Origin of the sequence: Rufibacter aurantiacus, from assembly GCF_017916345.1 — a bacterium.
Lineage (GTDB): Bacteria > Bacteroidota > Bacteroidia > Cytophagales > Hymenobacteraceae > Nibribacter > Nibribacter roseolus.
In genome coordinates, this window is record NZ_JAFMSV010000001.1 from 1,210,703 (window position 1) to 1,268,373 (window position 57,671).

The following is a 57,671-nucleotide window of genomic DNA, read 5'->3' on the forward strand; positions in this document are numbered from 1 at the left end:
CTATACGGTTACAGTTACCAACAACGGTCCACTGCCTGCTACCAATGTGATAGTTACAGACAAGCTGGATGCTAGCCAACTTCAGTTCGTAAGCTCTTCAGATGCCGCCTATAACAGCAATACCGGTGCTTGGAACGTGGGCACGCTTGCCGTAGGCGCTTCCAAGACCTTAACGATCACAGCTAAACCTGTAGCATTAGGTACGTTCAGCACTACTGCGTCTCAAACCCATACCGAAGCAGATAATGTAACTTCCAACAACAGTGCTTCTGCTTCTATCACCGTGCAGCCTTCGGCCGATATAGCGGTGAGCAACTCGGTTCCTAAAACCAGTTATTACAACGGTGAGCTTGTTACTTTCACTATTACAGCTCAGAACCTGGGGCCAAATGCCGCCACCGGAGTAACCATCACTGATAAACTTCCCGCCGGGCTTGTTTTACAGGGCAGCGCCCCAACTGGGTATGATGCTAACTCTGGCGTCTGGACAGTAGGCAACCTTGCTTTGAATGAGATCAAAACCCTGACTTTAACGGCAAAAGCTACACAGTTAGGTAGCCTAACCACTACCGCCACGTTGGATAGCAGAACGAACAATGAGGTGGACCTGAACGGCAGCAACAATTCTGCTTCCACTACCATCACAGTGGCTCCGGCTGCGGATATTGCGGTTACCAACATGGTCTCAAACTCTTCTCCTGCGCAGGGTGAGACCATTACATACACCATCCAGGCAGTGAACAACGGGCCCAATAACGCCACCAATGTCTCTCTAGCGAACCAAATACCAGCCGGATTGACCATTACAGGGTACAACGCCAGTTCGGGCACCTTTGATGCTGCCTCGGGCACCTGGACCGTGGGAACCATTGTTACCAGCGGCTCACAGACGCTGACCATCACCGCAAAGCCTAACGCAACCGGCGCCTTAACTTTTTCCACCACCCAATCGCACACAGAGTTTGATACCCAGAGCAGCAACAATACCGCTGCCAGCACCATTAACGTTAGCCCAGCCGCCGATGTGGCCGTAACCAACGTCATCTCTTCTCCGGCCAAGACAACCTATGCCAACGGCGACCAGGTAACATATACCGTAACGGTTTCCAACAATGGCCCAAGCGCAGCCACCAACGTAGTCGTAACTGACAAACTTCCGGCTTCCTTGTCACTGGTGAGCGCTAACAGCTCTGTTGGTACCGGCACATACAATGCCGCTACTGGCTCCTGGTCAGTAGGCACTCTGGCGAACGGGGCTTCAGCTACGCTTACTTTGGTGGCAAAAGTGGAAACCAGTGCCGTCATCACGACCACTGCCTCTCAAACCCACACCGAGTTCGACAACACCAACGGAAATAACAGCGCCTCTAACTCCATTACCTCAGGAAGCGGAACCATAACAGCAGATATCAAAATCACCACTGGCATGTCGGCAGGTCCGTATTACACCGGCAAACAACTCACGCTGGGAGTAAGGGTAGACAACATTGGCCCCGATGCCGCTACCGGGGTATCTGTTAATGCGTTGGTACCGGCAGGCTTCACTTTGGTGAGCGCTACGCCCAGAGTAGGAACTTATGACGCCACAACCGGCATTTGGAACCTAGGCAACCTGGCCGCGGGTAGTTTCACCGGCATGAACCTGGTGGTGGTACCAAATGTTGACAATACCGTGACTGGCAACAAAGATTACACCTTTACCGCTGCCAAACGCACAGAGAACGAATTCGACGACAAGCCTGACAACAATACAGCTTCTACCACTTTCACGGTTCAAAAGGCCGCAGATGCCGCCGTCAGTATATCTGTTGCAGGAGATGTGAATGGCGTTTACTACAAAGGCGTAACGGAAGCTACCTTCACCCTGAAAGTCACGAATAATGGCCCGGACAGAATCACCAACTTAAAAGGAATGGACACCCGTTCAGGCACCATCAATTTCACCTATGCCGAGCCCGGCAAAGGCTACAATCCGGCCACTGGCGAATGGATCATTGATGCCTTGGAACCTGGCCAGTCTGTGACGCTGGTAGTGAAGGGCATTCCTAATACCACCGGCCGTATGAACCTGGGCGGAGAAATTATTTCTGCAGACCAGAAGGACCTGAACCCAGAAAACAACAAAGCGGTAGCCCTCATCAACGTGGTGCCTGCGGTGGATTTACAGGTTACCAACATGGTAGCCGCTGGTCCACACTATAATGGACAGAACACCACCTTTACGGTAGCAGTGAAGAACAACAGCACGGATGCCGCTACCGGCGTAAAGATAGAAGATGTACTTCCTTCAGGCCTGGCATTTGTGAGCGCAACGCCATCTGTAGGCACCTATGATGCCACTTCAGGTATCTGGACCTTGGGCACTGACCTATTGGCGGGCTCTACTCAGACCCTGGTTTTAACAGTGAAACCAACCTCCGGCAGTACCTATACCTCTACAGCCTCGGTGAAAGCAGTGAATGAATACGAAAGCAACACTGCCAACAATACCGCCACTGCCCAGATCACAGTTGGCAAAACCGCCGATATTGTACTGGGAAGTTCCATTGCGGCAGGTCCATATTATGTAGGAGGACAATACCAGGTAACCATTACTACTACCAACGCAGGACCTGATCTTGCTACAGGTGTAGCGGTCTCAGCAAGTGGGGGAACCGGCTTAAGGCCAGTAGTAGGCAGCGGAAAAGCAGACATTGGCACAATGTACGCCCAGGGTGTTTGGACCGTTGGTGACCTTGGAGTTGGTGAAACAAAGACGTTTACCTTCCTGGTGGAGCCCCTCACCACAGGTACCCTCAACAGCTTAGGTTACAAATCTGCCCAAAACGAATTTGACCCTAACGGCGGTAATACTCCTAACGGCAACAACAGTACCGTGGTAAGCTTTAATGTAGAAGACCGGCCAGCGATTGCGAAGGTGGTCAACACAGACAAGCACATGTTCCTGTTCCAAACCGGTGACCATATTGTAGAGTTCACCGACCCAGATGGACCAATTGAAAACGCCAGGATAGTGAATGGCACCTTACCGGCCGGAACGCGCCTGGAACAGGACGGAACCCTGGAAGTAGACTATAGATTTCATCTGGTACCAGGCACGTATACCCTCACCATTGAGACAACGGATGCACAAGGTGATATCTCTTTGAACACCATTACCTACAAAATCTCCGGCGACTGGGACAAAGACGGGATAGATGATGTGAACGACCTTGATGACAACAATGACGGTATCATCACTGAACCTGGTGCCGTAAACCCAACCGGTGATCATGACAATGATGGAACCTACAATTACCTGGACAGAGACTTTGTTCACCCAACCTATGGTGCCTTTCAGGACAAAAATGGTGATGACATCCATGATGCCTTTGACCTGGACCTGGATGGCTTGATCAGAGGATATGACATTGACATTGACGGAGACGGTATCCCCAACGCCGTTGAAGCAAACGGTGGAACAGCCCCGGCAGGCTATAACTCTGTCACTGGCACTTTTACAGGTGACGTGAATGCGCAGGGCATTCCGCTGGCTATCTTAGACAAAGACGGAAAGAATAGCCTACCAAATCTGGACACTGACAAAGACGGTTTCGCCGACTTCCTGGATATTGATTCTGATGATGACGGCATTCTGGATATGTACGAAGCTCAGGCGACCCTAACTTTTGTGAACGGCTTAGGCACCGACAGTGACTATGACGGCATGAAAGATGGTTATGATGCTACCACCAGCGGAAAAGCCATTGTCCCGGTAGACACTGACAGAGACGGCAAACCTGATTACCTTGACAGAGACAGTGACGGTGATTTCACCCCAGATTATGTAGAGGCCTTTGATGACAATAACGACGGCGTCTCTATGGATGACTTACTGGAGCGGGCCCGGATCTTTGAAGAAGTAAACCAGAAAGGCTGGTACATAAACTCAGACAAAGACGCCACTGGCACTCCTAAATGGCTGGCTTCTGCTAATGGCTCTCCTGCTTACCTCACAAAAGGAAGCGCTTATTACCATGATACAGACAAGGACGGCTTGGTGGACCTATTTGACACAGAAAACGGAGGGCGCACTGCCTCCCTACAAACCACTAACGGAGAATACACCTATCGTTCCTCCTCTGTGGTAACTCCTCTCCCAGTGACATTGACCAGCTTCACGGCCAAGGCTCAGAAAGACGGAGTTTCCCTAGCTTGGACCACGGCCGCCGAGAAGGACAACGATTACTTCCAGGTGGAGCGCAGCATGGATGGCCGTAACTTCAGCGCCATCGGGCAGGTGAAAGGCAACGGCAACAGCAACGTGCGGGTGGATTACCACTTCCTGGACAGCAAACTGCTAGGCGGCACCGCCTACTACCGCCTCAAGCAGGTGGACTACGATGGCAAGTTCGAGTACAGCAAGACCCTAGCCGTGCAGACCAAAGCAGTAGCTGCCACTGAGGTGACAATGAAAGCTTACCCGAACCCAACCGCCGATATGGTGAACCTGGACCTGACCTCATTGTCAAGTTCAACAGTAACCATTAGTATATATGCTTTGGATGGTCGCCTGGTAAAAACCCAGCAATTGGAAGGCGGAGTTGTGCAAACACTTGACCTGGCGAAGTTCGCAGTGGGCACTTATCTCCTCAAAATCAAAGGAGCAGAAGTAGACGTAGTCACTAGAGTAGTGAAACAGTAAGCAGATTTCTTTAAGCATAGTTGAAAGAAGCGGCTCCTTAGGGGCCGCTTCTTTTATTTAGTAGACCGCCCAATTGATTTCCTCTTCCCGCTTTAAGGCCGTTTTCCAAAATCGAGGCAAAAAGGGAAATTTCTCAGAATGCTGCCCATTTTTAGTTTTTCTCTCAATTCTTATCCTTCCAATTTACAGCCTCTTACTCACCCTTACCGGGTCCATGGGAATTTGCAAGGCGTCCAGGTAGCACTTGTATTGGTAGCTACTCCAATTTTCTTTGTCAGCCGGCAGAAATTCAACATACACAGACGCAGTTGCCTGGAATTGCCCCTACCCTTCTAAGAGACACCCATCTACCAAGTAGTTTAGTGAAGCCGGGTAAGGAGCAACTACAGCTTAGCACCTCTCTGAAGCTAGACTACTTTAATCTTTAATACCCACATCTTAAGTATTTTACACTATATCATAACCAGCTAAAGAGCAAATATTTACAAAAAAAGCCTTTTTATTGCACTTTGCTTGGTATATTTTGATTTATTTATATATAATATCTTAAAAATTATTAGGATAAGTAAAAACAACCTTTTATGTTTACTTAATATTGCTTAAAAGTTATAAAAATTAGCTATATCATTCAATAATAAACAAACTCCGATCCCCCAAGGAGGCGACCCCAAGAGCTTTATATCAAATTTTTATTAACAAATTTATATTATCAGGAAAAGGTATGGGACGAACTCTACACTTTAGCAAAAGCCTTTTGCTAACCACTCTCTTGTTTTTGGCAGCTTTTTACGTTGAAGCACAAGTCAGTATTACAGTCGCAACAGGTGGAACAAACCTCACTGCCGACAATGCTGCTGACGCGACAGGCGGCGGTTCTATAACTACTTTGAGCAATATTGCTATAACAGAAAAAGCTGCCGGAGATTTCGCCTTAGGAAATAATCAAACATTAATCTTAACTGCTCCTACGGGTTGGAGTTTCGTTAACTCCACCAATACTAAAGTAGACAGAGGCAATCCAAATGACTTTTTAAATAATCCCGCAATAAATGTAACATCCACAAAGTTGACTATAACATACTCTATAAATGCGGTTCAAAAAATTGACGTTTTAACCATTTCTGGAGTAAGAGTACAAGCAACTACAGGTGTTAATCTACCATCGGGACAAATATATAGGGCTCCAGGGGCAGCAGGTGGAACAGCAGTTATCAACGGCATAACCACTACTTCAAATACCAATGGGAGTGGTGGTAGTAACTTTGGTTCTCTTACTCAAGTTGCTGGAAATGCAACAAAATTGGCTATAACAACTCAGCCTTCTGCAACAACCTATGGAACCGCAATTAGCGCTCCTGTAGTGAGAGTACAAGATCAATTTAACAATTTCACTTCAGCTAATCTTGGAACTTCAAAAAACGTCACAGCAGCCATTGCTACGGGAACTGGTAGCTTAATTAACAATACCCAAAATATAGGATCAGCAGGAGGTAATGGGACTGTAACTTTCTCGAACCTTCAAGCTACTACTGCGGGCCCAAAGACGATTACTTTTAGCGCAAGTGGGCTTACATCTGCCACAAGCTCATCATTTGATGTACAGCCAAAAACAGTAACAGCATCTATAACAGCCTCCAACAAAGTTTATGATGGTAGTACTACAGCAACAATCTCAGCACAATCAATAATAGGGGTACTACCTGTAGATGCTTCTAACGTAAGCTTATCAGGCGGAACAGTTAATTTTGACACTAAAAATATAGGCATTGGAAAGACAGTAACAGCAACGGGGCTTAGCCTAACTGGGACCGCCAGCGGAAACTATAATTTATCTCCTACCACGGCTTCGACCACGGCTAACATCACACAACTACCAGTCATTATAACAGGAGTCACAGCAGTTAGCAGACCTTACAACGGGACTACTGAGATTTCTGTAACAGGGACCCCTTCTCTAAGCAATTCTATCAATGGAGATGATATAGCTATCAATGCTACTTTGGCGAAAGGCTCCGTTGCTTCCAAAACCCCAGGAATTAATAAAACTGTTACTGTAACCGGATATACGCTCACTGGAGGAGACGCTAATAACTACAACCTAAGCCAACCAGCCAACCTTACGACCACAATTTCACCTTTACAAATTGAAGGGTATATCACAGTCGAAAACAAACAGTATGATGGCAATACCTCGGCCACCATTGCCAGTCGTAATCTCACAGGAATTCTCAGCCTAGATGTAGTGTCATACGTTGGAGGCACAGCCACCTTCAGTGATAAAAACGTGGGTACGGGCAAGACGGTAACCGCCACCGGCCTCAGCCTTACAGGAGCTGACGCTGGCAACTACACCGTCAATACTACTGCCACTGCTACTGCCAACATCACTGCCCGTGCGCTCACTATAACAGCCACGGCTCAGAACAAGGAATACGACGGAAACACAAATGCTACTGTAGAATTGGCTTCAAACAAGCTAAGCGGTGATCAGTTGACGCTTGCATCTGCCCCGGCAGTGTTTGCTGATAAGAATGTAGGAGAAGGAAAAACGGTAACCGTAGATGGCATCACCATCGGCGGAACGGATGCAGCAAATTATACATTATCAAATACCACCACTACCACTACCGCTGGTATTACCGCCAAGGCACTTACTTTAACAGGAGTTACAGCAGAAAATAAGGTGTATGATGCTACTACTACTGCTACTCTCTCGGGCACACCTTCCTTAGCTGGTAAAATTGGCAATGATGAAGTAAGCGTTGACCCAGCCTCCACGGCAAATGCCTCTTTCAATACGAAAGCAGTAGGCAACAACAAACCTGTGGCACCTGGCTATACCCTTACCGGAGCAGATGCAGGCAATTACACCATTGCCTCAAACCTGACTGCCAATATCACACCTCTAGCCATTACAGGCTCCATCAAAGCCGCAGATAAGGTATATGACGGCAATGCCACTGCTTCTATTACTGAGCGTAGCTTAGCCGGCGTTCTGGCTGAAGACAAGGTAACTTACACAGGCGGTACAGCCACCTTCAGTGACAAAAACGCAGGCACAAACAAAACCGTGACCGCCACCGGGCTCACCCTTACCGGAGCTGACGCTGGCAACTACACCGTCAATACCACTGCCACTGCTACTGCCAGCATCACAGGTCGGTCACTAACTGTAACGGCTAGTGCCCAGAACAAGGAATATGACGGAAACACAACCGCATCTGTGACACTGTCTGCCAACCAAATTTCTTCAGACAACCTGACTATTGCATTCACCTCTGCTGCATTCGCAACAAAAAACATAGGGGCTCAAACCGTAACTGTAGAGGGTATCTCTATTACAGGGTCTGATCAAGGCAACTACACACTTTCAAATACAACAGCCACCACTACTGCTACTATCACTGCCAAAGCCCTGACAATTGCCAATGCCATAGCCAGTAATAAAGTCTATGATAAAACCACTACCGCTTCTATTTCTGGAACATTAAATGGAGTTGTTGGCACAGAAGATGTTTCACTTAATCTGAGCGGAACCTTTGCAACACCAAATGTGGGAACTGGAATAGCTGTCACCTCCACCAGCACCCTGGGAGGAAATGACAAAGGCAATTACACCCTTAGCCAACCCTCAGGGCTCAAAGCCAACATAACAGCCAGGGAACTGACCGTAATAGATGCAAGGGCAATTGATAAAGAATACGACGGCTCTAGAAATGCAACCATCACCGGCACCCTGAATGGCGTTATTTTCGGGGATAATGTTACACTAACCAGGAGCGGCACCTTTGCCTCCCGGAACGTAGGCACACATATCGTTACCTCTACAAGTATCCTGGCTGGATCAGACAAAGGCAATTACACCCTTTCTCAACCAACAGGTTTAGCTGCCAGCATCACCCCTAGAATGCTTACAATTTCAGGGGCAAGAGCAAACAGCAAAGTTTATGATGGAACAGATGCTGCCACCATCACAGGTACGCTTGCAAGGGTTACCTCCAATGACATTGACAATGTTACATTTACCAAAACCGGCACATTTGCCACTAAAAATGTAGGCACTGATATTCCAGTAACTTTCACGGGTGCTTTAGAAGGAACAGCAGCTGGCAACTATACCCTCACCCCACCCACTGGACTTAAAGCAAATATTACTGCAAGAGAGTTAACACTTAGTAATATTGCCGCAAATGACAAAGTATACGATGGCAACAGAGAAGCAACTATTAGCGGAACATTAACCGGTATTATTCCCGGAGACATAGTCACCTGGTCAGGCACTGGCACTTTCGCCTCAGCATTGGTGAATCGGCAAAACAAGACGTCTCCAGTTCTACCAATCAGTGTAACTTACATCAGTAGCACCTTAGAAGGAGCAAATGCAGGCAACTACTCGCTTGCCTCATTTACAGCAACGAACCTTTCCGCTAAGATTACCCCTAAGGTACTAGCACCTGTTGTTCAAACTACTTACGAAAAAATATACGACGGAACCACGCTATTTACAACCACAGCGGCTGACCTCATCGGAGTTGTTCCCCCTGATCATGTATCGCTGTATATTAATTCACAAACCAGTGTGGTAACTAGTGGAACTCAAACTCTCACTTTGTCAATAGGGTCTAGGGATCAAAACAATTATGATCTTTTCCCAACCTCCATTACCGTTAATGTTACCATTACTAAACGGCCTTTAACCATTACTGCCCAAGGCCTAAGCAAGGTGTATGACGGAAACGCTATTGCCTCTGTAAACTTGGCAGACAACAGAGTTAGCGGCGATGCCTTAACACTCGCATATACCTCAGCCACATTTGACAATAAGAACGTAGGAACAGGCAAACCAATCACCGTAGATGGTCTGTCAATTGCAGGTGCCGCATCCGGTAACTACACTTTATCAAACCTCACAACTGGTACCGTAGGCAACATCACTGCCAGACCTTTGACCATTACAGGTATTACGCCTGATGATAAAGTCTATGATGGTAGCATCGATGTTCTTGGTTTCTCAGGAACAGCCAGATTAAATAACCACATACCAGGCGATCTCATAAACCTTGGGGGAACGCCTGTTGGTACCTTTGCCAGCAAAAATGTAGGCACCAGAGCGGTAACAGTAACCGGGTTTACCAAAACCGGAACAGATGCCAACAACTACTCCTTATCCCAGCCAACTGGATTATCAGCTAACATTACCCAAAGAGACATCCGCGGTACTTTCAAAGCTGATAACAAGGTATACGACGGTACCAACACCGCTACGGTGACTACAGGCAGCAGGGATGTTGTGGGCAAAATTGATGGAGATGCGGTGGTCTTAGAGGGCGGCACCGCCACCTTTGACAATGAAACTCCAGGAATCAACAAAGTAGTAACCTTGACCGGAGCAGTAATAAATGGGGCTGACCATGCCAATTATCGGTTAACCGAAGTCCTTACCGCTTTAGCTACTATTGAACCTCGGCCATTGCCTGTGACCCTGATCACCTTCACGGCCAAGGCTCAGAAAGACGGAGTTTCCCTAGCTTGGACCACGGCCGCCGAGAAGGACAACGATTACTTCCAGGTGGAGCGCAGCATGGATGGCCGGAACTTCAGCGGCATCGGGCAGGTGAAGGGGAACGGCAACAGCAACGTGCGAGTGGACTATAGCTTCGTGGACAGCAAAGTGCTGGGTGGAACCGCCTACTACCGCCTCAAGCAGGTGGATTACGACGGAAAGTTCGAGTACAGCAAGACCGTGGCCGTGCAGACCAAAACCATAGCCGCCTCTCAGGCAACGGTGAAAGCCTATCCGAACCCAACTACAGATGCAGTGAACTTGGACCTGACCCAGCTAGCCGACTCAGAGGTAAAAGTAGGGGTGTATGCCTTGGATGGTCGTCTGGTGAAAACATTGAGCCTCACCGGAGGTAAAGTGCAGCGTCTGGACCTGACCGATGTAGCAGTAGGCACGTACCTGGTGAAGGTGGCCGGTGATGACATCGAAACCGTTATCCGGGTGGTGAGACAGTAACCTGAACGACCAAAACAAGCAAAAGAAAGGGCGCCCACAAAGCGCCCTTTCTTTTAAAGGCCGTTTTCTGCGAAACAGCCTTAAATCAGACTGAGGCTTTAGAAACATAGCTTCACTTCTCTCAACATAAAAGGCTTGCACACCTCCATTCTAAATAAAAAGAGGAGGCCCCTAACACCAGGAGCCTCCTCTTTTTATTTAGAAACCGCTAAGCAAATGCTTTTACTCCTCGTCATCCAGGTAATAATCGCCGGCGTGGCCCTCGGCGGACTCGTCTGAGAAGCGGGTGATGTCTTTCATGAAGTTGTCGTGGATTTGCTTGATCTTGGGTGACTCGCCCACGTGCTTCTTCAGGATTTTGGCAATGTTGCTGGCCTCTTCCAGGTAGAACATGTCATCGGTGGCGGTGCCCAGTTTATCGGCGTCTACCTGCAGAAGCTCGGTCTGGAGATCCATCAACTTGGGGTCATCCTCGCCGTACATGATGAGTGTACCGTGCAGTTTGCTCAGCATCTCGTTGAAAAGCTCACCCTCATACGGAAGGTTCACTTCCTCGTCATCATCTGCGCCAAAGCCGCCTTTACCGCCTAAAACATCGTCATCGTCATCGTCAAAGGAGAACTCATCATCAAAATGACTGTTGTTGAAGTCATCGTCATCGTAGCCATACTCGTCATCGTAACTGCCGCGTGGTGCCATATCAGTTTGTTTTAAATGCTGTCAAAAATGTTGTTTGCCTGTTTTGGGTTGGTCTCCTTTTTACGAGTGCGTTTTAAAAAGTATCCGCCAATTGGGTAAAACTTTCTTTAATATTTGCGTTTTGGAGCCGCTTCCGCAAAAATAGCCCAAAAACGTATTTATGCTATTCTTTGCCTTCGGCCGGCGGCTTTGGCCTAAATATTTAGTTGCACTTCCTGTACCGTCTGCAGCCATTTTGCGGAGAGCAGAGTATATGCAGGTAATCTCAAGGACTTAAAACTATGACCTCGCCACAGGAACCGGAGACGCTGGTGCAACGCCAGAAGGAATTTTTCAACAGCGGGCAAACCCGTCCGCTCGCTTTCCGGACAAAGATGCTCCGCCGTCTGCAGAAAGCTATTCAGAAAGAAGAAAAAGCCATCATCACGGCACTTTCCGATGATTTCAGGAAGCCGCCTTTTGAGACTTTCGCCACGGAGATTGCCATTCTGGAGGCCGAGATAAAGTTCCTGCTCAAGCACCTTCGCCGCTGGATTCAGCCGTATCGGGTGAAATCCAGCTTCCTGAATTTTCCGTCCAAAGACTACATTTACCCCGAGCCGTACGGCGTATCGCTGGTCATCGGGGCATGGAATTATCCGTTCCAACTCACCCTGTCGCCGGTGCTGGGGGCCATTGCCGCGGGTTGCTGCGCCATCCTGAAACCCTCAGAACTCACGCCCGCCACAAGCCAACTCCTGGCCCGCCTGATCAAAGAGCATTTCCCGCCGGAGTACCTGACCGTGGTGCAAGGCGGCGCAGAGGTAAGCCAGGCTTTGCTAGAGCAGCCTTTTGACAAGATATTCTTCACGGGCAGCGTGCCGGTGGGCAAAATTGTGGCACAGGCGGCGGCCAGACAACTGATTCCGGTAACGCTGGAACTAGGTGGCAAGAGCCCCTGCCTCATAGACGAAACCGCCGATCTGGCGGTGGCGGCCAAACGCATTATCTGGGGCAAATTCATCAATGCGGGCCAGACCTGCGTTGCCCCCGATTACCTCTTGGTGCAGGAGAAAGTCAAAGAACCGCTGCTGAAAGAACTGGCCTCAACCATCCAGGAATTTTACGGTACCAATCCGGCCCAAAGCCCCGATTTCGCCCGCATCATCAACGAACGCCATTTCCAGCGGTTGAAAGGCTTGCTGGATGGTTCTCCCGTTTACGCTGGCGGCCAATGCGATGCCAGTTCCCTGTACATCGCCCCTACCCTGCTCGCGGACGTCACCTGGGACCAGCCCATCATGCAGGAAGAGATCTTTGGGCCGCTGCTGCCGGTACTCACCTACAAAACGCTGCCCGAAGCCATCCGGCAGGTGAACGCGCGCCCTAAACCGTTGGCACTTTACCTTTTTTCCAATAGCAAAAAAGCCAAAGAGATGGTTCTGACGCAGACTTCCTCAGGCGGGGCTTGTGTCAATGACACCGTTTCTCATCTGGCCAACCCGTTCCTGCCCTTCGGCGGCGTGGGTACCAGTGGACAGGGCAATTACCACGGCAAAGCCAGCTTTGAGGCTTTCTCGCACCAGAAAAGCGTGCTCATGAAACCCTCCAAACCCGATGTGCCGCTCAGATATCCGCCGTACCAGAACAAGTTCAGCTGGATGCGGAAAGCATTCAAATGGCTGTAGCGGGTTGCATTAGCGAACCCGTTTCAATCTCCATTTTAGAAAGCAGGCCAAAAACCAGCAGGGCAGTAAGAATCAGGCCAAGGATTAAACTGACGGATGTAAAAAGCCGAAAGCCGTTTTGGGGCTACTTTCTCTAAAGCAGCCTCAAAACGGCTTTCGGTTTAACCACGCGGGGCTTCTTAGGCCACGGCAGGCTTTATCATTTTGATGTGGTCAATGCCGTCCTCGTCATAGACCTCGCTGGACTGCACAAACCCAAACCGCTCATAGAATTTCTTCGCGTACAGCTGCGCCCCGATCTTAATAGGCCCATTACCGAAGAGCCGGTACGTTTCGTCAATGGCTTTCTGCACCAGCTGCTGCCCTACGCCGGAACCGCGCACGGCGGCGCTGGTGATGATCCGGCCAATGGATAGCTCAGGATAAGAGACGCCGGCCGGCAGCAGCCGGGCATAGGCCTCTAGCGTGGTGCCGCGGTAGAAAAGCAGGTGGTGGCATTGGTCATCCAACCCGTCGGGGTCCAGGAAAACGCAGTTCTGCTCCACCACAAACACGGCACTGCGCAGTTGCAGCAGATCGTAAAGTTCTTTTGGAGACAAGTCTGCAAAAGCTTTGGTAACAATAGTAAACTCCATAATGCTGCGAAACTACCTTTTCCCTGCCATAACCACCAATTATTCTTCGCTGGCGCTCTATTTCTGCTTCGGATCAAGACAAAACCTCTTTTTTATGCCAACGTTTGCATAAAAGTCTATATATTTAATTTGCGAACAAGAATCTGAATGGCTAAATTAATTGTTAATTTTACACTTATTATTCGTTAAGACCTTATCGGTAGCCTGCGCTCTCCTTCAGGAACCAGGCTTTTGAAAGCAACAGACTATTAATCTATATGCAAACAGAAGAAAAAGAGACATTACAGCTTGAGGAGCTGGAGCAGGTTGCCAAACAAGTGCGCCGCGATATTGTGAGAATGGTGCATGGTTGCCAGTCGGGGCATCCGGGCGGATCTTTGGGCTGCACCGATTTTCTGGTGGCCCTCTATTTCAAGGTCATGACCCACTCCCCGGAGTTTAACATGGACGGCGAAGGCGAAGACCTGTTCTTCCTTTCCAACGGCCATATCTCACCGGTTTGGTATAGCGTGCTGGCCAGAGCCGGTTATTTTGACGTGAGCGAGCTGAAGACTTTCCGCAAGCTGGATTCGCGTCTGCAGGGGCACCCTACCACCCACGAGGAACTTCCGGGCGTGCGCATCGCCTCCGGTTCTTTGGGCCAGGGCTTGTCAGTGGCCATTGGTGCGGCATTGACCAAGAAACTGAACAATGATCCCGGCCTGGTGTTCACGCTCCACGGCGATGGTGAGTTGCAGGAAGGCCAAATCTGGGAAGCGGCCCTGTTCGCGCCGCACAACAAAGTAGACAACCTCATCTCTACCATTGACGTGAACGGCCAGCAGATTGACGGCCCTACCAATAAAGTCCTGGATTTAGGGAATCTGCGCGCCAAATGGGAAGCCTTCGGTTGGGATGTCATGGAAATGAACGGCAATGACCTGGGCAATGTGATCCAAACCCTGGAACTGGCCAAAGCCAAAGCCTACAAAGGCAAGCCTATCATGATCCTGATGCAGACCAACATGGGCCACGGCGTGGATTTCATGATGGGCTCGCACAAGTGGCACGGCGTGGCACCTAATGATGAGCAGCTTTCCCTGGCACTCAACCAGTTGACCAGCAACATGCAGGATTACTAGCAGCAGGCGGCAAGTCTCCCGGGCTTGCCACTTCTAGTTTAATCTATTTAAAAGCTTGTTTGTTTAGGAGCCGATTTTGAGAAAGCAGGCTATAAACACAGGCAATAACATCCATAACCGTTGAGAATCATTCAAATGAAAAAATATACCTATACAGAATCTAAAGACACCCGCTCTGGTTTCGGGGCGGGGTTGGTAGAGGCCGGCAGAAAAAACAAAGACGTAGTGGCCTTGTGCGCCGACCTGGTGGGCTCCCTGAAAATGGGCGATTTCATCAAGGAATTCCCTGAGCGTTTTGTGCAGGTGGGCATAGCCGAGGCCAACATGATGGGCATTGCAGCGGGTATGACCATAGGCGGCAAGATTCCGTTCACCGGCACGTTCGCCAACTTCTCCACCGGCCGCGTGTATGACCAGATCCGTCAGTCCATTGCCTACTCAGACAAAAACGTGAAGATCTGCGCCTCGCACGCCGGCTTGACCTTGGGTGAGGACGGGGCCACGCACCAGATCTTGGAAGACATTGGCATGATGAAAATGCTGCCCGGCATGACCGTCATCAACCCTTGTGACTACAACCAGACCAAAGCCGCTACTGTGGCCATCGCCGAATATGAGGGTCCGGTGTACTTGCGTTTCGGACGGCCGGTGATTCCGGTGTTCACGCCGGCAGATCAGGAGTTCGTGATCGGGAAAGCCTGGATGGTGAACGAAGGCACCGACGTGAGCATCTTCGCGACGGGTCATTTGGTATGGGAAGCCATCAAAGCCGGCGAGAAACTGGCCGAGTTGGGCATCTCCGCCGAGATCATCAACATCCACACCATTAAACCACTGGACGAAGAGGCCATCCTGAAATCAGTGGCGAAAACCGGTTGCGTGGTAAGTGCCGAGGAGCACAACCGCCTAGGTGGCCTGGGCGACAGCATCGCGCAGTTGCTGGCCAAGAACACGCCGCTGCCTATGGAGTACGTGGCCGTGAACGACTCCTTCGGGGAGAGCGGCACGCCGGAGCAGCTCATGAAAAAGTACGGCTTGGATGATGAGCACATTGTGGCTGCCGTGCAGAAAGTACTGGAGCGCAAGAAGGCCCTGGCCAAATAGTTTGATCAACATCGGCTTTGCCGACAAAAGAAAATAAATAGGATATAGGGAAAGGCGGGCTCTTCTGGAGCCCGTTTTTTTGTTTTCCCCGTATGCCTTTACTTACCTCTAACCCTTACGAGTACATGAATACCCCCAAATACAAAGCCTTTCTGTTTGACATGAACGGCACCATGATTGACGACATGGATTACCACACCACCGCGTGGCAGAAGATTCTGAAGGAGGAACTGCAGACTTCCCTCTCCTGGGACGAGGTGAAGGCCCAGATGTACGGCAAGAACAGCGAGGTGCTGGCCCGGTTCTTCGGGGAGGACCGCTTCACCCAGGAAGAAGCCGACCGGCTCTCCATTGAGAAAGAGAAAATCTACCAGAAGGAATACATTTCGCAGCTGCGGCTCATCAACGGTTTAGACAAGTTCCTGGAAAAAGCGGCCGAAAACAACATCAAGATGGCCATTGCCACCGCGGCCATTATGTTCAACATAGACTTTGTGGTGGATAACCTGGACCTGAGGCACTACTTCCAAGTCCTGATCTCCGCGGATGAAGTATCCAAAAGCAAACCGCACCCCGAGACTTTCCTGAAATCTGCCGAGGAACTGGGCCTAGACTCCAAAGATTGCCTGGTGTTGGAAGACGCACCAAAAGGCGTGGAGGCGGCCCAAAACGCCGGCATGGACTGCCTGGTCATCACCACCATGCACGGTCCCGAAGAGTTCTCCCAGTACAAAAACATCATCGGGTTTGTGAAAGACTACACAAATCCTATGCTGGAACAACTTTTCACCGGACAGAAGTAAAACCTGTTTTGGGCCTGATTTTAGGAAAACAGGCCCAAAACGCAAGCTCGGAATATCTCCTCAGGGTCGCTCCTCCTCCCTTTTTTATCTTGGAATGATCTTGTGGGATAACTAGACAAACATTGGAGAAACGCCACTACCGTCCGCTCCAGAGATCCTTTCAGGATGACAAATGGGAGGTGAATGATTGGCAAATGCATTGGTTGGCGGCCCACTGAAAGCGCATTAGCCTATTGAAAGAATTCTTGAGCAACATTCCTCCGCTGGCGCGAGCGTCCCGCTCGTGTCCGCACGCATGGCTTCCCTTGTTGAGCAAGTATTGCAAAACTCATCAAAGAGGATCAGAAATGCGTGCGGACACGAGCCGGAGGCTCGCCCCAGCGGTGGTTTACAACAATATATAGCCTTTCCTGATTTAGGGCCGTTTTTGTAAACGGCAGGCCTAAAACAGATGACGCTTATTTTACCCAAACAGGTTGTTGGTGAACTGTACTTTAATGCCCAGTTGGAAGTCGCTGATGGTTTTGAAGATTTCCTTGAGGGTGACCTGCTCTATCTTGGTGAGGCTCTGAATATCCAGGTAGTTGTCTGGCTCACTCTTGTCATGCATGATCTGGCTGGCCTGTTTGCGCAACCTGAGGCCCATGAGGTAGTAGTAAGACTGCATGAGTTCCTGGCTTTGCTTCTCACTGAAGACACCCATCTCCGTGAGGGCTTCTATCCGCTCGCCGGTATTGGTCTTGAAGATGCGGTTCTTGAGGGCGTACACCCGCACCAGGTCCACAATGGGCGTCATGGCTTTCTTGATGTCAAACACCTGCTGTGAGCCTACCGTGAATGTTCTGATGTTCTTGAAAAACGTGAGCGGCGGCTCGTACTGCAGGGCGTTGTTGGCCATGTGGAAGAACAGGCGCGGCATGGGTTTCTGCAGTTCCTCGTCCAGGAAAGCCACCAGCTCCTTCATGATGGCGCCGTCTCCGTAGATGAAGCGGCAGTCAAAAAAGGTGGAGAACTGAATGGCGGTCTCGGGCACGATCTCCTGCATCCACTCGTGGTAGTTGCGTTTCCAGTGCGAGAGCGAGTGCGTCCATTTAGGGTTCTTGGCCATGTAGCCGCCCGTGCAGTAACTGAACCCAATATAGTCCAGCTTCTCGGAGACCATATCGGCGAACTTCAGGAAATACTCGCGCACCAGTTCGCGCTGCTCGTTGGCTTTGTCCTCGTAGACGATGGCATTGTCCTGGTCGGTTTTAAGGGTCTGCTCTTTGCGGCCCTCGCTGCCCAGCACCATGAACACAAACTTGGCCGGCGCCGGTCCGCAGATGGCAATCACCTCCTCTATGACTTTCTGGGCGATGGTATCGGCTACGGTGGTAACTACCTGGTTGATGATCTCGGGCTTGGCGCCGCGCAAAAGCAGTTGCATCACAATCTCGGGGACACGTTTCCACTTATCGCGCAGTTCGTGCCCCGAGCGCGCCAGCTTCACCGACTGGATGAACACGAACGGAGACTGGGCCTGGTCGCTCAACAGCTTGCTCCGGCTGATCATGCCTATGTACTGCCCCTGGTCTTCAATGAGCAGGTAGCGGGTCTTGGTGCGGAACATGAGCAGGATGGCCTCATACACGTAGGCGTCTTTCCGGATGGAGACAATGGGGTTGTCCATGATTTCCTTCGCCTGCCCGCGCACGTCTTCCTGGGCCGCTACCACGTTGTCGCGGAGTGTGATATCGGTGATGTAGCCGGAGATCTGTCCTACCTCGTTCTTCACGAAAAGGCAACTGGTCTTGTGCTCGGCCATGATGCGGGCCGCGGTGTAGATGGGCGTACTGCTGCTGCAAGTGACAATGTCGCGGTACTCCACGCTCTCAATGCGGCGGGAATAGAGTTGGTCGGTGGCGATGTAGTTTTCCTCAAAAGAGGTGGGCCGCTTCACAAAGTGGGCGAATTCCTCGTTTAGCATCCGCATGCCAAACTCCTGCGAGAAGTAGTGCAGAAATCCTTCATTGGCTTTGGCCAGGGCCCGGAAATGTCTTCGGTGCAGAAAGTACACCACCGTTCCTTTCTTGGCGATGACCGTGCGCAGCGATTTCTTGCGGTTGAGCAGCATGGAGATACCTCCGTAGCAGTAGCCCGGCCCGTGGCGCTCCAGCACCCGTTTGTTTTGGGCCGAATCATAGAAAAACGACTCATATTCGCCGGCGGCGATGAGGTCCACGCCCCGGAGTTTGGTGGCTTCCTGGTGGTAGATGAGCGTGTCTTTGGAATAGGAAACTTCCTCCAGTAGGTCAATGACCTCCAACAGCACATCGTCTCCTAACAAATGGAACGGCTTTACGCTTTTCAGGAATTGCAGACGGTCGTTCATAGCCAAAAGAAAAGTAAGAAGATTAAAAATAAAGCGCCCAACGCCAGTAACAGCCACATAGGGAGGTGCAGGCGCGTGGGCTTGGGCTGCGGACGCTTCTCGGTGTTATACCTGTTTTCCTGCTGCCGGGATATGGAACTGTCTGTGATCACCCGGCGCTTGCGCAGCTCAAAGTAGCTTAGGGCGGCGGCCAGCGCATCTACCACGGCGTTGTGCTGGTTCTCCAACGATTGGTGGAACAGGTGACTGTAGAGTTCGCCCAGGCGCAGGTATTTCTTGCGAGGCAAATGGGTAAGTCCCGAGGAAGCGATCATGGTGCAGAAAACCGGCAGGTTCTCAAACGGGCTGGGCAGGTTTTCGCGGTAGAAATCGGCGGAGAGCACGTGGAAGTCAAACTGCATGAAATGCCCGATGACCATGGGCGTGTAGCGTTGCAGGTCTTCCTGCAGGTGCAGCAGCACTTCGCGGCGGCTTTCGCCGTGGGCATGCAGGAACTCGGGCGTAAGCCGGTGGACCTCAATGGAAGACGGGCTCACCTCAAACCCCTCGGGCCGGATGTAGTGGTTCGCAGCCTTGACCTCCTGCCCTTCTTTGGTATAGACAAACCAGGCCACCTGCACCGTGTGCGGCCAGTTGGCATCCTCAGAATACGGCAAGTCCCACTCCAGGGGCAGCCCCGAGGCCTCTATGTCTATGAACAACAGGTGGTCTTTCACTTAGTTGGGTATACTTTGGTAAAGGCAGGTCTGTTACGCCTGGCGTTTAAGGGCTGCTTTTAGAAAATCGGCTTTAAAACGAGAAGCGGGTAACTACCAGATCTCCAGGCAGACATCAACAGCAAAGCAAATAAGTACACGGGAAGTCCCGCCAACCGCTTCGGCTTAAAGGCCAAAAGGTACTGCAACGGACGGTAAAAACATAAAAAGCGGACGTTTCAGGCCCGCTTCTTATGTTTTATAAGGTTTTATCTTGTACTACCAGAACCGCACATACAGGGCTGTTACAAGTAAGAGCGTTACCACAATAAGAGCCAAAGTAGAGTTTGACACTCTGAACATGGTAGTATCCAGCTCAAATGCTTTAGGGTTCACTCTAGGCCCGGCAAGGCTCAACAAGATCATCACAATCATGGTGAACATGAAGGCCAGTCCCATACAGATCAGGAACGGAATCTCATAACCGCCTTTGCCGTTAGGGTACGCTGTGTACAGGAAGGTCTCATTCCCGAACCAGGTTGGCGCGTAATTATTGAATACTACAGACAAGATGAAACCGGTGAAAAGACCCGCAATAGCGGCCGTACCGGTGGTGCGCTTCCAGAACATACCCAGGAAGAACATGGCAAACACACCCGGGCTAATAAAACCGGTGTATTTCTGGATGAAGGTAAATCCACCCTCGCCACCTATACCCAGCAAGTCATCCCAGGTAAGGAAGATAGAGAACAACATGGCCGCCACAATGGTGATTTTACCCACCCAGATAAGCTTCTTCTCATCGGCACCTTTGTTGATGTATTTCTGGTAAATATCCAGGGTGAAGATGGTGGAGATACTGTTGGCTTTACCGGCCAAAGAAGCCACAATGGCCGCAGTCAAAGCCGCCAGAGAAAGACCTTTCATACCCGTTGGCAAGAAGCCCAGGATAGCGGAGTAAGCGTTATCAGCGTTGAAATGTCCGCCCGGAGCCATTTCTTCCTGCAAAGCGCCGTTCTTGTACAGTACATACGCGGCAATACCCGGCAACATTACAATGATTGGCATCATCAGTTTCAGGATACCGGCGAACAGGATACCCGTACGGGCCGTGTGCAGGTCGGCACCCAGGGCACGCTGGGTGATGTACTGGTTACAGCCCCAGTAGTTCAGGTTCACAATCCACATACCGCCAAAGTACATGGCAATGCCTGGCACCATGAGGTATTTGTTTATTTCCTGCTGGGTTGCTCCCGGACCCGGTTTGTCAAAGATCAGGTGGAAGTGATCCGGGGAATCCTGCAGCAGTTTGTTGAAACCGGCAATCATGTCGTTGCCCAGGCCAAAGTGGTTACTCACCAGGGTTAACGCGGTGTACGTAGTAGCCAAACCACCCAGAATCAGAACCGTTACCTGGATCACGTCAGTAAACCCGATTACCTTCATACCGCCCAGGGTAATGATTACCGCGAAAATAGCCAGCAACACCATGATCAGGTGGAAGTTCTCGCCTCCGGCCAGGTTACTGATGGCCAGTGCCCCCAGGAACAGGATAGAGGTAAGGTTCACGAACACGTACAAAAATAGCCAGAAGATAGCCATGATCAAACTGGTGGTTTGGTTGTACCGGTTCTGCAGGAACTGCGGCATGGTGAAGATCTTGTTCTTCAGGTACACCGGAATAAACCAGACAGCCACAATAATCAATGCAACGGCGGCAATCCACTCATAGGCTGCCACGGCTACCCCTACCACAAAGCCGTTCCCGCTCATACCTATGAACTGCTCGGCGGAGATGTTAGAGGCGATGAGCGAGGCCCCGATGGCCCACCAGGTAAGGGACCCTTCGGCTAAGAAATAATCTTTACTGTCTGACTCAACGGTTTTCTTTTTGCGGTAAATCCAGTATCCGTACCCAGATACAATGATGAAGTAGACTATAAAGATGGTATAGTCAATGGTGGTAAATTTGTTCATGGAAAGGGGTTAGCCTGAAAGTGAAAGTTTGTCTGTTTGGAAAAGAAAAGGCCCCAATGCCAACGATAGCATTGAGGCCCTTAAAATTAGCAATTCTTCTGATAATACATCTCACTCCAGCGAAGTTCGTTCTTCAGCTGGCTCAGTTTGGTGTCGCGGCCAATGACCACGCACTCAATGCCGGCCATTTCTGCAAAGTCCTGCAGCTGCTCTGCGCTGATGTTCTGGCTGTAGCAGGTATGGTGGGCACCACCGGCCAGAATCCAGGCGGCACAGCCTGTTTTCATATCTGGAAGCGGTTTCCACAGCACGCGGGCTACGGGTAGGTTAGGCAGTTCGTTCTGCGGCTCCACGGCCTCCACTTCGTTCACGATAAGTCTGAAGCGGTTACCCATGTCCACCACTGAGGCGTTCAGGGCCGGACCAGAGCCAGCGTTGAACACCAGACGTACCGGATCGGCTTTGCCTCCGATTCCCAATGGGTGGATCTCGCAGGAAGGTTTGTCTACGGCCAGGGACTCGTCTACCTCCAGCATGTGCGAACCAAGCACCAAGGCGTTGTTCGGGTCAAAGTGGTAAGTGTAGTCTTCCATGAAGGCGTTAGCACCCGGCAGACCGCTGCCCATCACTTTCATGGCGCGCACCAAAGCAGCCGTTTTCCAGTCGCCTTCACCGGCGAAACCGTAACCGTCTGCCATGAGGCGCTGCACCGCAATACCCGGTAACTGCACCATGCCGTGCAGGTCTTCAAACGTATCTGAGAAGCCTTTATAGCCTCCTTTTTCCAAAAAGGTGCGTAAACCAATCTCAATTTTGGCCGCCTCTCTGAGGGAAGCGCGCTGTGCCCCACCTTCGCGCAGGCCTTCGGCTACGTTGTACTTTGTTTCGTACTCCTGCACCAATTGGTCAATGGCTTGCTCAGAAACCTCGTTGATCACCGCCACCAGGTCCCCAATACCATGGGTGTTCACCGCGAAACCGAATTTCAGTTCGGCCTCTACTTTGTCACCCTCGGTTACGGCTACGTAGCGCATGTTATCGCCAAAACGCACGAACTTGGCACCTTGCCAGTCATACCAGCCAGCGGCCACGCGGCACCAGTTGTTGATCTCCTGGATCACCTCCGGGTCTTGCCAGTGGCCTACCACCACCTTGCGCTCAATGCGCATGCGCGACACCATAAACCCGAACTCACGGTCACCGTGAGCGCTTTGGTTCAGGTTCATGAAATCCATGTCAATAGAGTTCCACGGAATATCGCGGTTGAATTGGGTGTGCAGGTGCAGCAAAGGCTTCTGCAATACCTTCAGTCCTCTGATCCACATTTTAGCGGGCGAGAACGTGTGCATCCAGGTGATCACGCCAATACAGTTTTCGGCCACGTTGGCTTCCTGGCAAACCTTGAAGATCTCTTCGGTGGTTTTAACGGTAGGCTTGAACACAATGCGCACCGGAATTTGGTCAGCACCGTCTAAGCCTTTTACAATTTCCTGCGAGTGGGCGGCCACCTGATTTAGGGTTTCCTCGCCGTATAGATGCTGGCTTCCGGTGAGGAACCAGACTTCAAATTGTTTTAAATCAATCATGGATGTGAGGGTTAAGGGCGGAACCCGCTGGTAATACAGCCAAGTCCGTTATTATCTGCTATTGTTTTATTTGTTATTGGCCGTAATAAGAATCAGGTCCGTGCTTTCTTTCAAAGTGTTTCTTGATGAGCGAGTCCTGCAAGCGGGGTACCTGCGGCCTGATCTGCTCGGTAAGGAATGCCATGCGGGCAATCTCCTCAACCACGGCGCTGTTGTACACCGCCTTCTTGGCGTCTTTGCCCCAGGTGAACGGCGCGTGGTTTCCTACCAGCACCATCTCCACCTCCTCGTAGCTCATGCCTTTCTCCTGCAGGTAATTCATGATCTGGAAGCCGGTCTCGTACTCGTAGTTCCCCTGGATCATGGCATCGTCCATGGGCGGGGCGCAAGGCACATCGGTGGTGAGGTGATCGGCGTGGGTAGTACCGTAGATGGGAATATCGCGTTGGGCCTGGGCCCAGGCGGTGGCATAGGTAGAGTGCGTATGCACAATTCCGCCAATGTTTTCCCAATGCTTGTACAGCACCGCGTGCGTTTTGGTGTCTGACGACGGCCGCAGAGAACCCTCCACAGTATTACCGTCAAAATCCACGATCACCATCTTCTCCGGCGACAGGTCCTCGTAAGGCACGCCGCTGGGTTTGATGGCGAAAACGCCCTGCGCTCTGTCCACGGCGCTCACGTTCCCGAAGGTGAATAATACCAGCCCTAACTTGGGCAACTGCATATTGGCCTGGTAGGCCTCTTCTTTGATGTGTTGAAAAGAACTCATGAATGCTTATCTGGTAAGGCCCTGCAGCTCCGTCTGCGCTGAAGTAACAGGTCTGGTTTGGCCTTCCTGGGCCGGGCTGCCGGTTTCGGGCAAGTCAGACAAAGTAGTAAGTTTAGCCGGCGCACTGTGGATTTCCAGGAAACCACCCAGCTCAGTGTATTTCTGGTAACGCTTGGCGTACAAACCTACCCGCTCCTGGTTAGGGAAATACTCCAGGTCAAATCCTTGGCCCATAGCCTCCATAGCATCTTCTACCCTATTGTAAAGGCCGGCCGCAGTGGCCGCGAACATCGCGGCGCCAATGGCGCAGGTCTGCTCTGACTTATGGATCCGGATGGGCATGTTCATCACATCGGCCATCATCTGCATGATGAACGGCGACTTTCTGGCCACGCCGCCCAGACCAATCAGGCCTTTTACCGGAACGCCCTGCTCATTGAAACGGTCCACAATTTTCTTCGCCCCGAAGCAGGTAGCCTCCACCAAGGCCCGGAAAACGCGCGGCGCATCACTGCCCAGGCCTAAGCCGGAGATGGCGCCTTTCAGTACCTGGTTCGCATCTGGCGTACGGCGACCGTTGAACCAGTCAATGGCGAACTCGTTATTCTCTGATAATGGAATCTGGTCTGCGGCTTTGCTCAGCTCAGGGATGATTCTGTTAGACACCTCTTCTACCAGTGCCTCGGCGGTAGCGGCATCAATGACCTGTGAATTGGCCAGCAGGTTCTGCAAAGGCCATAGTAAGATTCTTTTGAACCAGGCGTAGGTATCCCCAAAGGCAGATTGACCGGCCTCCAGACCCATCATGCCCGGGATGATGGACCCAGGCACCTGACCGCAGATTCCGTTCACCAAGGTATCCCCGAATTCCTCAACAGGGGCTACCAGCATGTCGCAGGTAGAGGTACCCATCACTTTACTCAGGTGGTAAGGCTCAATCTGGCCGCCTACGGCGCCCATATGGCAATCGAAGGCACCTACGCCCACCACTACATCGGTAGACAAGCCCAGACGCTCAGCCCATTCGGCGCTTAACTGGCCAGCGGCTTGGTCTGAGGTGTAGGTATCCTGGAACAGGCGGGAAGTGAATCCGTCCAGCACTGGGTCCAGGGAAGCGAAGAAATCATTAGGAGGCAGTCCGCCAAACTCAGCGGCCCAGAGAGATTTATGGCCTGCCGAGCAGACGCTGCGTTTCATCTGGTCTACGTTGTTACCGCCGGTGAGCAGGAACGGAATCCAGTCGCAGTGCTCTACCCAGGAGTAGCAGGCCTCACGCACTTGGGCGTCTTCGCGCAACACGTGCAGCAGCTTGGCCCAGAACCACTCAGAGGAGTAGATGCCGCCCACAAACTGCAGGTAATTGGTCTCGAACTTAGTGGAATGCTCGTTGATTTCGGCGGCTTCCTGCACGCCGGTGTGGTCTTTCCAGAGCACAAACATGGCATTGGGGTTTTCCGCGAACTCAGGCAACAAGGCCAAAGGCGTGCCCTGCTGGTTCACGGCCACCGGCGTAGAACCGGTAGTATCCACGGAGATACCTTTCACCGCGCCCGCAATGGCCGCGCCGCCCGCTTTCTGCAGACAGTCTTTGATGGTTTTCTCCAGACCCTCAATGTAGTCCAGAGGGTGCTGACGGAACTGGTTTTCCGCGGGTACGCAGTAAGCCCCTTTGTTCCAGCGGGGATAGTTGAAAACAGAAGAAGCTACTTCCTCACCGTTTAAGGCATTAACCAGGACAGACCGCACAGAGTCAGAGCCATAGTCCACGCCAATCACATATACATCTTGTGCCATAGTCGACTTATTGTTGTCAAATTAACGTTTATTCCCACTATCACCAAAATTTGGCCTCCAACTTTTACAGATTTAAAAATTAAAGCTTCGTCTCAGCGTATTCTATTACAAGTATAGCAATAAGTTTCTAAAAATGTTGTTTTGACACTTAATTTATTTTGGGAGAATATCGCGCTTTCCTGCCTATGACTGTAAGCGTGCTTCTCCCCTACTCTAAATCACACCTAAAACAAAAGGAGCTCCCGCTTCAAGGCTGGTTTCGTAAAATCAGTCAAGAAACGGGAGCTCCCTTTTACACCTATCAAACTGCAGCTGCAGCGTCACTTACCAACCTGCTTTCTATCTCCGGTTTGGCAGAAAGAACTGGTTTAAACCAGGAACTTCTCGGGCTTGGGGATGAACTTCAGGAAGGCCTCAAAGTTGTCATAGTACTTCTCCCTGTCCAGCTTGAAGTAGAAGGCGCCTTTGCGGGAGCTCTCTTTGTCTTTCTCCTCCTGGCGCACCAACAGGCCCGTGGAAAGAACCTTACGGCTGAAGTTCCGCTTGTCAAAGGTGGTGTCGTAGAGTTTCTCGTAGAGAGTCTGGAGTTTGGGCAGGGTGAACTTCTCGGGCAACAGCTCAAACAGGATGGGGTGCAGGGCGGCTTTGTAGCGCAGGCGCATCTTGGCCATTTCCACCATCTCCTCGTGGTCAAAGATCAGGCTGGGCATCTCGCTTAAGAGGAACCACTCGGCGTGGTACTCAGAGCTCAGCTGGGCCTCATATTTCTGGATATCGATTAGGGCGAAATACGGCACCGCGATGGTCCGCTCCACGGGGTCACGATTGGGTTCACTGAACGCCGGGATCTGCTCCAGGTACACGCCCTCCAGGCCGGTGAGCTGTTTCAGAACGCGTTGGGCACCCGCTTCCAGGCTCTCCTGCGGCTGCACGAAACCGCCCATGAGGCTCCACTTCTGCTTCTGGGGCGCGAAGCCCCGCTGAATCAGCAGCAGCTTGAAGTTCTCTCCGTCAAAACCAAATATGATACAATCCACCGCAACAAGAATTCTTGTCTGGCCCGAATACTTCATCATTCCGCTGATATATTTAGTAATCCTGCTGCCAACGATGGCTTAACAAGAACCAAGATTATTTAGAGTTCAAAGGCGCTCCTTTGGCTTTTGCTTTGACCCGCTTTTAAGTCAACTGTATAAACAGGTCCGAAGAAAAATTTAGACCGGCCTAAAGACAAAGCAAATAAAGGAATACAAATCCATTTTAAAACAATCGGACGGCAGCGCCACAGGAAAAATTTAGACGTTGATATAGCCAATCCCGCGTTTAGGACCTGGTTTAACCAAATCAGCCCCGAAACGCCAAACATAGGAAAAAGCACCCCCGGAAACTGATCTTACCAAACGTTCCCGAAGATGCTTTTTCCCGATGCGGCTAGCGCCTACTTCGCAGAGAATTTGTACACCGTAGTGGTGGCGTACGTCTGCCCTGGCTTCAGGGTAGTGCTAGGGAAAGCAGGTTGGTTAGGAGAATCCGGGAAGTGCTGGGTCTCCAGGCAGAAGGCCGTTCTGTAGGCATCTTTGCTTCCGTTTTTAAGGGTGTGGCCAGATTCCATGAAGTTGCCGCTGTAGAACTGCAGGCCTGGCTCTATGGTGAGCACATCCATGGCAATGCCGCTCTTGTCGCCCACCGCGGTGGCAACTTTTTTCAATTCTTTTCCGCCGCCGCCAGTCAGTACGAAGTTGTGGTCATAGCCGCCGCCATATTTCAGTTGCTGGTGCTCGTCTTTGATTCTGGCGCCGATGGCGGTGGACTGGTTGAAGTCAAAAGGCGTGCCTTTCACTGGCTCAATGCCGGTAGGGATCAAAGTAGAGTCAACCGGGTTGTATCTGTCTGCGCTCACCTGCAGTTGGTGACCCAGGATATCGCCGCTGCCCTCGCCGTTCAGGTTGAAGAACGTGTGGTTTGTGAGGTTCACGATGGTGGTTTTATCTGTGGTGGCCTCGTACCCGATTCTCAACTCATTATCATCGGTGAGGGTGTAGGTCACCTTTACGTTCAGGTTACCCGGATAGCCTTCTTCCATGTCTTTGGACACGTAAGTCAACTCCAGGGTTTTGTCGTCCACCTGTTTGGCATCCCATACCACGCGGGAGAAACCTTTGTTTCCGCCGTGCAGGTGGTTGGCGCCGTTATTGGTGACCAGGGTGTACTCCTTGCCTTCCAACTTGAACTTGCCCTTGGCAATACGGTTGCCGTAACGCCCGATGGTGGCCCCGAAGAAGGTGTCTGATCCTTTGGTATAATCCTCTACGTTCCCAAATCCAACAGAGACATCGGTGAGTTTACCGTTTTTGTCCGGCACCAGCAGGCTCACCAGACGACCGCCGTAGTTGGTGATGGCCGCCTGCACGTTGTTCTTGTTCTTGAGCACGAACAGGTCGGTTTGCTTGCCGTCAATGGTCTTCTGGAAACTGGCGCGAGCCGGTAGCTTCGCCTCAGCAGAAGCGGTGCTGCCCTCAGAGGCGTTCTCGGTTTGGGTGGTGGTGTTTTCCTGGTTACCAGAGTTCTGGCTACAGGAGCTGGCTAACATCATAGAGCTAATCAATAAGGTACAAACAGGCCTAAATACGTATTTCATGGACAGGTTATTGGTTTTTAACTGAATATTTTAGGTTACTAGTTTTCTGCTGCGCAACGCTACTCTTTCTTTCCTGGGTTTACTGGGCCACTGCCACCACCGGCCACTGGTCTTTGTCCCAGGTCAGTTTCTCCAGGCGCAGTTTAGGCCGGCCGTTCTCCGCCGCGTCATAGCCATGGAAAATAATGTAATCAGTTTTGTCAAAGGTGTAGACCGCATTGTGGCCCACACCATTCCATTTTTCATTGCCCTCCAGCAGAATGGTGCCGCCGCCGGCGTCCATGGCGACCCCGTTCTTGTCCAGGTAAGGTCCCTGCACGTTTTTGGCGCGACCCACAATCATCTTGTAATCACTTTTGGCCCCTTTGCAGCAATAATCAATGGAAGCGAACAGGTAATAATAACCGTTTTTTTTGAAAACAAAAGGCGCCTCTATCGCATTTCCTCCCGCCTCGGCCGGATTGCCCGGCAACGGCTCCGGATTGGTCTTGATGGTGAGCCCTTTTCTGCGGCTGGCGATGGTGGAAAGTTTGTTGATGTCCTGGGCTACCGACAGACGGTCTTTGTTCAGTTTCACCAGTTGCAGTCCGCCCCAGAAAGACCCGAAGGCCATCCACGGTGTCCCGTTTTTATCCGTCACCAGGTTGGGGTCAATGGCGTTCCAGTTGGTGACGCCCGGCACCGAGCCGATGATCTTGCCATGGTCTACCCACTTGAAGTCTTTGCTGCTGGGGTCCAGCGTGGCGTTGGTGGCCAGACCAATGGCCGAGGTGTTCTTCCCGAAGGCTGAGATAGAGTAATACAGGTAATACTTCCCATTATAGAAACTGATGTCCGGGGCCCAGATATGGTTGTCTTTGAAGCCGGCTACCTCCTTCACCGCCCACTCCGGCGCAGTGGCGAACACCGGCTTTTCCTTTTTCCAGTTCTGCATGTCCGTGGAAGACCACACCGAGATGCCGTGGCCCGTGCTGAACAGGTAGTATGTATTGCCTTGCTTGACCATCACCGGATCATGCACCGTGATGTTACTCACCGGCCGTACCTCCCCTACCTGTTGCCCCTGCGGTTGCTGCGCCTGCACAGAACCAATACCCGTGAGCAGGAGTATACCTAAGATGAAGCTTCTTACCATCATATCAATCTTTATAGTCTTTCGTTTTGTAGCCGTTTTGGCCAAAATGAACCAGAAACAGACCGGCCCAGCTAAAGGCTAGAACCTGGCTTCAGGGGCCCTAGAATACCATCACAAACCCGCCGTTGGGTTTCAGCTCCACCGTGGTCTTGCCGCCTTTGGCCGGATCAATGGTCTGTTGCTGCATGCCCGCGGCATCGGTGCCGTCAGTGATGTAAGCGCCTTTTTTGCCGTCCAGGAAGGAAAGGTCCAGCTGCAGGGTTTTGGCGGTTTTCTCGCCGTTGATGCCGGCCACGTACCATTTGCCGTTCGCCTTGCGGGCCATCACCACTTCTTTGCCCGGGTAGCCGTGGATGAATTTAACCTCTTCCCACACGCTGGGCACCTCCTTCAGGAAATCCTGCACGTAGGCCGGCATTTTGGCCATGCCCGAAGGAATCTCCACGTAATGCTGCACCCCTGAGGTAAACAGCACTGACAAAGCCAATTCAAACGCTGGCGTGGTTCTCCGGGTGATTCTGGGGATCTTGGTCAGGTTCACGGGCGTGAAATCCATGGGGTCAAACACGTTGCGGGTGAACGGGATCACCGTGGCGTGGGCAGGCTCCTCATCGGCGTTCTGCTGCTCAAAGGTGATGAACTCAAAACCCTTGATAGACTCCATGGTCATGAGGTTGGGATAGGTCCGTTGCCAGCCGCGCGGCAACGTGCAGCCGTGGAAGTTCACCAGCAGTTTGTGCTCGGCGGCGTCTTTCAGGATGTCATTGTAGTACTGCATCACGCTCTGGCCATCGCCCCCGAAGAAATCTATCTTCACGCCTTTGATGCCCATGTCATGCAGGCGCTTGAACTCCTGCATACGGCTTTCGTGGGTAAGCATTTTGTCTCTGGGGGTATACGGCGCGCCGTTCCAGGGACCAGCCGAGTTGTACCACAGCAGCAGCCCTACGTTCCTGGTTTTGGCGTAGTCTGCCAGCTCCTTCACTTTCTCGTACCCGATCTTCTTGTCCCAGTCGGCGTCAATGAGGGTGTAGCTCCATTTCATGCGGGAGGCGTAGTCAATGAACCGCTTCTGCACATCGTACACCGTGGAATCGTCTTTGAGAATAGCCCAGCTCCACGCCGATTTACCCGGCTTTATGAAGCCTTTCTCCATATCAACGGCGGGTTTGGCCAGGTCAATACCCAGCGTTGACTCCGCGATGGTTTTAAGGGAGCCCACCGCCACCAGGCGCCAAGGCGAGTAGAAGGGCAATTCTGAGGTTGGGTTCACGCCGCCGCCGGGATTATGCTCCACGTCCTGCGGAAACGCGAGACTGTATTCTCCGCCCGGCGAGTTCTGCCCCAGGCGCGAGGCGCAGTAATCTCCGTAAGAAGCGGTTTCTGAAAGCAGTACCCAGTTGTCGCCAGTTGTCTGGAACAAAGCCGGGAAGACCCAACCTGCTTTGATGGGCGAAGGCGTACCCACCGGAATACCTTTGAGGTAGTATTCTTCATACGAAGGATTGGTGCGCTCCCAACCGGTTTTGGCATCAGACATGGGCTGCATCCAGCCTTTGGTGCCCTCAGGTAATTTGAAGGAAGTCACTTCCCGGGTAATGGTCTTCTTCCCCGATGCCTGCCCCGGGAAATAGTACCGGAAAGCCACCCCGTCATTGGACACCTGGAAAATAACGTCCAGCTGTTGCCCCTGGGCATTCTTGAGGTGGAAAGTGCGCTTGTTGGCCCGGTAGGTATTCTCCTTGCGCTTGGCTGTCAAGATCTCGTAGTTGTCTTTCACCGACTCCACGCCGGAGACAGACGCCAGCGTTAAACCCTGGGAAAGGTCCGCGTCTTCCATGACCACGCCAAGGCGGGAATCCTGCAATACGGTGGCGCCGCCGCGGGAAACGGCGTACGTGGCGCTTTGCCCCGGTGTGAGGCTGAACCGTACCTTGATACTTTGATCGGGGCTTTCAACGGTATACTCTTTTTCCATAGCAGAACTGCTGCTGACTTTGGTTTTCTGGGCGCAGGCACCCAAACCCAGGATTCCTACCAGAAAGATGAGGGACCGGTAAACCCCAGTCCGCAGATTGCTTTGTTTAGAAAGTGATGGCATGTTGGTTAGTTAAGCGATTTTCTGCGTCTGGCATTTGGGGGCTGTTTTCAGGAAAACGGCTTTGAAATGCGCACCGCAGAAGTTGTATGACATTGATTGAGACCGGATGCGCGCCTGAACGGGGCAACCCGGCAATTTATTCAAACCGACAAACAGGGAAGAACTGCCCCACAAACCAACATATTCTTCCTGGGCAAACTTTCCTCCTGAGGGAAAAAGCAGGAAACGTTTCGGGGCTGTTTCTGTAAAAACAACCCCGAAACGACCTACCCCTTACTATCCTTGGTTATTTTCCTGTGTTGGCAGCGTACTTAGACACCACCGAGCCCAAAGAAGAAGCCTTCACCTTGATAACGTTCACAGAGTAAGGCTCCAAAGACAGTTTCACGCGGTTGTTCTTCACCGAGATAGACTGCTGCACCGGGGTCAACGCCATCGGTTCTTTGAAGGAGTTCATCTGCTCCAGGTTGTTGCTTCTCATTTTCTGCAGGGTGCCTTTGCCTTGCACGCTCTTCACGCCTTCCAGCACAAACTCGCCGTCCTGTGCCTTGCCTGAGGTGTTCACCACTTTCAGGATTAGCTCATTGGTTTTCTGGTTAATGCTGGCCGAGGCGAACAGGTTATCCTGTCCGGTCACCTTGGTATTGTTACGCTCGATCGGCACCAGGTGCGTGCCTACGTTGGTGGAGAACAATTTCTGCACGTAGTAGTTAGGCGTTCCGTAAGACTGCAGGTTGTTTACCCAGATCATGTCCGGGGTCCACTGCCAGCCTTCTTCGTGGGCGAACAAAGGCGCGTAAGAAGCCATGGCTACTACATCGGCGTTGCGCTCCAGACCGGTCATGAAAGCGGCCTCGGAAAGGGCGCCCTTCCAGTTGTTCTTGTTCTCGGGGCTAGCGATGGCCACGGTCTGGGCGGCATACTCGCCGGCGAAGATCTTAGGACCTTTGCGGTCATAGTTGTCATAGCGGGTGGCGTTTTCCTGGAACCACTCCGGCGCGCGGTAGTAGTGCTCGTCAATGATATCGGCATTGAGGCTGCGCATGGTTTTGTTCAGGTAATCGAACTCAGGACCGTCGGGGAAAGGACCGGTGGTGGTGATCAGTTTCAGGTCTGGGTATTTGCTGCGCAGCGCCTTCTCGAAAATCTTGTAGCGCTCCACGTACTGCTCGCCCCACTGCTCGTTGCCCACGCCCAGATACTTGAGGTTGAACGGAGCCGGGTGGCCCATCTCTGCCCTGATTTTACCCCACTCAGAAGTAACCGGACCGTTGGCGAATTCCACCAGGTCCAGCGCGTCCTGGATGTACGGGTCCAGTTGGTCCAGCGGCACTACCTCACCGGTGTTGAACTGGCAGGCCATGCCGCAGTTGAGGATAGGAAGCGGCGCCGCCCCAATGTCCTCGGCCAATTGGAAGTACTCAAAGAAGCCTAATCCGAAGGTCTGGAAGTAATCTGGGGTATGACGATGCTTGAACTCGGTGTTCCAGCGGTTCACCAAGGTGGCGCGGTTCGCCACGTCGCCAATGGTTTTCTTCCACTGGAAACGCTCATCCAGGGTACGGCCCTCCACAATACAGCCGCCCGGGAAACGCAGGAAGCCGGGTTTCATATCAGCGAGCAACTGCACCATATCGGCACGCAGGCCGTTGGGGCGCTGCTTCCAGGTGTTCTTAGGAAACAGGGAAATCATGTCCAGGTCCACTACGCCTTTACCCTGGGCCAGCACCCGCAGGCGGGCTTTGGGATCAGTGGCATTGGCGGTGAGGCTTACTTCGTACTTCTTCCATTCCTGACCAGATGGGGTGAAAGTAGCCGAACCCAGCTTCTCCCCTTTTACGGTTACCAGTTCCACAACCAGCGGCATGGCACTGCCTGCCCCCTGACGGGCCAACACGGAGAAGTTGTACTGCTCGCCTTTCTTGATGCCCATACCACGGAAGCCCTCATTGAGCAAGCCGTAACCCGCATCTACTTTGGAAGTGAGGCGCAGGTACCGGCGGTTGGGGCTGCTGGTCACACTGGATTGGTTTATCACCAGCAGGCTGCCTTGGTCGTTGTTCTGCTTCTGTTCTACCCAGCCCATCATAGGCGTGTCAAACTCAAAAGATCGGTTTTTCACCAGCTCAGCGTAGATTCCGCCATCGGCACCTAGGTTGATGTCCTCAAAAAAGACGCCGTACATGGTGGGGGCAATTTCGCCGTAGATTTTATCTGCTTTTACCGTAAAGGTCTTGCTGGAGGCAGCCGTCTGCCCAGATACGTTCCAGGACAGGAGGCATCCTGCAACCAACGCAGCAAAGGAAAAGGGTTTGTGTGTCATGGGGTCTACAAAAAATCAGGTACTACAAATGGTTATCTCAAAACCGGATTGGTAGGCCGGCTGTTTGTTCTTCTATTTTAAAAGGCGCACGTAATAGATGCCCGCCGTGGAGGAGTTCTCCAGCGCTGTGAAGGTAAGTTTCAGAGTGTTGTCTTTCGCTTTTGCCAGCACCGCCGCGGGTATCTCATAGTCTACCTCCACGAATTTATCTCCCAGACTGCCGTCCAGCCGCACGGTCTGCAGCACGGTGCCGTTCACGGAGATGGTGAAGTTCCGGTCCCGGTCGGCACCGAAGTAAGTGAGGCGCAGTTTGCGCGGGCCTTGGCCTTTGTTTTTGAGGTTATAGCTGAACCAGCCGCGGGCCAGCCGCCAGTGCCGGTCTCTGTGCACGCCGGTCTCGGTTTTCTCACCCGCAAAACCGTGATCAGATTCTGGTTGCTGTTCACCGGGCGCTACCTGGTCCACCGTCTGAGCTTCCAAGGCCAGTTTCGCTTTTTCCTTTTCCTTGAGAGCGGCATTTCGTGCCTCTAGGCCTTCGGGGGTGGTCATAGGCCAGTACACCATGTAGCGCGCATCATGGATCTGGTAAAAAGGCACGAGCTGCACCCCCTTGTATTTCTGCGGGTGGATCAATTCTGATGCCGTAAAGGTAAATGGTTTGCCCGCCACCGGCTGAAGGCCGCTCACCACGTCTTTACTGTTTGACACCAGCACAGGCGCTTCGTCCAAAGAATACAAAGGTCCATTAGCAACGTGGCCCATGCGACTGCCATCAGCCAGAAGTCCGGTCAGATCCGTGGAATCCGTCACAGCGGCCAACACAATGGGGCCCCGCACAAAAGAAACCCAAGGCGAGCCATCGGGCAGGGACTCGGCTTTGGTGGTCATGGGCAATGACACGGTCACTACGTCGCCTGATTTCCATTTCCGGTCAATCCCTACGTAGCCATTGGCAGCGGTGGTTTCTACCTCTTTGCCGTTTACTTGCACCGTGAACTTGCCTTGCTGCACCCACTCGGGTTGGCGGATGTAGAGGGTGAATTTCTGCGCTTTTTTCAATTTCAGGCTTAAAGCGGAGGTTTCCTCAAAAGGGAATTTGGTATTCTGCGTCACCGATAGGCCTTTCTCCTGCCAGTCCAGGGTGGAGGGCAGGAACAGGTTCACGTACAGGTCTCTGTCTGAATGGGCGTACACCAGCTCGCCGTACTTGCCGTGGTTTTCCAGGCCCGATCCCACGCAGCACCAGAAATCTTCCTGGGGCTGGGAGTACACGCGGTAGTGCCGCGGCCGCATGGAGGTGAAATACACAAAACCGCCTTTCTCGGGGTGCTGCGAAGAGAGGATGTGGTTGTACATGGCCCGCTCATAGTAGTTCAGGTAATCTGCCGAGGCGCTGGACAGATATAGCTGCTTTGTGAGTTTGAGCATGTTGTAGGTGTTGCACGTCTCGGGCCCCTCCTTGCTTTCCAGCATGGACGTGAAGTTGTTAGCCGGATGGAAGTGCTCGCTCACGCTGTTGCCCCCAATGGAAACCGTGCGGTTGTCCACCACCGTTTTCCAGAAGAAAGCCGCCGCGTTGTTCCAGGTCTGGTCTTTGGTCAGTTCCGCCACCCGCTGGAAACCTATCACCTTCGGGATCTGGGTATTGGCGTGCATGCCGTTCAACGCATCCTTGCCCTGCAGCAAAGGATTGAGCACCGAGGTCTGGGAGAAGCGTTTGGCCAGCGTCAGGTATTTGTCATTACCGGTGATTTCTGCCACATCCGCGAAGACCTCGTTCATGCCGCCGTGCTCGCTGCGCAGCATGTCCTGGATCTGGGCATCGGAGAGGTTGGCAGTCAGGTCCAGTGCCCAATCAGAAAGCTTGATGAGCATTTGCTTTGCCTTCTCGTTTCCGGCAAACAGGTAAGCATCCCGCAGCCCCGAATAGGTTTTATGGATGTTGTACAGAGGAACCCATTTCTTGTTCAGGGAGAAACTGCCGGCCTCTATCTTGCCGGCCTTGATGTCCTGCCACACCTGCCTGCCGCCGGGCGTGCCGCCCAGGTAACCATCACCGCTTTTTTGTTGGCAGGCCTCCAACGCATCTACCATGTAGTTGAGGCGCTGCAAGACTTCCTGATTACCGGTGGAGGCGTACATGAGCGCCAGCGCCGATAGGTAGTGCCCCCCGATGTGCCCGTCTAGGCCAGTGTTTTCCCAGTTGCCGTAGTTCTGCGCCCTGGGCTGGATTCCGGCCTCTTTTTGAAAAGGAGCCAACAAACGGTCTGGGTTCAGGGACAGCATATACGCCAGATCGGTCTGTTGCGCTTGCCGGAACGGGCTTTCCAGCAGCCGCACAGAAGACAAGGGGAAGCTCTTTAGTTCCTTTTTCTGGCTAAAAACAGAAAAGTGAATTAAAGAAGACAAACAAATACATATGCTTAAAACTTTTGTATTCATTGAAATCTTATTTAGGTCAAAGCAACAAAGTTTGGCAAGCCAGATTGGTGAAAATTAATTATCAGAGCACCCTTTTACCCCAAATCGGTTGCCCAGATGCAGTAAAGCCGGAATAGGAAAGTGTCGTCCTCCTTGGTGAGGCCTCCCAATCCCATGCAGTCTTTACATAAAGTTTATTTCCACTCATGGACAGCACACCTTTGGCAGCATCGTAAGACCATGTTCCACTAACAGCGCCACTGACTTTATTATCAGAGGTCAAAATTACTCTTGCTGACTTCTGGATGGTTTGGAACTGATACTGCATGGCAATATGCTCCCATGTCCCCACCAATGATTCTTCAGTGATAGCAGTCTCAGGGACAGCTGCGTATCTCTCCGGCATTACTGCCGGCCAACCATCTTCAGTCCACTGTATTTCCCTAATCTGCCCCATCATGACTGCGTTTGAGGCATTGATACCTGGTACATTGTTCGGCAAACGGCCTTGAGAAGAGTAAAACCATTTTTTTGTATCTGGATCTTGGAAGATGGCACAGTGGGATATTCCAACCCATCCGGTATGGGTAGCAAACCCGTATGGGTGCGTTATCATGGGCCAGCATTCTGCCCCTGCCGTTACATTGCCACCATCAATTCCTATGTATGGTCCTGTTATATTTCTGGAACGGGCTACCCGTGTGTTATAAGCAACTGAAAGCTCATCATATGCCAAAAAAAGGTAGTAATAACCCGTTTCTTCATTATAGACTACCTCCGGCGCTTCTAAGGCTTGCCACCGATTTGTATTGACATTTCCTCTTCCTGCTATTCGCACCCCATAGTCTTCAATCTTTTCCAGTTTATCTGGTTTACCTGAAGCAGGATTAAGCTTTAAGGCGGCTATTCCGGAATGCCATGACCCATATATGAGCCAATGCTCTCCAGCAGGAGTGACAATAAAGCTTGGGTCTATTGCATTGAATCTATAATAACCGTTCCAATCATTTCCACCTTCCCGAACATAATCCACAACCCCGTCAGGCTCAGAACACACGACCATTCCTTTGTCAACCCAAACATTACTAGCTAAATCTTCAGATTCCGCCAGACCAATAAAGGCGCGTTCGGTCCAGTAAGAATTTCTATCAGCCCCAAAGATGGGGTCATCCACCACCACACTATAATACAGCCGGTATGTATTCCCCACCTTTCTTATGCAGGGAGCCCAAAACCCGTACGTGGGGTTCTCTATGGGTGGCAGGTTAATTCTGGCCCTCTTACTATTTAAGCTATCCTTGATCCACGCCGGAGGACTTTTAAAAGCCATTCCCATGAATTCCCAGTTTACCAGATCTTTGGACCGTCTAAAAGGATAATGTCCCTGGCCTGCATGGGCATTTCCGTAAGAGGCATCTGTTTGGTACATGTAATAAAACTCGCCACTTTTAGCAACGGTAGGATCATGTACATTTGCTAAATTCCATTGAGAGCGACTTGCCCATGCTGCAATTGAAGTGTAGTTATCTGAATAAGTAGGACCATTAAAAGTACTTAGTACAGGGGCAGGCTCTACCACTTCTTCTTCTTTGTCCTTACAGCCTGCTATACTCAGCAAAACACCTATGGCGGCCACTAATAATTTATTCTTCAATTTCAGTTTATTTAAAGCCTCACCTATGAGCCTACTAGGGTTATTATTTGAGCAAACCCCCTCTCCATCCTAAATCATCCTAGTAAACTAAGACACATACTTTCTCTTTGAAGATATAGTCTGCTTAATATATGAAGCTCTACCTGGCAACTGAGGCACTTAATCCAGGTTACTTATCGTCTATGCAAGAGCTTCTATGGCAACATCTTATGTTTTTAGCCTATTCTCCTAAAAACAGGTAAAAGCATTTTTATTTAAGATTCTCTATAAATGAGAATGCTGAAACCTTATAGCCGTCCACTTTTTTCACGGATATACATTGATAAGTTCCCTAGCAACTAGACACGAGGCTTCTATCAACATTACCTTCTCCTCCTCAACTAAGTTAACTCAACCTTTAACTAGACAGTGATTTTGCATATACCAATGATACTGATACACTTACCAGGATAGACTATGCTCCTTGAAGCAAACTTTCTCTCAATAAGAAGAATCTCTCAAATTTAAGTGTTAACAGTACATTTATTTTTTTTCATAAATGTAGCTTCATTTTGAATTTTTCGCAACAAAAAAATAATTATGCGTAAATTTCCCTTACTTTGAGCTCGCAACGTCACCTAAGCAGTCCCCTAAGCAAAGGGCATTAAATATATAAAGCATTGTTTTATAGATATTTAAACCTAACACAACCCTTTAATTGCCATTTTAACACTTACGGCCTCATTGAGAAACAGGCTTCTTAGCCACAAACGTTGCTTCTCTCCCACATCTTGCTTCTCTAAATTGAACAAGAAAGCCCTAGCAGCAAGAAATTTATTTGACAAAATACTGGAAATACTTCTTGAGTATTGATATTATTGCAAAGCATTTGAACCTCAGCGCCCCTGCATTAGTATTATCACAAAGAAGCGTCTTTTTCAAGCATGATTATTCATGCTTTTTTTAGCGCCTACTTATATAAGTGTAAATAATACATTTATATACAAAAATTTAAAGGAACCAATAGATAAAAAGTTCATCAAAGAGATTGATGCTGGGCATTATATAGGGATACATACATCATTCACTTGATGAACACTAGCGATCTTACAGATAAGGTTTGAAAGTTTTCTTAGGCTAAATATTCAGAAAGGAGGGAAAGATTAAGGAGATGCTACAAAATCACCCATTTAACTAGTAGTAGGGCATCTTATCTACTCATGCACAATTACAATCACTATTAAACTAAAAAATCAAACATTTAGAATCATGAGAAATAAACTACAATGTTCTTTAAACAAGATAAGGTACTTGCTTGTATTTTATTTTAGCATTCTTGGAATTTCAGAGGTAGTCGCTCAGAATACCACCAATGTCAGTGGAAAAGTAATAGACAAGGATGGAGGAGCTTTGATCAGTGTAAGTGTATCTGTAAAAGGCACTACCGTTGGAACAAGCACAGACATCAATGGAAACTATTCATTACAGGTTCCTGACAGAAACAGTACACTTGTTTTCTCCTATATAGGATACCTAACCCAAGAAGTCCCCATAGATAATCGCTCTACTATTAATGTAACCCTTGCTACAGATACCAAAACCATAGACGAGGTGGTTGTTGTTGGTTACGGTACACAGTCAAAAGAAACGTTAACAGGCGCGGTTAGCAATATCAAATCTGAAGACATAACTAGAACCACTTCTGTTACAACCTCTGGGGCTCTGGTTGGTAAAGTAGCGGGCCTTAATGCTCGCCAAGCTGATGCAAGACCTGGCTCAGGAACAACGCTGCAAATAAGAAATATGGGCACTCCCCTCTATGTTATTGACGGAATCCCTTCTGATGAAGGAAGCTTTAACAACTTAGGGATCAATGACATTGAAAGCATCTCTTTGCTTAAAGATGCGTCTGCCTCAATCTATGGGTTAAGGGCTGCAAATGGGGTGGTACTTGTTACTACAAAAAAAGGTAGAGCAGATAAAATTAGCATCAACTTATCTGGCTATTACGGTTTACAAAACTTTACCCGCTACCCAAAGCCAGCAAATGCTTATCAATATGTCCGAGGGCTTGCTGAATCTGACCAAAACAGAGGAATCGCAACAACTTGGACCCCTGCACTATTAGAGAAGTGGAGACAAGGTACAGAACCTGGCTTCCAAAGCTTTGACTACTATGACTTTGTTATCAAACCAAATGTTCCACAGTCATATTTAAACGCAAGTGCTTCTGGTGGCTCTGACAAGATGAAGTACTACTTTTCTGTAGGCCATCTTAATCAAGATGCAATGATTGAAGACTTTAACTTTAACCGCTCTAACATTCAAGCCAATTTAGAAGCAGGCTTGGCAAAGGGTCTGAAAGTTGGAACACAAATCAGCGCAAGAATTGAGGATCGTCACCAGACAGGCGTACCAGGCTTAGATGATTATTTCAATCCGTTCTTAAGTATTTTCACTATGTGGCCAACGGAGCGTCCTTATGCAAATGACAATCCTAACTACATTAACGGCGCGGTGCATAATGTAAACGTAAACCCCGCTACCTACAAAGAAGATATAACGGGTTATGTAGATGACACTTGGAAATCATTCAGAGGAAATCTCTTTGCTGAGTATGATTTTGGTTTTGGATTATCCGCAAGAGGAACCTACTCCTACACTTATACAACTAATATCTTCGAAGGATTTGAATATACCTATGATGCTTATAGATATGTCCCAGAAACAAATAGCTTTGAAACCTTTGGAGGTAACCCCAATCCTTGGAGAAACAAACGGAGAACTGATATCAATGAACGTGTAGCTCAATTACAGTTGAACTATACAAAGCAATTTGGCAATCACAACATTGCAGCCTTATTAGGCTATGAGCGCTCTGATAGGGAGGAGACTTTCTTACAGATTGCCACAAACCCACCTAACAACTACATACCACTTCAGCGTTTTGAAAACCAGATTGGATTAGCTGACACCTGGAACATACAGGCAAGAGCGGGCTATATTGGCCGCATCAACTATAATTATAAAGAGAAATATCTGCTTGAGGTTTTGGGGCGTTATGATGGTTCTTTCCTTTTTCCTAAAGACAATCGTTACGGTTTCTTCCCAGGCGTTACTGCTGGCTGGAGAATCTCAGAAGAGCCTTTCTTAAAGGACAAGGCAGGGGATTGGCTGTCAGAGTTAAAACTGAGAGCTTCTTATGGTGAGACAGGTAGCGATGTGATAAATAATGCTTTCATTGTTTCACCCTTCAGCTACCTGGGAGGAACTACCTATGGAAATGGAAGTGCTGTACTTGATGGCGTGTTAATTACAGGGTCACGCCCCAGAGGCATTCCTATCACTAATCTGTCTTGGGTAACCAACAAAGCAAAAAACATTGGTATTGATTTAGGCTTCTTGAATAACAAGATTACAGCTCAATTTGATGTTTTTGAGAGAAAACGCACAGGTTTACCAGCTTCAAGATATGATGTACTACTACCAAGTGAAGTTGGGTACGGCTTACCAGCAGAAAACTTAAACTCTGATGCAATCAGAGGATTAGAAGGGATGGTAATGTACAGGAACTCTATTGGTGAGTTTAGCTACAGCATAGGCGGTAATGCAACTTTTGCCAGGCTGAGAAATCTAGAGACTTATAAGCCCAGATTTGGAAACTCATATGGTGAATACAGGTCGTCTATAGAAGACAGATGGGCTAGCGTGAACTGGGGGTATGAGTACATTGGTCAATTCCAGTCACAAGAGGAAATTGACAATTATACTGTAGATATTGATGGCAGAGGCAATACAACCTTACTACCAGGTGATTTAATCTACAAGGATGTTAACAATGATGGCATCATCAACGATTTGGATGTAAGGCCAATAGGCTATGCCCAGGGTGCTACTCCTTACTTCAGTTATGGCATAAACGGTAGTGTGTCTTGGAGAAACTTCTCCTTAGCATTTGACTTTGCCGGAGCGAGCAACCAAAGTTACACGCGTGAATGGGAGCTTAGATTCCCCTTCCAGAACAATGGTAACTCACCAGCCTTTATGCTTGAAGACCGCTGGCATCGGGAAGATCCATTTGATCCGAATAGTGCCTGGGTAGCTGGAAAATATCCTGCCATCAGAAAAGATGATAATGGCCACTCAAATTATCGTCATAGCACCTTCTGGCTTACAAATGTGAGATATATCAGACTAAGAAACCTTGAGCTCGGATATAACTTCCCTAGTGCATTGATCAATAAACTGGGAATCTCTGCTTTGAGAATCTATGCTAACGGCTCTAATTTGTTCTCAATAGATAATTTAAAAGATTACGAGATAGATCCTGAGATAGGTTCAGGCAATGGTTTGGTGTATCCTCAGCAGCGGGTATATAATTTCGGTTTCAATCTATCCTTCTAATTGCTATTTAAATGAAAAATATACTAAAGTGCTTTTTATTAAGTGCCGTTCTAATCACCTCTTCATCTTGTGAGGAGGATTGGCTGGATCGTGATCCTCAGGAAATTATAACAGACGAACAGACCTGGAATGACCCTGATATCATTCTGTCTGTATTAGCAAACTACTATGACCGCATTCCAGCTCACCAGTCGCTTACGGGTGGTTGGCAAGCATTTGCAGAGTATGATGAGGCTATGTGGTCTGGTTTTGGCAATGACGAGTGGAGAAACAACCAACCCATTTATAATTATGACAGAATGAGGTTGTGGAATTATGACCTTGTTAGAGATCTCAACCTTGCCATAGAAAAGATAGGTGCCTCAACAAGTCTGACCGAGGCTCAAAAGAATTCATTCATAGCAGAGCTAAGGTTCTTAAGAGCACTTAACTATTTTGAATTAGTTAAGAGAATGGGCGGAGTACCTCTGGTAACAACTCAACTGATATATGATTTTAGTGGCGATCCTACCCCTTTGCAGGTCGCAAGAAGCAGAGAAGAAGCCATTTATGATTTTATCTCCAGCGAAGTAGATCAGATAAAGGACCAATTGGGAAATGCAGGCAGCAAGACGAGGGCAAATAAATTCACAGCTCTGGCACTTAAATCCAGAGCCATGCTCTATGCTGGCTCAATAGCCAAATACAACAACCTAATGGCTTCGCCCATCACTACTCCTGGTGGTGAGGTGGGGATACCTGCCTCCAGAGCAAACGAGTACTTCACTGAATCTCTAGAAGCCTCAAGAGAAATCATCACATCAGGGTCATACTCTTTATATCAGGGCAATCCAGATAAAGGGGAAAACTTCTTTGAGGCTGTGACCAAGAAGTCTAGTAACCCAGAGGTGATTTTAGCGCAAGATTTCGCTAAAGGCAAAACCCATTTTTTTACTTATGACAACATCTTTTTCTCAGCAAGAGAGGATAACCTTAGCCCAAGCGCTGTCACTCCTTCCCTTAATTTAGTAGAGAAATTTGAGTACCTAGATGGCTCTGTGGGTACGTTAAAAACCAGAACAGCTGACAATAGCGACTATATCTATTATGATAGCCCTGAAGATATCTTTGCTAATAAAGATGCTCGCTTGTATGGTACGGTTATCTACCCTGGAACGTCATTCAGGGGAGTAGAAGCAGAAATTCAGGCAGGAGTTAAGGTTTGGAATGGTACCACCTACGAGAATGTTGAAGGCAACCTTGGGTCTACCTATACAGATGGAGGCTTGTTAACAGGTGCTGATGGACCACGCCGTTCACAACTGGAAACCACCAATACAGGATTCTATCTAAGAAAATACTTAGATCCTCAGGCGGGGGCTGGTTCACGCAGCCAACTAAGTACTATGTGGTGGGTAAGATTCAGATTTGCTGAAGTGTTATTGAATGGAGCCGAAGCCGCGCTTGAACTGGGCTTCCAGGATGAGGCTGTAGGTTATGCGAATAAAGTACGGGAGAGAGCAGGCTTCGGAGCAAATAGCTTGGCTACACTAACAATGGCCAGGTTAAGAAATGAACGTGCAGTAGAATTAGCCTTTGAAGATCATCGTGTATGGGATGCAAAGCGCTGGAGAATTGCCCATGAAATATGGGATGGCAATACCAATAGCCCGGATGCAGTAATCTATGCATTATACCCTTACAGAGTAGTACGCCCTGGTTCTCCACAACATAATAAGTATGTTTTTGAGAAACTAAGAGCACCTCGCTTTGTTTCTCCGCATACCTTCAGATTAGGTAATTACTACTCATCTATTGATCAAAACGTGATCAATAACAACCCTAAAATTGTAAGAAATCCATTCCATTAATAGAGGAATCATGAGAATTAAAGCAATATTTAATCTGATGTTAGCATTTGGAATAATGCTATCCGGATGCAATGAACATGATAATTTTGAACCACCCAAGTCAACGCTGACAGGTCGTGTTGTTTATAATGGGCAACCGCTTAGTCTTAGAAGTGGAGGCGTACAGCTAGAACTTTGGCAAAAAGGTTATGCCTTTCGTGAAAAGATTCCTGTATTTGTAGCGCAAGATGGCTCCTATTCTGCTACTTTATTTGATGGAGACTACAAACTAGTACTACTAAGAGGTAATGGACCTTGGGTAGACAATAGTGACAGTATAGATGTACAATTAAGAGGCTCAACTAATATAGATGTTCCAGTACAACCCTATTACGTAATTGAAAACGAACAATTTCAGCGCAACGGGAACAACGTTACAGTCTCCCTTAATGTGCGGGAAGTAACTCCGGGGAGACAGATTGAAAGAATCACGTACTACTTAGGAAAGACAACAATTGTAGATGCTGGAGATTGGGCAGCGGTAACTGATATTTGGTGGCCAGCTCCTGAGTCGCTTGCCAATGTACAAACTCTTACACTAGGTATTCCTGCAGCCCTTGCGAACAAAGGTTATGTTTATGCTAGAGTGGGTATAAAGATGGCTGGCATAGAGGAAATGATTTATGCCCCTACTCAAAAGATCCAAATTAATTAAATCTTAACAAGGCATTTCCTTATCCAACAAAGAGGGGCTTAACCTATAAAGGTTAAGCCCCTCTTTGTTGGATAAGGAAATTTAAAAAATATTCAACCTACCAAATACCATCTTATAAACTAGTATAAGAAAGCCAAAATCTATAAAATAAGTTTTATAATTGTAATAAATACACTTATATTTATTGCAAATTTTACGAATAAAAATCAGCTAGCTTTAAAATTTAACAGAGAATCCCTACCAAAACAGCCCTAAAGTATGAAGTACGCAATCCTGAGTTTTCTTCTCCTGCTGAGCTCCTTAGGCTCTTACGGACAAAACACGGCCACTCTTACCGTTCCTGCCAAGCCAGACAGAACCATAAGCCGCCACATCTATGGGCATTTTGCCGAGCACCTGGGCCGATGCATCTACGGCGGGTTTTATGTGGGCGAAAACAACACCAAAATTCCTAACACCGCCGGGGTGCGGAACGATGTGGTGGATGCCCTGAAGAAACTGAAGATTCCTAACCTGCGCTGGCCAGGCGGCTGCTTCGCCGATACCTACCACTGGAAAGACGGCATCGGGCCCAAAGACCAACGCCCTACCATTGTGAATACCTGGTGGGGAGGCGTAACCGAGAACAACAGCTTCGGGACGCATGACTTCCTGAACATGTGCGAACTGCTGGGTACCGAGCCTTACCTGGCCGGCAACATGGGCAGCGGCGCCGTGCAGGAACTGGCCGACTGGGTACAGTACGTGAACTTTGGAGGCGTAAGCCCTATGTCTGCCCTGCGCAAGAAGAACGGCCGTGAGCAACCCTGGAAAGTGAAGTACTGGGGAATCGGGAACGAGGCCTGGGGCTGCGGCGGCAACATGACCGCTGAGTACTACGCCAACGAGTACCGCAAGTACGCCACCTTCGTATCTGACTGGAACAACTCCGGCGGCCTGACCCGCATTGCCTCCGGCGCTAACTCGGCTGACTACAACTGGACAGAGACGTTGATGAAGGTAATCCCTAAAAACCTCATTGAGGGCGTGGCCCTGCACCACTACTCGGTGATCAACTGGGACAAGAAAGGCCCGGCCGTGAATTTTAATGAGCAGCAGTACTTCACCACCATGAAACAGGCGCTGTTCATGGACGAGCTTATCCAGAAGCACTCTGCCATCATGGACAAGTATGACCCAGAGAAAAAAGTAGCCCTGGTAGTAGACGAGTGGGGTGGTTGGTACGAAGTGGAACCAGGTACCAACCCAGGCTTCCTGTACCAGCAGAACACCATGCGTGATGCCATGATCGCGGGTTCTACCCTCAACATCTTCAACAACCACTCTGACCGCGTGCGTATGGCCAACCTAGCGCAGGCCATCAACGTGCTGCAGGCCGTAATCCTCACCGATGAGGAGAAAATGATCCTGACGCCTACTTACCACGTGATGGAGATGTACAACGTGCACCAGGATGCCACTTACCTGCCCCTCACGGTGAAAAGCACTGACTACACCTTGGGTGAACAGAAACTGACTGCGGTGAACGGATCGGCCTCCCGTGACAAGAACGGCGTTACCCACGTGTCTCTGGTGAACATTGACCCTAAAAAGAAGCAGGAAATCTCCATTGATATTGACGGAGCCACCTACAAGTCCGTATCAGGTCGCGTGCTGGCCTCCAAAAGCCTGCAGGACCATAACACCTTTGCCAAACCAGACCTGATCAAACCAACTGCCTTCAAAGGCGCAAAGCTGAAAGGCAAAACCTTGCAGGTAGACCTTCCGCCATTCTCGGTGGTGGTGCTGGAGATGAAGTAATCTTTCCAAAGCGTGGTCAGCAGCAGAATTATCCGCTCTGGCCACGCTTTTTCTTTTGAGTTTCCCAAGATCAGCCAACAGGTATCCGATTTCTGTTTTAAGCCTGATTTTCTAAAAACAACCCCAAAACAAATTCCCCAAGTTTCCGCTTGTGACCTGTTTTCCAGAAAGAAGGCCTGAAACGCATCGGGCACCTGGCTATCTGTTCATCCACTCCTCAATAAGCATGAAAAATATAGTTACAACACTTGGTAAAGCCACTGTTGCGGCAGCGCTCATGGGCTGCTTTACAGGTGCGGCCTCGGCTTCAACTCTTGCAGGCTCAGATACCACTTTCAAAGCTACCAGCAACCCCATTATTACCCACAAATACACCGCAGATCCGGCGGCCCTGGTGTACAAAGACAAGGTGTACCTGTACGCCGGTTTTGATGAGGCCCAGCGCGAGGGGTATTTCATGAACGATTGGCTTGTTTTCTCCTCCCCGGATATGGTGACCTGGACCGAGCACAAGGTGCCGTTGCGGGCCAAAGACTTCAACTGGGCCAAAGGCGAAGCCTGGGCCTCGCACGTAGTGGAGCGGGACGGTAAATTCTACTGGTTCTCCACCGTGGAACACGCCACCATCCCCGGGAAAGCCATCGGCGTAGCCGTTTCAGACAACCCCATCGGACCATTCAAGGATGCCCGCGGCTCTGCCCTCATCACCAATGACATGACCACCGACATCAAGATTGGCTGGGATGACATTGACCCGGCCGTGTTTATTGATGATAACGGCCAGGCCTACATTTTCTGGGGCAACACCACCCTGCATTACGCCAAGCTCAAGAAGAACATGACCGAATTGGACGGCCCTATCAAAACCATCAAGCTCCCGCACTTCACTGAGGCGCCCTGGGTACACAAGAAGAATGGCCTGTATTACCTGTCTTACGCCTACCAGTTCCCCGAGAAAACCGCCTACGCCACGAGCAAAAGCATTGAAGGTCCGTGGGAGTACAAAGGCATCCTGAACGAATTGGCGGGCAACTCCAATACCAACCACCAGGCCATCATAGACTTCAAAGGCAAAAGCTACTTCATTTATCACAACGGTGGCATTCAGCCGGGGGGTGGCAGTTTCCGGCGCTCCGTCTGCATTGACTACCTGAACTACAACAAAGACGGCTCCCTGAAACGAGTGGTCATGACCTCAGAGGGAGTGAAACCAGCCAAGTAAGCACCTGACCACAGCCCTAAAAAGCAACTTCTGTTTAGAGGCTGATTTCGTAAAAACAGCATAGAAAAGCGCCTCGCAAGTCTGGCTTACGAGGCGCTTTTATTATTTACTCCTCAGAGAATTGGCTCATGTCGTAAAACCGGCCGTCTGAATTACTGCGGCTTGCCTGAACTCACCAGCTTGGACAGGGTTTCTTTGTATTTTGTGTGGGTGGTTCCCAGCCATTCGTCCCAGAACCGGAAGTAGAGCCCATAGTTGCCCTTGAAGAACTTGTGGTGCATGTTATGGTTGGTGGAGGTGTTCAGCCATTTGCCCACCGGGCTGTCCACTAGCCAAGCGGGGTAAATCTCATAGCCCAGGTGACCATACACGTTGTACACGGTCATCAGGAGCAGAAACAGGGCAATGGCCAGCGGATGGATGGGAATGAGCAAAGCCACCACAAAGATGATCCCGCCTTCCACCACTGCTTCCAGCGGACTGAACGAGAAAGCCGCCCATGGCGAGGGATTCACCGATTTATGGTGCGTTAGATGGAACAGCTTAAACAGACGGGCATGGTGCATGAGCCGGTGGGTCCAGTAGAAGTAGGTATCATGGATCACCAGCGCCAGCACCACGCTCAAGGCAAAATAAGCCCAGCCATACGCGGAAATATCGGTATAGATCTGCGTGTGCGGCAGGACGTACTTTGAAGACAGCAACACCCCATACAGCGCAAACACCAGAAAAGTAAAGAACGAATACCCCACTTCGCGCGCGTAGTCTTTGCGGCGGGGAAACAGGGCTTGTATCTTACGGCCGGCGAATTTCTTAGGGAAGAAAATATAGAACAACACAAAAGCCAAGCCCGCAATAACCAGGTACCGGGCGGCTAGCACTGCATAGAAAAACCAGAATTGTGCATCCATTTCAGATGGCAGATGAATTTGATTGATTGGCCAACATTGACTCTCTCCCTCGGAACATTTCTAGCGCCTTGATTAGTTTACCCCCAAGTCAGAAAATATGGATTAGGTAGTCTGCAGCTATCATTTTTCCCCACCAGAGATAATATTTTATACAATAAATCTAGAATTTGCGTTGACACTGGGACTATTTTACCAAAACTAAGCCTTAAATTCGCAGAAACATACGCCAACCCTCCCCTTTCCCCGAGATTTGGTTTCTGCTGCAATCAGCCCCGGAAGCCAAATTTACAGACCCACCTTCAAATATTCATTCTATCATATTCCATATTAAATTTCATTACGCTTTCTGGTCATGCATATTCAACGTACCCTGTTTGGTGTTTTCCTGGTAGCTTTCCTGAGCCTGCTGTTCTTCACCGTACTTGCTTATTTCAACCTGAAGGAGAATGATTCCATAGACCGCCAGGAGAAAGTCTCCCTGCGGGTTCTCAAATCAATTGAAAGCCTGTACAACAACCTGCAGGACATAGAAGAAGGTACCACCACCTTTTTGGCATCTGGGCAGCAGAACTCACTTGCGCAGTACCAGGCAGGCGCTTCGCTTTACCCACGGCACCTGCAGGCCCTGCAGCAGGCCGGCGTCACAGACATCCAGGAAACCGCCCAGATCAGGAATATTACCGCACGCGCAGAAGTCTTCACCCGCCAGGCGGCATCCTTGGTTTCCCAGGCCAGGAACCATCCAGTAAAACAAGGAGCCTCTGCCCTGCACCTGAAAAGCCAGTTGGCCCAGATAAAAGCCCTGGTGCACATGGTAGAGGAAAAAGAACGGAGCATGCTCCATTTCGCCGACGCAGATGCCACGGAAAGAACGCAACGTATGTTTGCCACCTTCGCGGCTTTCTCGGCCATCATGTTTTTCTTTTTCATTGCCACTTACTGGCTCATCAACAAGCACCTGGTAAACCGCAGCCGCACCGCCAAGGCGCTCAGGGAAAAAGAGCAGATCTTCTCCAGCCTTTTCTACAAAAGTCCCACCATGCTTTCACTGGTAGATGCCGCCACCGGAAACATCCTGGACACTAACGACAACGCCCTTGGTTTCTTCGGCCATACCCGGGAACAGGTTATTGGCAAAACTGCGGAGAGCGCCGGTATCTTTGTTGACAACTCGGCCAGGAAAGCCCTCATGGAGCGGTTAACCCAGGATCAGAAAGTAAATGGCTTTGAGATGCAGGTAAAGGCCAAAGGCCGCACAAGAGACGTTCTCTACAACATTGAAAAAGTGTTGCTCAACAACCAGGAGTGCCTGCTTCTGGCTTTTGAAGACATCACCGACCGCAAGATAGCCGAGCAGAAACTGAAGGACAGCGAGGCCCTTTTCTCGCAGATCTTCTACAAGAGCCCCATCATGAAATGCATCTCGGAGGCCGAGACGGGTGTTTACCTGGAAGTGAATGACAATTACGCGCAGTTCTTTGGCTACGAAAAGGAAGAATTCATAGGCAAAAACAGCGCTGAGCTGAACATCTGGAAACGGATTGAGGACCGCCCCATGCTGATCAAGGAACTGCGCGAAAAGGGTCCGTTACGATCTCTGGAACTGGAGGCCAGAACCAAAAACGGGGCAATCCGCCACATCTCCGCCCACGCCGACCTGGTGCACCTGGACGGCCGTGAATGCCTGGTGACGGCGTTCGTAGACATCAATGAGCAGAAAGAAGCCGATGAACTCCTGAAAAGCCTCAACGTTTCGCTGGAGAAGAACCTGGCGGCGAGAATCAAAGAGATTTCTGACTACAAGTACGCCCTTGACCAATCTTCCATTGTAGCCATCGCGGACAAGAACAAAAACCTCATCTACGCCAACGACAACTTCTGCGTGCTGTCTGGCTTCAGCAAAGATGAGCTCATAGGCAAGAGCCACCGCATCAATGATGCAGTTTACCACTCAGAGGAGTTTTATGAAAAGATGTGGGAAACGCTCTACAGCGGCAATATCTGGAAGGGCGAAATAAAAAACATGTCTAAAAGCGGGGCCACTTACTGGACAGCCAACACCATTGTCCCCATTAAGGACGACACAGGCGCTCCGCACCAATTCCTGGTCATCAGGTGGGACATTACCGCAGAAAAAGACGCTGAGGCCGCTTTGCTCCAGGCTTTTAAGGAACTGGAGAAAAGCGAATCCCGCCTGAAAGAAGCCCAGGCCTTGTCTCACCTGGGAAGCTGGGAATACAACCTTGTAACCGGGGAAACCATCTGGTCAGAGGAGATTTACCGGATTCTGGACACCACACCTGCCCAGACGGAGCCCACCTTTCTCGCCTTCATGCAGTTCATCCACCCCGAGGATGTAGACCGGGTGAAAGAATTGGTGAGAAACACGCTGGCTTCTACCACGGCCAAATCCTGCCACTTTGATTGCCGCATAGTGCGCAAGAATGGCGACATCAGGTACCTCTTCCATGAGTTTGAGAAGGAAACAAACCAACTGGGCCAGCGGGAAAAGCTGCTGGGCATTGTGCAGGACGTGACCCAGGAAAGACTGACCCAGATTGAGAAAGAGCGCATCACCGCAGATTTGCTGCAGCGGAACAAAGACCTGGAGCAGTTTGCCTACATTGTGTCACATAACCTCAGGGCGCCGGTGGCCAACATCATTGGGCTCTCAAACCTCATCAAGACGCTTGCCCCGGAAAATCCGCTCTTCCATAAATCCATGGAGGGACTGCGGATCTCGGTAGACAAACTGGATGAGGTGATCATTGACTTGAACAACGTGCTGCAGGTGCGCCAAGAGGTGAACGAACGCAAAGAGCAGGTGGACCTGAACCAGTTGGTAGACGATATCCGGTCAATGACCTCCGGCGTCATGACCAAGGAAAAAGTGTCCATTAAAACGGACTTCTCTGATTTGGACAAGATTTACACCATCAAAAGCTATCTGCACAGCATTTTCTCCAACCTTATCTCAAACAGCATCAAGTATCGGCAGGCAAACCAAAAACCGGCCATTGAGATCCAGGGCTCCAGAAAAGACGGCAAAAACATCATCACCTTCCGCGATAATGGATTGGGCATCGACCTGAAGAGCCATCAGCATAAAATCTTTGGTCTCTACAAGCGGTTCCACTTCCACACCGATGGCAAAGGAATGGGCTTGTTCATGGTGAAAACGCAGGTAGAGGCTTTGGGCGGCAAAATTCATGTGCAGAGCGAACTCAACCAAGGCACGGAATTCTCTATTGAATTTGAAGAGGCCTACACGTAAAAGGCTTTCTGAAAGCAGAGAACTCAAGCACCTTCCAGGAAGCCTATCTATGCTAATTTATCAAAAACAGCCCTAAAATACAGACAGCCTGCTTCTAAGCAGAAACCCATTGTTTGGATGGGAATCCATGCTTCTCTATCTACCTGTTATTTAATTGGTCTGTATCTTCTGAATTCCTTTCTACCTTTTGCTGAAGGCTCATTCCTTCTCTCCAAAAATCAGCAGAACAGATAGAACTATAAGCTTAATCCATTAATTTATTGGATTTCAGATTTTATAAATTAACTTACTCTTAAATCTAACGCTTTCTGGGAATCAAAAAGACTTACGTCTTAAAGGCCTTTGTATGCCCTTAAGCCGGCCAGAAACTGTAAACTTACGTCCCCCGCAAGTCTCCTCAATCAAAGTAAACCTTCCTATTCTTACTTTAAAGGGATTCCTATGAAAACATACCTGCTGCTTGACTTTTTCTTTTCTTTGCTGCTGGGGCTATCGGGTTGCAGCAAATTGGAGGATACCACCAAGATTACCCCAGACCAAAACGAGGAACCCACCAAAACCCTGGTTGTTCCCATCATCAATGAGGCCTCTGGCATTGCTGATAGCAAAACCGTACCGGGTCATCTTTGGGTACAGGAAGACAGCGGGAATCCGGCCCAATTGTACTTGCTCAGCCACAAAGGGGCCGTTTTAAAAAAAATACCCCTAAAAGGCGCCAAAAACCGAGACTGGGAAGACATGGCCATCTTTGGAGACCAGATTTACCTGGCAGATATTGGCGACAACAACAAAACCGCCCGGGAATATGCTTTCTACAGTTTTAAAGAACCTTCGGCCTCAACAGACACCATCAGGAACATCTCGGTGGTCAAATTCAAATACCCCGATGGCTCGCATGATGCGGAGGCCTTCCTTATTGACCCAAAGACCAGGAACATTTTAATCATTACCAAAACAGACACGCTTTCCCGGGTCTACAAACTAAATTACCCCTTCTCCTCTACGGCCATGAATACGGCAGAATTGGTGGGGAATCTACCCTACTCCTACGTGGTAAGCGCTGCCCTTTCTGGCAGCGGGAAGGAAGCAATTGTAAAAACCTACTCTGCCTTATACCATTATCAGCAGAAAGGCAGCGAACCGCTGGAAGAGTTCCTACTTAAGGAGTTCAATACTCTGCCTTACACCATTGAGCCCCAAGGAGAGGCTGTCACGTTTGCCGCCGCAGACTCAGGCTACTTCACCTTAAGCGAAAAAGGGTTGGCCTCGGCTGTAAATCTTTACTTTTACAAGAAAAAATAGCAGGTGATACACGCTGTAACTAAGCAAAAAGCTCTTCCGGATTTTCCTAAAACACATTGCAACTTCGCCCAACCCAGTAATAATTGCACTATAATCACCTTTAACTTCCTTTAGCTACTTCACTGTTTTAACCAGAACGGCACCTAGATGATTCATCTGCAAATATAAACACGCTACATACATGCCAGTACTACTATAACTTTTTCTAACATTATTGTATTTTTCATAGCACCTCAATTTTGTTAGTAAGCTTAGTGTATCTCATTTAGATGTTTACAGATAAACTTTTCCAACAACCAAACTTTTAATAATCCTATTACTCAACAATTCTCCTGGGTTTGTTATTTGCAGTTTTGCCTATATAAACACCTAGGAAATAGACATTTACAAAACATATAATTGCATTTTATACGTATAAAATTTAACTTGACCCACTCAATTGTGTTACTTATCATATTAATCACTCCCAAACTTATTAGTATGCGCCTCATCTTGAGCAGTTGAGCCACCCTAAACCTTATTCTCATTTTCGGCCTTCTCTTTTGGACAGGACATGGCTGAAATATTTTAGAATCTTTAAGCAATAGCAATACCGCGCATGGCCCAAGCAGAGCAAATCCGCTCAATACCTGGCCATCCTTACTTGTAAGAATGGCAGCCGGCCCTTGTAGAAATTGAGAATGTTTTAGTTACCACCTGGTATCAGTCTTTAGAAAGACAAAGATTTTCTGATATGTTCTCCCTAAGATTTACCCTGGTGCTTCTGGCTGTTTTGCTAATACCATACTTCCTGAGGTCTAAGTATGGAGTTGCTTTAGAGCCTTATCCGGCAGTGATGCTTCCATCCGGATCGGGCACAGTGGATGTAGACCCAGACAAAACAAAGGTAAAATTCACCTCTTTATATGCCCTCAACACAGAGGGCACCTGGAGCAAGGTTGACAATGCACGCCTGCTTTACCCTATTCCTATTCAATACTTAAACCCTATCCTGGCGAAGGAATTTGGCCTCAAAGAAAATGCTGGTGCCATTAGGCCCGGTATACAATCTGAACTGGCCGGAAACCTAAGCATGGCCTGGGCTAAGCAAATTACGGAGCAGGACAAGAAGGAGGCAAGAGCGTGGCTAGGCAAAAAGCTGAAGCAACAGAATTTCCAGGAGTCCAGCCTCAAGGTGGTTCAAACGGTGGAAACTATCTCTATCCCGGATGGCCGAAAATTAAACAGCAGAGTAGCTTATGAAAACACTTTACGCCTGGACCAATAAAGTAAATACGCTCTTTTGGGAAAGAGTCTGCTTGTCTACCACCCCTGAAAATGTAAAAGCCCTAAGTGCTTTCCGGATTGTGGTAGGCCTTTTTATGTTAGCCATCTACGTCCCTAGTTTTAGTTGGATTGTAGGGGCTCCCCAGGCACTCTTCACTCCTCCTTTGCTCAGCTTGGCCAACCTGTTTGGAGGGTTTCCGGCACCAACCTTTTTCTACCTGCTAGACGGCGTGGTCCTGCTCAGCTTAGTTTGCTTCACCATTGGAGTCAAGGCAAGAATCTCTACCCTGGTTTTTCTTTTTGCCTGCCTTATCGGGTTGAATTTTAACTTCTCCTTCGGGAAAATAGACCATTCCATCCTGATCTATTCCTTACTGCTATGCATGTCTTTCTCCGGTTGGGGAAGACACTTAGCGGTGCTCCCAGACAAAGCATCAAGGTTTGACTCTCCTTCCAAAAGTCTCTCTTTGCTTAGCATCTTACTCTGCTTCGCTATGTTCTCGGCAGGTTTTGAAAAGGCCCTCAGTTGGCTAGACTTTGATCCTACAAAAAACGGGTTTCTGGGATGGTTCAATGACGGATATTATACCCTTGACCGGCGTTATCTATTTGCGGACTATGTCAACTACTTTCCGCCTTTGCTGCTGGAGGTCTTTGACTATACAGCCGTGGTATTTGAATTGTCTCCGCTGTTCTTTCTCCTTCACTCCCGGAAAGCGTGGCGGCTGTGGCTCCTCATTGCCTGCAGCTTTCATGTAACCAACACGTTTTTGCTCAACATCCCTTTCATCGCCAACAGCATGGTGTACCTCGCCTTCACCGACTTTACCTGGCTTTATGAAAAAATGAGCAATTTACTCAAGCAGTCCTATGTAAAAACCCTTGGGACCGGCGCCATTGTACTGCTGCTCATCATGCGAGGAAAGGAAGCTTACTACCTGGACACTTCCGCGGCCCTCTTATCCCCCAGTGACAAGACAGAACTAAAACTGTATCTAGGCCTCCTGCTTTGGATCTTTGCCATCATTTTAATCGCCAGAAGCCTGCTCCACCGACGGCCCACCGCTACCATCAGAGAACCTAACAAGGAGATAGTTCCTGTTTTAGAACCACAATTTTGAAGCTATAGGAGGGCTTTATCAATCTAAGCTTCCATGAACTTAGCTAAAACAAAGAGGCCCCGTAAGCTTGAACTTACGGGGCCTCTTTGTTTTAGTGTTCGTACCAGGAGCGGGAATCGAACCCGCACGACCTAATGGTCACAAGATTTTAAGTCTTGCGTGTCTACCAGTTCCACCATCCCGGCGACCTCATTTCCCAAGAAGGAAACGAAATAGGCAGATAAAGAAAAGACGTTACCGAGGTAACGTCTTTTAACTTTGAGCGAAAGACGGGGTTCGAACCCGCGACCTCGACCTTGGCAAGGTCGCGCTCTACCAACTGAGCTACTTTCGCGTTTTCTAATTCGCTGTTTGAATTAGTGATACAAAGGTAAGCACAAAAATCACGAAGTCAAGCCCTGACCTAAAAAAAATCTTCACAAATAGCTAATCCTACTGAAAATCAGGGAGAAAAATTTTACTCCTTTTATTGCCCTACACCTGTTTTAAGGCTGTTTTCCGGAAAACGGGTCTGAAACAGACTAGCATTTTCCGGGAGTGCAGCAGGAGAGTGCGCAAAAAACTGCTTCAATGATAAGAATCTGTCGTTCCGGTCCTATTAAAGCCCTGCCTTTAGCTCCTACTTTGGCCACATTACTGGGTTAAGCTGCTTCTGAATTGATTAAAATTTTCATAATTAACTTTCCCCATCCGTAAGCCAAAGCTCCCTAGCTGCAAATGGTGAACCCAAGGCAAAGCCATGAAGCACAAAAGCCGTTTCGGGGCTGTTTTGCTTTAAACAGCCCCGAAACGGCTTCCGCCCTCAATCCTTTACTTAGGGCTCAGAACTATAGACTCAGAATTCCTTTAGACCTTTTCTCTTTTGCCATCCACCAACATCTTCAGCTCATTCAGTTTCAAAAGCGCTTCTACCGGGGTGATGGTGTTGATGTCCAGCTTCTCGAAGACCTCTTTGATGCGCAACAGTTGCGGATCGTTGAGTTCAAACATGCTGAGCTGGTAGGGCTGCTTGGGCAGGCTTTTGAGGGTTTCCTGCGGATCCTGGTGTGGGTGCGCGATTTTCTCCTGTTCCAGGTGGTGCATGATCTCGTTGGCCCGGATCACGACGCTGTTGGGCATGCCCGCCATCTGGGCCACCTGAATCCCGAAACTATGGGCGCTGCCGCCTTCCACCAGTTTGCGCATGAACAGGATCTTGCCGTTGCTCTCTTTCACGCTCACGTTGAAGTTGCGCACCCGCGGGAAATCCTCCGTAAGCTGGTTCAATTCATGGTAATGGGTTGCGAACAAGGTTTTGGCGCGGCCTTTGGGCGCGTTGTGCAGGTGTTCCACAATAGCCCAGGCAATGGAAATGCCGTCATAAGTGCTGGTTCCGCGCCCGATCTCGTCCATAAGCACCAGGCTGCGATCCGAGAGGTTGTTCAGGATGCTGGCCGTCTCGGTCATCTCCACCATGAACGTACTCTCGCCCCGGCTCAGGTTGTCTGAGGCGCCTACGCGAGTGAATATCTTGTCAATAACCCCAATCTGCGCAGCCTCAGCGGGCACAAACGATCCTATCTGCGCCATGAGCACAATCAAAGCCGTCTGCCGCAACAAGGCGCTTTTACCGGCCATGTTTGGTCCCGTGATAATGATCACCTGCTGGT

General features: G+C 49.7%; 32 protein-coding genes and 2 tRNA genes (2 of these 34 running past the window's edge). 15 read left to right on the forward strand and 19 right to left on the reverse strand.

Annotated elements, in window-relative coordinates:
• On the forward strand, positions 1–4,684 hold the 3' portion of the coding sequence (locus J3P34_RS05025) for a T9SS type A sorting domain-containing protein (protein ID WP_210486733.1). The gene continues 1,655 nt to the left of window position 1, outside the view; the window shows 4,684 of its 6,339 coding nt (coding positions 1,656–6,339); its start codon lies off the left edge, out of view; it ends in the stop codon at positions 4,682–4,684.
• A gap of 721 nt (positions 4,685–5,405) precedes the next feature.
• Entirely contained in the window at positions 5,406–10,703 is a 5,298-nt protein-coding gene (locus J3P34_RS05030) for a YDG domain-containing protein (protein WP_210486735.1), read from the forward strand.
• 222 nt (positions 10,704–10,925) lie between these two features.
• Here the strand turns inward: J3P34_RS05030 and J3P34_RS05035 are convergent, their stop codons facing one another.
• Positions 10,926–11,402, reverse strand: coding sequence for a hypothetical protein (locus J3P34_RS05035; RefSeq protein WP_210486737.1), 477 nt, complete (start codon positions 11,400–11,402; stop codon positions 10,926–10,928).
• A 281-nt stretch (positions 11,403–11,683) separates the two neighbouring features.
• Here J3P34_RS05035 and J3P34_RS05040 point away from each other — a divergent pair, with 281 nt between their 5' ends.
• Positions 11,684–13,069, forward strand: a complete 1,386-nt coding sequence (locus tag J3P34_RS05040) for an aldehyde dehydrogenase (RefSeq protein ID WP_210486738.1) — start codon at positions 11,684–11,686, stop codon at positions 13,067–13,069.
• A gap of 179 nt (positions 13,070–13,248) precedes the next feature.
• On the opposite strand, the gene J3P34_RS05045 is transcribed toward J3P34_RS05040, so the two are convergent.
• A complete protein-coding gene (locus tag J3P34_RS05045; protein ID WP_210486739.1) occupies positions 13,249–13,704 on the reverse strand; it encodes a GNAT family N-acetyltransferase in 456 nt (151 codons plus the stop codon).
• A 257-nt stretch (positions 13,705–13,961) separates the two neighbouring features.
• Here J3P34_RS05045 and J3P34_RS05050 point away from each other — a divergent pair, with 257 nt between their 5' ends.
• The 3 genes from J3P34_RS05050 to J3P34_RS05060 all read left to right on the forward strand — a co-directional run bounded on the left by J3P34_RS05050 (position 13,962) and on the right by J3P34_RS05060 (position 16,732).
• Complete coding sequence (locus J3P34_RS05050) at positions 13,962–14,825, forward strand: transketolase (protein WP_210486740.1); 864 nt, start codon at positions 13,962–13,964, stop codon at positions 14,823–14,825.
• Between the two features lie 135 nt (positions 14,826–14,960).
• Positions 14,961–15,929, forward strand: a complete 969-nt coding sequence (locus J3P34_RS05055; RefSeq protein WP_210466683.1) for a transketolase family protein — start codon at positions 14,961–14,963, stop codon at positions 15,927–15,929.
• Positions 15,930–16,054: 125 nt separating this feature from the next.
• Positions 16,055–16,732, forward strand: a complete 678-nt coding sequence (locus J3P34_RS05060) for an HAD family hydrolase (RefSeq protein ID WP_210486912.1) — start codon at positions 16,055–16,057, stop codon at positions 16,730–16,732.
• Between the two features lie 463 nt (positions 16,733–17,195).
• Here the strand turns inward: J3P34_RS05060 and J3P34_RS05065 are convergent, their stop codons facing one another.
• From J3P34_RS05065 to J3P34_RS05125, 13 genes are all read right to left on the reverse strand, one after another.
• The gene (locus tag J3P34_RS05065; RefSeq protein WP_210486741.1) at positions 17,196–19,103 is read right to left on the reverse strand and encodes a DUF294 nucleotidyltransferase-like domain-containing protein; all 1,908 of its coding nucleotides are present in this window, start codon (positions 19,101–19,103) and stop codon (positions 17,196–17,198) included.
• Positions 19,100–19,819: a 3'-5' exonuclease gene (locus J3P34_RS05070; protein ID WP_210486743.1), complete on the reverse strand. Its 720-nt coding sequence runs from the start codon at positions 19,817–19,819 to the stop codon at positions 19,100–19,102. The genes J3P34_RS05065 and J3P34_RS05070 overlap by 4 nt, the downstream gene beginning before the upstream one ends.
• A gap of 258 nt (positions 19,820–20,077) precedes the next feature.
• Positions 20,078–21,775, reverse strand: a complete 1,698-nt coding sequence (locus J3P34_RS05075; RefSeq protein WP_210466687.1) for a sodium:solute symporter family transporter — start codon at positions 21,773–21,775, stop codon at positions 20,078–20,080.
• Positions 21,776–21,861: 86 nt separating this feature from the next.
• On the reverse strand, positions 21,862–23,361 hold the full coding sequence (gene araA, locus J3P34_RS05080) for an L-arabinose isomerase (RefSeq protein ID WP_210486744.1): 1,500 nt from the start codon (positions 23,359–23,361) through the stop codon (positions 21,862–21,864).
• A 73-nt stretch (positions 23,362–23,434) separates the two neighbouring features.
• Entirely contained in the window at positions 23,435–24,133 is a 699-nt protein-coding gene (locus J3P34_RS05085) for an L-ribulose-5-phosphate 4-epimerase (RefSeq protein ID WP_210486745.1), read from the reverse strand.
• A 6-nt stretch (positions 24,134–24,139) separates the two neighbouring features.
• Positions 24,140–25,927, reverse strand: a complete 1,788-nt coding sequence (locus J3P34_RS05090) for a ribulokinase (protein WP_210486747.1) — start codon at positions 25,925–25,927, stop codon at positions 24,140–24,142.
• A 368-nt stretch (positions 25,928–26,295) separates the two neighbouring features.
• A complete protein-coding gene (locus J3P34_RS05095; RefSeq protein ID WP_210466690.1) occupies positions 26,296–27,003 on the reverse strand; it encodes an NUDIX hydrolase in 708 nt (235 codons plus the stop codon).
• A 362-nt stretch (positions 27,004–27,365) separates the two neighbouring features.
• Positions 27,366–28,520: an aldose epimerase family protein gene (locus J3P34_RS05100; protein ID WP_246853537.1), complete on the reverse strand. Its 1,155-nt coding sequence runs from the start codon at positions 28,518–28,520 to the stop codon at positions 27,366–27,368.
• Positions 28,521–28,644: 124 nt separating this feature from the next.
• Positions 28,645–29,703 carry an arabinan endo-1,5-alpha-L-arabinosidase gene (locus J3P34_RS05105; protein WP_246853538.1) on the reverse strand — a complete coding sequence of 353 codons (1,059 nt, stop codon included), beginning with the start codon at positions 29,701–29,703 and terminating at the stop codon, positions 28,645–28,647.
• Between the two features lie 97 nt (positions 29,704–29,800).
• Positions 29,801–31,801: a glycoside hydrolase family 97 protein gene (locus J3P34_RS05110; RefSeq protein WP_210486751.1), complete on the reverse strand. Its 2,001-nt coding sequence runs from the start codon at positions 31,799–31,801 to the stop codon at positions 29,801–29,803.
• A gap of 286 nt (positions 31,802–32,087) precedes the next feature.
• On the reverse strand, positions 32,088–34,124 hold the full coding sequence (locus J3P34_RS05115; protein WP_210486753.1) for an alpha-L-arabinofuranosidase C-terminal domain-containing protein: 2,037 nt from the start codon (positions 34,122–34,124) through the stop codon (positions 32,088–32,090).
• Positions 34,125–34,196: 72 nt separating this feature from the next.
• Complete coding sequence (locus tag J3P34_RS05120; RefSeq protein ID WP_345890336.1) at positions 34,197–36,464, reverse strand: beta-L-arabinofuranosidase domain-containing protein; 2,268 nt, start codon at positions 36,462–36,464, stop codon at positions 34,197–34,199.
• 163 nt (positions 36,465–36,627) lie between these two features.
• On the reverse strand, positions 36,628–38,199 hold the full coding sequence (locus J3P34_RS05125; protein ID WP_210486757.1) for an arabinan endo-1,5-alpha-L-arabinosidase: 1,572 nt from the start codon (positions 38,197–38,199) through the stop codon (positions 36,628–36,630).
• A 1,248-nt stretch (positions 38,200–39,447) separates the two neighbouring features.
• On the opposite strand from J3P34_RS05125, the gene J3P34_RS05130 reads away from it, so the two are divergent.
• The 5 genes from J3P34_RS05130 to J3P34_RS05150 all read left to right on the forward strand — a co-directional run bounded on the left by J3P34_RS05130 (position 39,448) and on the right by J3P34_RS05150 (position 48,148).
• Positions 39,448–42,582 carry a SusC/RagA family TonB-linked outer membrane protein gene (locus J3P34_RS05130; protein WP_210486759.1) on the forward strand — a complete coding sequence of 1,045 codons (3,135 nt, stop codon included), beginning with the start codon at positions 39,448–39,450 and terminating at the stop codon, positions 42,580–42,582.
• Between the two features lie 11 nt (positions 42,583–42,593).
• Positions 42,594–44,432, forward strand: coding sequence for a RagB/SusD family nutrient uptake outer membrane protein (locus J3P34_RS05135; RefSeq protein ID WP_210486762.1), 1,839 nt, complete (start codon positions 42,594–42,596; stop codon positions 44,430–44,432).
• A gap of 10 nt (positions 44,433–44,442) precedes the next feature.
• Positions 44,443–45,126, forward strand: a complete 684-nt coding sequence (locus J3P34_RS05140) for a DUF3823 domain-containing protein (protein WP_246853539.1) — start codon at positions 44,443–44,445, stop codon at positions 45,124–45,126.
• A gap of 258 nt (positions 45,127–45,384) precedes the next feature.
• The gene (locus J3P34_RS05145; RefSeq protein WP_210486765.1) at positions 45,385–46,926 is read left to right on the forward strand and encodes an alpha-N-arabinofuranosidase; all 1,542 of its coding nucleotides are present in this window, start codon (positions 45,385–45,387) and stop codon (positions 46,924–46,926) included.
• A 226-nt stretch (positions 46,927–47,152) separates the two neighbouring features.
• Complete coding sequence (locus tag J3P34_RS05150; protein WP_246853540.1) at positions 47,153–48,148, forward strand: glycoside hydrolase family 43 protein; 996 nt, start codon at positions 47,153–47,155, stop codon at positions 48,146–48,148.
• A 152-nt stretch (positions 48,149–48,300) separates the two neighbouring features.
• Here the strand turns inward: J3P34_RS05150 and J3P34_RS05155 are convergent, their stop codons facing one another.
• On the reverse strand, positions 48,301–49,059 hold the full coding sequence (locus tag J3P34_RS05155; protein WP_210486767.1) for a sterol desaturase family protein: 759 nt from the start codon (positions 49,057–49,059) through the stop codon (positions 48,301–48,303).
• A 352-nt stretch (positions 49,060–49,411) separates the two neighbouring features.
• Here J3P34_RS05155 and J3P34_RS05160 point away from each other — a divergent pair, with 352 nt between their 5' ends.
• From J3P34_RS05160 to J3P34_RS05175, 4 genes are all read left to right on the forward strand, one after another.
• On the forward strand, positions 49,412–52,333 hold the full coding sequence (locus J3P34_RS05160; protein ID WP_210486769.1) for a PAS domain S-box protein: 2,922 nt from the start codon (positions 49,412–49,414) through the stop codon (positions 52,331–52,333).
• Between the two features lie 441 nt (positions 52,334–52,774).
• The gene (locus J3P34_RS05165) at positions 52,775–53,635 is read left to right on the forward strand and encodes an SdiA-regulated/phytase-like domain-containing protein (protein ID WP_210486771.1); all 861 of its coding nucleotides are present in this window, start codon (positions 52,775–52,777) and stop codon (positions 53,633–53,635) included.
• 835 nt (positions 53,636–54,470) lie between these two features.
• A complete protein-coding gene (locus J3P34_RS05170; RefSeq protein ID WP_210486773.1) occupies positions 54,471–54,902 on the forward strand; it encodes a hypothetical protein in 432 nt (143 codons plus the stop codon).
• On the forward strand, positions 54,874–56,022 hold the full coding sequence (locus tag J3P34_RS05175) for a hypothetical protein (protein ID WP_210486775.1): 1,149 nt from the start codon (positions 54,874–54,876) through the stop codon (positions 56,020–56,022). Before J3P34_RS05170 ends, J3P34_RS05175 begins: the two co-directional genes overlap by 29 nt.
• Before the next feature lie 101 nt (positions 56,023–56,123).
• Here J3P34_RS05175 and J3P34_RS05180 read toward each other — a convergent pair.
• The 3 genes from J3P34_RS05180 to mutS form a co-directional block, all read right to left on the reverse strand.
• Positions 56,124–56,207 (reverse strand) — tRNA-Leu (locus tag J3P34_RS05180).
• Positions 56,208–56,283: 76 nt separating this feature from the next.
• Positions 56,284–56,356: transfer RNA gene (locus J3P34_RS05185), tRNA-Gly, on the reverse strand.
• Positions 56,357–56,868: 512 nt separating this feature from the next.
• Positions 56,869–57,671: the 3' end of a DNA mismatch repair protein MutS gene (mutS, locus tag J3P34_RS05190; RefSeq protein WP_428480427.1), read on the reverse strand. Its footprint extends 1,837 nt past the window's final position; only the last 803 of its 2,640 coding nucleotides appear in the window; its start codon lies beyond the right edge, outside the window; it ends in the stop codon at positions 56,869–56,871.

What these genes read in the sequence shown, in the direction of transcription:
- J3P34_RS05030 (WP_210486735.1), top strand. Translation starts at nt 5,406, where the DNA reads ATGGGACGAACTCTACACTTTAGCAAAAGCCTTTTGCTAACCACTCTC.
- J3P34_RS05035 (WP_210486737.1), bottom strand. Translation starts at nt 11,402, where the DNA reads ATGGCACCACGCGGCAGTTACGATGACGAGTATGGCTACGATGACGAT.
- J3P34_RS05040 (WP_210486738.1), top strand. Translation starts at nt 11,684, where the DNA reads ATGACCTCGCCACAGGAACCGGAGACGCTGGTGCAACGCCAGAAGGAA.
- J3P34_RS05045 (WP_210486739.1), bottom strand. Translation starts at nt 13,704, where the DNA reads ATGGAGTTTACTATTGTTACCAAAGCTTTTGCAGACTTGTCTCCAAAA.
- J3P34_RS05050 (WP_210486740.1), top strand. Translation starts at nt 13,962, where the DNA reads ATGCAAACAGAAGAAAAAGAGACATTACAGCTTGAGGAGCTGGAGCAG.
- J3P34_RS05055 (WP_210466683.1), top strand. Translation starts at nt 14,961, where the DNA reads ATGAAAAAATATACCTATACAGAATCTAAAGACACCCGCTCTGGTTTC.
- J3P34_RS05060 (WP_210486912.1), top strand. Translation starts at nt 16,055, where the DNA reads ATGAATACCCCCAAATACAAAGCCTTTCTGTTTGACATGAACGGCACC.
- J3P34_RS05065 (WP_210486741.1), bottom strand. Translation starts at nt 19,103, where the DNA reads ATGAACGACCGTCTGCAATTCCTGAAAAGCGTAAAGCCGTTCCATTTG.
- J3P34_RS05075 (WP_210466687.1), bottom strand. Translation starts at nt 21,775, where the DNA reads ATGAACAAATTTACCACCATTGACTATACCATCTTTATAGTCTACTTC.
- araA (WP_210486744.1), bottom strand. Translation starts at nt 23,361, where the DNA reads ATGATTGATTTAAAACAATTTGAAGTCTGGTTCCTCACCGGAAGCCAG.
- J3P34_RS05085 (WP_210486745.1), bottom strand. Translation starts at nt 24,133, where the DNA reads ATGAGTTCTTTTCAACACATCAAAGAAGAGGCCTACCAGGCCAATATG.
- J3P34_RS05090 (WP_210486747.1), bottom strand. Translation starts at nt 25,927, where the DNA reads ATGGCACAAGATGTATATGTGATTGGCGTGGACTATGGCTCTGACTCT.
- J3P34_RS05095 (WP_210466690.1), bottom strand. Translation starts at nt 27,003, where the DNA reads ATGATGAAGTATTCGGGCCAGACAAGAATTCTTGTTGCGGTGGATTGT.
- J3P34_RS05100 (WP_246853537.1), bottom strand. Translation starts at nt 28,520, where the DNA reads ATGATGTTAGCCAGCTCCTGTAGCCAGAACTCTGGTAACCAGGAAAAC.
- J3P34_RS05105 (WP_246853538.1), bottom strand. Translation starts at nt 29,703, where the DNA reads ATGATGGTAAGAAGCTTCATCTTAGGTATACTCCTGCTCACGGGTATT.
- J3P34_RS05110 (WP_210486751.1), bottom strand. Translation starts at nt 31,801, where the DNA reads ATGCCATCACTTTCTAAACAAAGCAATCTGCGGACTGGGGTTTACCGG.
- J3P34_RS05115 (WP_210486753.1), bottom strand. Translation starts at nt 34,124, where the DNA reads ATGACACACAAACCCTTTTCCTTTGCTGCGTTGGTTGCAGGATGCCTC.
- J3P34_RS05130 (WP_210486759.1), top strand. Translation starts at nt 39,448, where the DNA reads ATGAGAAATAAACTACAATGTTCTTTAAACAAGATAAGGTACTTGCTT.
- J3P34_RS05135 (WP_210486762.1), top strand. Translation starts at nt 42,594, where the DNA reads ATGAAAAATATACTAAAGTGCTTTTTATTAAGTGCCGTTCTAATCACC.
- J3P34_RS05140 (WP_246853539.1), top strand. Translation starts at nt 44,443, where the DNA reads ATGAGAATTAAAGCAATATTTAATCTGATGTTAGCATTTGGAATAATG.
- J3P34_RS05145 (WP_210486765.1), top strand. Translation starts at nt 45,385, where the DNA reads ATGAAGTACGCAATCCTGAGTTTTCTTCTCCTGCTGAGCTCCTTAGGC.
- J3P34_RS05150 (WP_246853540.1), top strand. Translation starts at nt 47,153, where the DNA reads ATGAAAAATATAGTTACAACACTTGGTAAAGCCACTGTTGCGGCAGCG.
- J3P34_RS05155 (WP_210486767.1), bottom strand. Translation starts at nt 49,059, where the DNA reads ATGGATGCACAATTCTGGTTTTTCTATGCAGTGCTAGCCGCCCGGTAC.
- J3P34_RS05160 (WP_210486769.1), top strand. Translation starts at nt 49,412, where the DNA reads ATGCATATTCAACGTACCCTGTTTGGTGTTTTCCTGGTAGCTTTCCTG.
- J3P34_RS05165 (WP_210486771.1), top strand. Translation starts at nt 52,775, where the DNA reads ATGAAAACATACCTGCTGCTTGACTTTTTCTTTTCTTTGCTGCTGGGG.
- J3P34_RS05170 (WP_210486773.1), top strand. Translation starts at nt 54,471, where the DNA reads ATGCTTCCATCCGGATCGGGCACAGTGGATGTAGACCCAGACAAAACA.
- J3P34_RS05175 (WP_210486775.1), top strand. Translation starts at nt 54,874, where the DNA reads ATGAAAACACTTTACGCCTGGACCAATAAAGTAAATACGCTCTTTTGG.